Raw genomic sequence first — 57671 nt, 5'->3', positions numbered from 1 at the left:
AGAATTATTGCAGGCTTAATAGGTTCTTCTGTGGGACAAGCAATTTTTGGTACTTGGGGTCCGAGTTTAGCTGGGATGGCTTTAATCCCATCTGTATTAGGTGCAATTATCGTGATTGCTGTAGTATCCTTTTTCTTTGGAAAGAAAAAGTAGTAATATGTCAATCAAGTAGAGAAGAAACATAAGTTAGTATATGGATGCGTGTATATATATTTATAGATGGTCTTTTATACTACTTATGTTTCTTTTAATTTGAGAATATATTTATTTCTCACGTATAACCAAAAGTCATTTGACGAATGACGATCGTGTATTGTAAGATTAAAGATAACTACATATAGGTGAAAGAACTGATAAGATATTAGAAAGTTTTAATTCATAAAGTCTTTTAGAATATATCTAAAGTTGTTTTATGATGTTTGTAATCAATAGTGGTTACCTAATTTATATAAGAAGAGGGTATCTTTTTTATACGATAGGTGCACTATGGATTTTTTATAAAGATGATTAATTATATATCCGTTTAATCATTATGTTTTATTCGAAAGGAGGATATAGGTTTTAAGTTTAGGGTATAAATATTTTATTTTTGAAAGGGCGTACGTTATGTTAAAAAGATTATTTATGCTTGTAACCACGATTATGGCATTTTTAATGATTGCTGGTTGCGGTGGCAATACAGATCAGGCGAGAGCTGATCGTGCAGCCAAGGGAGAAATTGTTATTTCCATGGGGAAATATATGATTAATGGTGGTTATGACCCTACTAGTGGATGGGGTATGTGGGCTGCGGATCCATTCCACTCTGCGTTATATACAAGAAATGATAAAAAAGAACTGGAAATGGATTTAGCGAAAGATGTAACCATATCTCCAGATGGCTTGCATTATACATTTAAAATTCGTGATGATGTTAAGTTCTCTGATGGTCAACCACTAACAGCTAAAGATATTGTATTTACTTATGAAACAGCACAAAAGGCAGGTGGCTATGTAGATCTTACTTTCATGGAATCAGTCGTGGCAAAAGATGACTATACGGTAGAATTTACATTGAAAAAACCTTGGTCTCCATTTCTTGAAATAACTTCTACATTGGGGATTGTACCAGCCCATGCGTATAATAAAGAAACTTACGGTTCACAACCAATTGGTTCTGGTCCATGGAAAGTAGTGGCATTCCAAAAAGAGCAACAGTTAATTATGGAACCGAATGAATATTATTATGGTGAAAAACCAAAATTAAAAAAAGTGACAGTTTTAAATATTGCTGAAGATGCTGCAGTAGCAGCGGCTAAATCTGGTCAAGTGGATGTTTTATTCTTGAACTCTGACTATGCGAATGCAAAAGTAGATAATATGAAAGTATTTACGATGCAAACTATAGCTTCTTTTACATTGAATCTTCCAACACAACCAGAACGTGAAGAAAATGGTATGAAAGTAGGTAATAATATTACGTCTGATCCAGCCATTCGTAAAGCTTTAAATATTGGTATTAATCGTGCAGAAATTATCAAAAATGCATTGAATGGATTTGGTGAACCAACATACATGTATTCCAAAGAGCTAGCATGGGTTAATCCAGAATTAAATATCACAGATAATCGTGTAGAAGAAGCGAAAAAAATTCTTGAAGATGCTGGATGGAAAGACACAGATGGTGATGGAATTCGTGAAAAAAATGGCGTAAAAGCTGAATTTAAAATTTCCGGTCGTTCCAACGATTTACAACGTTATAATACAGCAGTAGCGCTAGCAGCGGATGCAAAAAAATTGGGCATCAATATGATTGCGGAATCTATGGCATGGTCTGATGCTCGTAAAATTGCTCGTAATGTACCTACAATTTGGAATTCTAGTGACTTTAATCCATTGTCTCTTTACATGTATTTCCATAGTTCCCAAATTGGTAAAAACGTAATTAATAACCCAGCTATGTATAGCAATCCAACAGTAGATGCTCATATTGATGCGGCATTGGCAGCTAACAGCTGGGATGAAGCGATTAAAGAATTTAAGTTGGCTCAATGGGATGGAAAAACAGGTATAAAAGAAGATGTACCATATTTATGGATTGCCAATGTATCCGTTCCATATTTAGTTCGTGATGGTCTAGACCTAGGTAATGTAGGCGTTAATCAACGTGGACAAGGCATGGGTATTATAGCAAATCTTTCTCAATGGCAATGGAAATAGTATAGTAAGGATTACATATGAATCAGCAAATTTGGTCTTTTATTAGACAACAACTTATTCGTGTGGTACTTTTGATATTTGCTGTCAGCGTAGTTAGCTTTTTGCTCTTAGTTATTTCTCCGATTGATCCAATTGATGCGTACTTTTCGGGATTATCTGTGACGGAGGAGCAAAAAGCGGCTATGGCTGCTTTCTGGCAATTTGATAAGCCACCAGTAGAACGATACTGTATTTGGGCAGCAGACTTGTTACAAGGTAATTGGGGAGTTTCCTTCCTTTACAATGAACCTGTTATTAATGTCATTGCTGAGAAGTTCCAAGAAACTCTTTTGTTAATGATGCTTTCATGGGTACTAGCTGGATTGGTAGGGTTTTTCTTTGGTATCGTCAGTGGCGTATACGAGGGAACATGGATTGATAAAATCATCAATGGGTTTTCCTTGTTGTGCGTATCTATACCAACCTTTTGGTTAGGCATTGTGGTGCTATTTATTTTTGCAGTGGAATTACAATGGTTTCCCTTTGCCTTATCCACTCCCATTGGTAAAATCGGGGCAGATGTCACATGGGCAGAGCGATTATACCATGTGGTCTTACCCGCATTAACTTTAGCGGTTACGGGTGTATCTGCTATCACTCTACATACGAGACAAAAGATGATCGATTGTTTAGGCACTAATTATATGTTATTTGCAGAAGCTAGAGGGGAAACGCTGTGGCAACGTGTGTTACGACATGGGTTGAGGAATGTAATGATTCCAGCGATTACACTACATTTTGCATCCTTTGCCGAATTATTCGGAGGTGCCATTTTAACAGAAGTCGTATTCTCCTATCCTGGTTTGGGTAGTGCGGTGACACTGGCAGGCCTGCGAGGCGATGTTCCTTTATTATTAGGTATTTCATTTTTTAGTGCCATTTTTGTATTTGTTGGCAATTTAATTGCTAATATATTGTATGCAGTGGTGAATCCAGAAATTAGGAAAGGGGGACATGAGATATGAATGACGATGTAATAGAAGTATCGACTGTTCATTCTTGGACAAGACGTAAAAAAATGTTACTGTTAGCATCTTTTGTATCTGTTGTCCTTGTATTGATTACCATTGCAGGGGCACTTATGCCAGAAGAAAGTTATGCAATCAATTATGGCAATAAATACGCAGAGCCGTCCTTGCAATATATATTTGGTACTGACCATATGGGAAGAGATATGCTATATCGTTGTATCAAAGGTCTATCGATTAGTATTCAAGTAGGATTATTGGCTGCTTTTGTCAGTTCTTGTATAGCATTGGTGCTAGGAACTTTATCTGCTACCTTTGGTGGAAAAGTAGATGCCTTTATCTTGTGGCTTGTTGATTTATGTATGGGGGTTCCGCATATTTTGCTAATCCTCATGATTTCTGTGTCCTTAGGGGGAGGAATGAAAGGTGTTGTCATCGGTGTGGTGGCGACACATTGGGCTCGCTTAACACGATTGATACGGGCAGAGGTCATGCAACTTCGTAAAGAACCATATGTGTTGGCAGCGCGTAATTATGGTCATTCCTATTTCCGTATTGCCAAAGAGCATTTTGTGCCACATGTTTTACCACAATATATCATTGGTCTTGTGTTATTGTTTCCTCATGCTATCTTGCATGAAGCTGGCATTACCTTTTTAGGCTATGGGTTACCATTAGACTTACCAGCTATTGGTATCATATTGTCTGAATCGATTCGTCATATCTCTTTAGGATTATGGTGGTTGGCCTTTTTCCCTGGTATGACATTAATGGTTGTGGTATTTTTCTTTGATCGATTGGGAGAAGCTTTAAAAGAGTTATTCGACCCTGCACATTCACAGCGATAGGAGGTTCTCATGAAAGAAGAATTATTGCGGGTAGAGAACCTTGCAGTCACGTTTGAAATGTACCAAGGGAAACTTTCAAAACACCATGTACAGGGGATTAAGGACATTTCATTGAACGTCTATACAGGAGAAATATTAGCCGTGGTCGGTGCCAGCGGGTCAGGAAAAAGCTTATTAGCGCACGCTATTATGGGATTATTGCCTTATAACTCTACTGTGGAAGGAAAAATTTTTTATAAGGGAGAAACTTTAACTTCAAAGCAACAAGAACTCTATCGTGGTTCAGAGATGGCTCTAGTACCACAGTCGATCACCTATTTGGATCCGACTATGAAAGTGGGAAAACAAGTTGTTGGACTAACAGGGAATATGGCGGAACAAGAAGCCGTATTTGCGAAATTAGCATTGCGTGAAGGTGTGAGTCGTATGTATCCCTTTGAACTATCTGGTGGTATGGCACGGCGCGTGCTAGTATCGACAGCATTGATTAGTCATGCTCAGTTTATTGTAGCGGACGAACCAACTCCTGGTATGGAAATGAAAGATGCTGTGCAAGCCTTACAGATGTTCCGTGATATGGCGAATGAAGGAAAAAGCTGTATGCTCATTACCCATGACTTAGATTTGGCCATTCATGTGGCAGATCGCGTAGCTGTATTTTATGATGGCCGATTAATTGATGTGACAGAGGCAAGAAACTTTCAAAGTCCAGAATTGTTAACACATCCGTATACACGTGCTTTATTTAATGCATTACCACAGAATGAGTTTAGGGACTATTCTAAAGCAGAAGTTGAACAATTTTTGATGACAAAGGAGGGATATGATGTTAGACATTAAAAGTCTCACCTTTGGGTATCATGCGGATGAACTGGTGCTGAATGATGTGTCTTTACAAATCGAACAAGGTAAGCGCATAGCATTGTTGGGGCCTAGTGGATATGGTAAAAGTACATTAGCTAAAATTTTAGCAGGGTATATGCTACAACGAAGTGGCAGTGTCATCTTAGATGGGCAAGACATTCGGGAGATACAAGGATACAATCCGATTCAATTGATTTATCAGCATCCTGAAAAAGCCTTAAACCCTAGATGGAAACTCAAAAAGAGTTTAGATGAAGCTTGGGATATTCCAGAGTCCTTATTGGATCGTATGGGCATCGAAAGAGAATGGTTGTCTCGTTGGCCTAATGAATTATCTGGTGGTCAATTACAACGTATCTCTATTTTACGTGCTCTTTCACCACAGACGAAAGTATTGATAGCAGATGAGATTACCGCTAGTTTAGATGCGATTACACAAGCGCAATTATGGTCTGTCATTTTAGAAGAAGTAGATAAGCACAATATGACATTGGTGCTGATTACGCATAATCGTCATTTAGCAAACCGAGTTTGTGAAGAATTAGTGGAAATGAATGTAATTAATAACTAACTTTCATGTAAAATATATCCTATAGAAGTGGTTTTACACTGTTTTTATTACGTCACTTGCCGTATAATGTATACGGCAAGTGATTTTTTTATTAGAAAGGATTTTGTAATTTTATGATTATTTTATTCGGATTTATTCTATTGTTGGCTTGCTTAGTTGTTGGTGTAAGGCATGGTGGCTTAGGTTTAGCCGCTGTATCTGGTATTGGTCTTGCTATTTACGTATTTGTAATTGGTCTTGTACCCGGTAAACCACCAATTGACGTAATGCTAACGATTATGGCAGTAGTAACGTGTTCTGGTTTCTTACAAGCCTCCAAAGGTTTAGATGTCATGCTTGTATACGCAGAAAAATTTCTTCGTAGCAATCCAAAACAGATTACTATTTTAGCGCCAATCACAACATGGTTCTTAACTGTGTTATGCGGAACAGGACACGTAGTGTATACGATGTTCCCAATCATCTATGACATTTCTATCAAAGAGGGGATTCGTCCAGAACGACCAATGGCTGTGGCATCCATAGCTTCTCAAATGGGGATTTGTGCATCTCCAGCATCCGTTGCGGTTGTATCTGTAGTAGCTATGTTAGGGGCAGTCAACTTCCCAGCTAGCGTGGTAACGATTTTATCTATCACGATTCCAGCTACCTTCGTAGGCGTTATTGTTGCTGGAATCTGGAGTATGCGTCGTGGTAAGGAATTGGCCAATGACCCTGACTTCCAAGCTCGTATTCAAGATCCTGAACAACGTGCCTATATCTATGAAGAAAATAAAGAAGCTAGTGTTGTAAAAGAACTTCCTCGCACAGCATATTGGGCAACCATCATTTTCTTACTAGGTATTTTGGTCATTGCTTTATTCGGTAGTTTCCCTAACCAATTATTGCCATTAGTTCCTAATGCAAAAGGTCTATGGAAACCATTATCCATGACTCCAACAATTCAAATTGCTATGCTTGTGATGGCAGCTTTAATTCTGTTGGTATGTAAAGTAAAAGTTAGCGATGTAACAAGTGGTTCTGTATTCAAATCTGGTATGATTGCTGTTGTGTCGGTATACGGTGTAGCTTGGATGGCAGAAACCTATTTTGGTGCCTATATTCCACAATTCAAAACAACTCTATCGAGTGTGGTAGTAGAGCATCCATGGACCTATGCACTTGTATTATTTATCATTTCTAAATTGGTTAACTCTCAAGCAGCAGCTCTTGCGATTGTTGTACCAATGGGTTTAAGTGTAGGCGTAGATCCATTGATTGTATTATCTTTTGTACCAGCATGTTATGCATACTTTGTATTGCCAACGTATCCATCTGACTTAGCATGTATTGGTTTTGACCGTTCTGGTACAACACGAATTGGTAAATTTGTTATTAATCATAGCTTTATTATTCCAGGTATCATCGGAGTATTTACAAGCTGTGTTGTTGGGTATTTTATTGCTCACGCATTATTCTAATATGATGTGATGATATGTATATACTGTCTGTATATACATTCTAGTAGTACAACTATGAGCTTTGAAAGGCAACAGTACAAGGAGAAAGTAGTATGTTAAACAACAAGTTAGGCCTCATGAGTATCATACTCTTAGGGGTGAATGCAATTATTGGTACAGGAATTTTCCTGCTTCCAGGTAAAGCGGCTGCGTTGGTAGGAGTCAACAGTTTATGGGTTATCGTATTCGATGCTCTACTAGTGATGTCCATTGCCTTATGTTTTGCCGAAATGGGCGGTATGTTCAATAAGAACGGCGGTCCATATGTCTATGCAAAGGAAGCATTTGGTAACTTCGTAGGTTTTGAAGTTGGTTTTATGAAATGGGCAATTGCAACAATTGCTTGGTCTGCTATGGCAGTAGGTTTTGCTACTGCTCTTGGTGCGGTATGGGAACCAGCAAGTACAGAAATGGGTAAAAATGTGATTGCCACATTGATTATCGTGGTACTTGGTATCATGAATATCATGGGTGTTAAGATTTCAAAAATTATCAATAATATCGTAACTATAGGTAAATTGTTGCCATTAATTTTCTTCATCCTAGTAGGTATTTTCTATGTGAAAGGTGTTAACTTCCAACCAATGCAATCCGTGCCAGATATGACGCAAGCAAGCTTTGGAGCGGCAGCTTTAATTATTTTCTACGCTTTCACAGGTTTTGAATCTATTGCGGTAGCAGCGGAAGATATGGAAAACCCTGAACGCAATGTGCCAAAAGCAATTATTCTTGTATTAACACTGGTATCTATTGTATATATCTTAATTCAAGCGATTTGTATTGGTATCATGGGTGATTCCCTTGTTACATCTAAAACTCCTGTAGCCGATGCAGCCTTTGTGTTCATGGGACCTTTGGCGAAAGCAATTGTTACAGCAGGTACACTGATTTCTATCGGTGGTATTAACGTAGCATCTTCCTTCTTGGCACCACGTTCTGGGGTAGCTATGGCGGATGATGGACTGATTCCTAAAGTAGTATCCAAACGTAATAAAAAAGATGCTCCTTATGTAGCTATTATTGTCACTGTAGTATTTGCAGTTGTATTATCTTGGACTGGTAGTTTTGAAAAATTAGCAGCTATTTCCGTAGTATCTCGTTTTGCTCAATACTTACCTACATGCTTAGCAGTACTTGTGTTCAGAAGCAAACGCCCAGATATGGATAGAACGTTCCGTGTTCCAATGGGACCAGTGATTCCAGTATTAGCTATTGTAGTTAGTGTTTGGTTGATAACACAATCTTCTTTGGAAAAAGTATTTTGGGGACTTGGTGGCTTAGTAGTAGGTGCTGTATTGTACTACATTATGAATCGTAATGGAAAACAAACAGCTTAGTCGCCTAAAATAATAAGTTCATAAGACATTTGTGGGTTCTTACCATTAGAGGGCTACAAGTAGGTTATGAATGATCGAGTGGAAAGCTCTACATAACATGTATATATAAACATAAGAAACATAAGTAGGCATGTAGTATAGTCGGTTTTGATGGATACATAAAGCCTACCTATGTTTCTTTTTTATTTTCTTTTTATATACTGTATGAAATGCTCAATGTAGTGAATCTTTTCTAGAAATACAGAAGCATATACTAGTTCTGGATTTTAGATAAAATTGTAAAAAGAATAACTTTCATTACTTTTTCATGTATATAGCTCACAAGTATGGTATAATAAGGATACTGTCTAAAGAAAACTATCCAGTGCAATACAGATTGGAGTGAGATATTTGCGTAAGTTATTTGCCCTATTGGGTATGTTAGTATTGGTGTTACCAGTTCTGTTTGGTGTCACGAAGGCTGCGAATGTGACAGATCTTCATTGGGTGACAAGAAATGATGCACCAATTCCTTTTGTGAGAATGGTCTTTAGTTTATCAAGTCCTGTTCATGCTACGGCTTCTATCAGTGCTAGTGGTACATCGACTACCTTAGTGCTAAAAAATGCTACTCTAGCAGGAGCACCTACATCAATTATGATGGATGATGGTATTGCTAAAAGTGCTACACTTTTACAACAAGGACAAGATACGCTAGTAAAAATTGAAACACCAAAAGCTATTGATGTGGAAGATTTAAAAGTATTTACATTAAAAAAAGACACTGTAAATAATAAGCCATACCGTATGGTGGTGGATATTCAGAAAAAAGGGGTGGCTCCACGAGAAAACTACTATGGGAAAAAGCCTGTAGTGGAGGCTAAATCTGCTGTAGCTGCTAAACCAGTGGTAGCTACTACATCTGCAGAGGTAAAACCTGTTGTACCTAAGGAAATACCAAAACCAGTGGCTAAGGTGGAGAAACCTAAGGCAAACTCACCGGCAAAAACAGAATCCAAGGAAGGACCTAAAAAACCAATTGTCTTACCAACAATCCCAGAAAAACCAGTGCCACAATCAGTAAGTTATCGTACATCTGGTGGCATCAAGGGTAAGATTATTGTGTTGGACCCTGGACATGGTGGTAGTGATCCAGGTGCTATTGGACCAACCGGATTACAAGAGAAGCAAGTGACCTTGCCTATATCAGAATATTTAAAATCTATACTGGAAGCGAAAGGTGCTAAAGTTATCTTGACTCGTACTACAGATGTAGATGTGTATGGTCCACATGCGAGTGGTGTTGATGAATTACAAGCTCGTGTGAATGTGGCAAATGCTAATCAAGCTGATGCATTTATCAGTATTCATATTAATTCTTTTTCCAATCCTAATGTAGGTGGGATTGCTACCTACTATTTTGACGGATCTGAGCAGTCGAAAAAACTAGCTTCTTCCGTACAAGGTCAGATTGCTGATCATAGTGGATTTAATGGTGATCGTGGTATTCAACCAGGAAATCTGTATGTATTACGACACTCCTTTATGCCATCTATATTGGTAGAGTTAGGATTTATTTCAAATCCTAAGGAGGAAGGTCATTTAAAAGAATCATCTACACGACAACAATTTGCTAATGAATTAGCAAAAGGGTTGGAAATCTATTTTGGAGGTTAATTCATGAAACAATCATTACGCTATGGCTTAGTGGCTATGATGAGCGTTTGTGTCATTGCTTTGGCGGGGTGTAATTCTCAAGATTTGAAACTAGATCTAGGAAAACAAACAACCGTTCAATCGACTACATCAGAAGATAAAAAAGCGATGGATAAGATGACAAAAATTGTGGTCTATGTACCGCGACAAGATGGGAAAGGCGTAATGCCACAACCGCTTACGATTGATAAAGAGCGTAAAACGGTAAAAGATGCCATAAATTTGATGATTGAGCAAGATGGTCGTGCAGAATATCCAGTCTTTGCAAAAGGCACAAAAGTAGTCGAAACATCAAAACATGATGATATTGTGACCGTGGTATTGAATGATGACTTTTTACAGGATGCTACAGGTTTAACAGCCACACTTCGCATTGCATCCATCGTCAATACAGCAGTGGAATTTGATGGTGTACATAAGGTATATGTAAAGGTAAAAGGAGTGACCTTGCCGACTTATGGTAATATTGATTTAACGCGCCCATTGAAACAAATGAAAGATAAAATCGTAAAAGATTAAGTACTATGTTGGGGGACTCTTCATAAAGAGCCTCCAACATTTTTATACCTTAAATTCATGGTAATTTAGTATGAAAAAAGATCTAAAAACATATTGTAAAAAGGGAGGATTTGATGATACAAAATTTATTAGAAGAGTTAGGGAAGAACTGGCCATTTTATATGCATTTATTGCTAGAGCATATAGGAATTACTTTTACAGCAGTCATCATTGCCACGATTTTGGGGTTGGCTATAGGAGTATTTATTGCACGGAAGCAAAAATTGGCTAATTCTGTTATATCTGTAGTGAATATTGCTTACACCATACCCTCAATTGCTTTGTTGGGCTTTTTGATTTCTTTTACTGGTGTGGGAAATACGACGGCTATTATTGCTCTTACCATCTATGCGTTGTTACCTATCGTGCGTAGTACCTATGTAGGGATTACCACTATTGATCCAAAGATTATTGAGGCTAGCCGTGCTATGGGTAGTACAGATAGGCAAATTTTATGGAAAATACAGTTACCGCTAGCATTTCCTGTTATCTTCGGAGCTATTATGAATATGGTGACCATGACCATCGCCTTAGCAGGGATTGCCTCCTTTGTTGGGGCAGGGGGTCTAGGTGTTGCCATTTACCGTGGGATAACTACTAATAATGAAATATTGATTTGGATTGGAGGCATTTTAATTGCTGTCTTAGCCTTGGTTATAGATGGCATACTAGGCTTCATTGGTAAACTAGTAGAACAGCACAAAATGCATACCGTAGTGAATAAAAAAATAGGCTATGCATTGGGAGCTATCTTAGTGATTATTTTTGGTGTCGTGGGAATGCAACAGTATAGTAAAAACGATACCATTCACATTGCATCAAAACCTGTATCGGAAGGATACATTTTGGCGGAAATCGTGGGTACTCTCATTGAGGATGATACTGACTTGAAGGTTAAGTACACCCATGGTGTAGGTGGTGGCACATCTAATATTCATCCTGGCATGGTGCGAGGCGACTTTGATATGTATCCAGAGTATACAGGGACATCTTGGCAAATCGTGTTAAAACATAAGGAAGAGTACAAAAATGACAAGTTCTCCATGTTGACTGGGGAATACAAGGATAAGTATCACTTCCTATGGAAAGGTATGTTTGGCTTTAATGATACCTATAGTATTGGTATTCGTGCAGACTTAGCAAAGGAATATGGTATACGAACATTTACTGATTTGGCGAAGTATGCAAGACAGCTAACATTTGGTGCAGAATATGATTTCTTTGAACGTGAAGATGGTTATAAAGCGTTAGCTAAAGCCTATAACTATCACTTCAAAAAAGAAGTAGATATGGACAATGGATTAAAATATCAAGCCTTGTTTGATAAGAAAATTGATGCGATGACTGTGTTTACTACAGATGGTCAACTGTCTGATCCACGGGTTGTAGTATTAGAGGACGATCGAAACTTTTACCCAAGCTATATGGCGGGCATGGTTGTTCGTGAGGAAACGTTACAAAAACATCCTGAGCTAGAAAAGGTATTACATCGTTTGGACGGTATCTTAGATGAAAGTACTATGGCACAGCTGAATAAAAGGGTAGAAATTGATAAGGAAGATCCGAAACAAGTGGCAAAGGAATTTTTGCAATCTAAAGGATTGGTGGTGAAATAGATGAATCAAATTATAGAATATAAAGATATTGGAAAGTCCTATCAAGGGAAATGGGTGGTGAGAGATTGCAATTTAACAATCAATGAAGGTGACTTTCTTTGTATTGTAGGCACATCTGGGTCAGGGAAAACGACACTCTTAAAAATGATTAATGGATTGATTGTACCCGACGAAGGAGATATTACTATTTTTGGAACTCGTGTTATTGATCAGGATATTATTTCTTTGCGGAGAAAGATTGGCTATGCTATTCAAGGGGATGGACTGTTCCCCCATATGACGGTAGCAGAAAATATTGGGTATGTGCCTAGACTAGAGGGTGCACCGAAAGAAGAGGTAGATGCTATTGTAGAACGCATGCTTTCATTAGTGGGCTTACCACTAGATAGTAAGGAAAAGTATCCTAAGGAATTATCTGGAGGTCAACAACAACGGGTTGGCATCGCCAGAGCCTATGCGAACTCGCCGAAGATATTGCTCATGGATGAACCATTTGGAGCAGTGGACTCTATTACAAGGTATCAACTACAAGAAGATTTGAAACAAATTCATAGACAAACGGATTGTACTATTGTGTTTATCACCCATGATATGCAGGAGGCGTTTAAGCTTGGCACACATATCCTTGTCATGCACGAAGGGAAGATACAACAATACGGGACCACCGAAGAAGTAAAGAACCATCCTAGCAATGACTATGTGAAACAGCTAGTGGAGATGACGCGGTAGGGATATACAAATATACGGAAACATAGTAAAAGGGAATCCTTATAGGGGTTCCTTTTATTTTTGTTATCCTTTAGTCCCTAGTATGGTACAATAAGAACAACGTGTATAGAAAAGTGATATACAGATCTTATAGTTTAATTGAAATAGTATATCGTTATTATCCGTAATGGCATAGATACGTTAGTTTGTTATTACACAATGAAACGAGGTGGTACGATGCATAAAGATCCTTTTGAGGAGTATATCCGTCAAGGTGAAGCTAGTCAATATGAAAAAGCCCAAGCCTGGAAGACTGCTATTGGTTTACAAGCTGTCGATGGGTTGACGCCGTCTACCTATTTAGTAGACTTAGCAAAGAAGAATATTGAAGGGCAGATGTCCCTACAGGTTCTTCATACATTGTTGGAAAATTATTATGAATCCTATCCGAATCAAGAAGATAGAACGGCAGAGGCGGATATAGTATCACTTCGTATGTCGGAGTTGCTCTTAGAGAAAGCTTTCAGTTTTACGCCGAATGAGTACCTATCGATTCATAGACAATTGTTTACAGATATCTATGCCCATGCGGGTAGTATACGAGATTACAATATCACAAAAAAGGAATGGATTCTCGATGGTGATACGGTGACCTATGGTAGCGTGTCTGAACTAGGGGCGACCTTACTCTATGACATAGAGCAAGAAAAAAATTTTTCCTATGCCAATTTGGATATGTCAGAGACGATTCGTCATTTGGCTACTTTTGTTGCCAGATTGTGGCAGATTCATGTATTTGGTGAAGGAAATACGAGAACGACTGCTGTGTTTTTTATCAAATATCTCCGCACCCTAGGCTTTACCGTGACGAATGATATGTTCGCTGACCATGCGTGGTACTTTAGAAATGCTTTGGTACGAGCCAATTATCAAAATTTGAAACTAGGCGTGTATAGAACAACAGAATATTTAGAACGTTTCTTGCAGAATTTGTTGTTAGACGAAAGTCATTTGTTATCGAATCGTTGTATGCATATTTATAGTACTAACGGGAACATACAGGAAGAAAGCATACAATATAATGACAATGGGTATACTATCAGCAGGGATGCTATATCAGATTATGATGCTACTTCGGAGAGTGAAACTGTGGAGGACATGCGCTGTCACATGGAAAATAGTACTACTGTACCTGAGGGTAGGGTATCGTCGCTTGACGAATTTGCTCTCATCAACAAATTAACCCAACACAGTATCTATAATCCTACGTACGTAAAGGTTGGTGTCGGCGATGACTGCGCTGTTTATGATACGCCTTGCGATGTGGATCAACTGGTTAGTACGGACATGATGGTAGAAGGCATCCACTTTAGTGAAAGCACCACAGCCCCTTTTGATGTAGGGTATCGATTAGGGGCAGCAAACATTAGCGACATAGCAGCGATGGGTGGCACCCCACGGCATATGGTGGTGTCTATTGCAGTGCCTAAGGGGCGACATACGTCCTATGTAGAAGAAGTGTATCAAGGATTGCATGACATATGTGCAGAGTATAGTGTAAATATCATCGGCGGCGATACGGTGTCGACCGAGGGACCTTTTGTGATTTCTGCCACAGTGTTTGGAGATGTTCCAACAAATCAATCTGTCCTACGCAGTGGAGCTCAAGATGGTGATGCAGTGTTCATCACGAATTATCTGGGTTTATCTTATGTGGGTCTTCACAGTTTGTTAGAGGGCAGCGAGGACTATCCAGTGAGCAGGTCTGTCCATCAACGGCCCATTCCTCATGTGGAATGTGGTATAATAGCAAGAGACTTAGGTGCCACGTCTATGAACGACATCAGCGACGGCTTATCCAGCGAGCTTAATGAGATTGCTAACGCATCGCAGGTGACTATTTTCATTGATGAAAGTGCGTTGCCCATCCATCCAGAGGTTCAGGCCTATTGTGAAAGTCATCAGATGAGTCCTTATCTTTCTATGTGGACAGGGGGCGAAGATTTTCAGCTAGTGGGAACTATTCCAGCTGATAAAGCAGAGGCATTGCCGGCTGAGACTTTCACCATCATTGGGTATGTCAAAGCAGGCGCTGCACAGGTGTTAGTAGACCATGATGGACAATGGATTACGGTAGAACCTAAGGGATATAATCATTTGGATAAAGGAATACTATGAATACCATACAATATACAACACACTCCGTAGAGGAAACGTTGGCTCTAGGTTATAGCCTAGGGAATTTTATGAAAGACTATGAAAGTCCTATATGTATTGCCCTGGATGGCACGCTAGGAGCAGGGAAAACGCATTTTTCCCAAGGGATTGCAAAGGGCTTTGGAGTTACAGAAGAAGTGACAAGTCCTACATTCGCCTTGATGAACACCTATGAAGTAGATGGTTCTAACTTATACCATTTCGATTTGTATCGAATGGACTTGGTAGAAGAACTGGAAACCATCGGATTTTACGAATATACAGAGGAAACGAAGTCCGTTGTGGAATGGGCTAGTAAGTTTGTCGATGAATTACCAGATACGACAGTGTGGATTGAGATTTCTGTCGGTAATGATGGATCTCGTCAGTTTACAGTTCGTACGGACTTACTTTCAGAGGAAACATTACAATGCATAGGAGAGAACCTATGATTTTAGGAATTGAAACGAGTAGCGCCATTGCTAGCGTAGCGGTAGGAAATGACAAAGAAATACGAAGCGAACTCATTGTACAGGCAGGGCTTACTCATTCTGAGCAATTGGTGCCACATATTGAAGCGGTGCTGACAACGGGGAAAGTAAAGAAATCTGACATTACCGGTATTGCCGTAACCATTGGGCCTGGTTCCTTTACAGGCTTGCGCATTGGCTTAGGCACGGCAAAGGCCTTGGCTTATGCTTGGAATGTACCCGTAGTAGGCGTGCTCACCACCGATGTGTTAGCCCAAAGTTTTATGTATTCCAACTATCGGGTATGCACTGTCATTGATGCACAAAAGAAACAGGTCTATGGCCGTCAGTATGAGTGGAATGGCGCGGACATGATTGCTTTAGATACAATAGAAGTACATCAAGTAACTGAATTGTTAGAGAAACTAGTACAGCTATCTGGAGATACTCCAGTGGTCATCGTAGGGGATGGTCTGAAGCGATTGGAAAAAGAATATGCCATAGGTGTAGAAGCAGGTCGTATTGACCCTATTAGACTTGTTATCGGTCATGAATCGAAGCAACGCCCACGGGCATCTCATGTTATTCAAGTGGCATTACCACAATTCGTGAGTGGTACGATTCCTGATGCGCAGTCCATTGAGCCATTCTATATTCGTAAATCGGAAGCGGAAGTGGTGTGGGATGAGAAAAACAAAGACATCCTAGCCACTGGTACCTACGTGGAACCTACGGTAGTAGTCCGTGAAGCAGCAGGTGAACGATAATGGTCACATTGCGAGAAGCCTTACGAAGTGATATTGAAGGTATCTACCAAATAGAGAGGGCCTGTTTTTCAACACCTTGGTCAAAGGAAGCCTTATTAGATGATTTAGAAGTAGAAGATAAGCTGTACCTTGTAGCAGAAGCAGAAGATGGCAAGATTATTGGTTATGCAGGATCTTGGTTAGTCTTGGATGAAGGGCAGATTACGAATATTGCCATACATCCTGAACATCGTCGTGCAGGTTATGGATCTAAAATGACTCGTAAGTTAACGCAAATGCTCCGTAAACAAGGCATGAAGCATATTTTTTTAGAAGTGCGTGTCTCCAATATTGCAGCTCAAGCGATGTATCGTAGACTTGGCTTTACAGCGGTAGGAGTACGTAAACAATTTTATTCAGATCCAGTAGAAGATGGGCTGATTATGAGGAAAGAAATGGAGGAACTGGCATGAGTATCTACACACTAGCTATTGAAACTAGTTGTGATGAAACATCGGCAGCAGTGTTGCAAGATGGCAGAACGGTCGTTTCTAATGTAATTTCCAGTCAAGTACCCATACATAGAAAGTTTGGTGGTGTTGTGCCGGAAGTGGCGTCTCGACATCATATAGAACAGATTATGCCAGTCATTGACCAAGCTTTGGCAGATGCGAATGTAACATTAGATGATATGGACCATATCGGTGTCACTTATGGGCCTGGTTTAGTTGGGGCTTTGTTGGTAGGTGTGTCAGCGGCGAAGGCTCTATCCTTTGCAAAAGATATTCCCTTGATTGGCGTTCATCATATGGAAGGTCACATCTTTGCAAATTTCTTGTTACACCCTGATTTAGAGCCTCCCTTCTTGTGCTTAGTGGTATCTGGGGGGCACACTATGATTGTTCATGTGACAGATTATGAAAGCTTTCAGGTATTAGGACAAACACGTGATGATGCGGCAGGTGAAGCCTTCGATAAAATCGCTCGCGTATTAGGCTATCCTTACCCAGGAGGGCCACATATTGATGCGTTGGCGAAAGTGGGAAATCCGGATGCCATAGAGTTTCCAAGACCCTTATTAGAAAAAGGAAATTTCGATTTTAGTTTCAGTGGCTTGAAGTCGGCTGTTCTTAATTATATCAATGGAAAACAACAAAAAGGTGAATCCATCTGTCATGAAGATGTAGCAGCCTCCTTTCAAAAGGCCATTACAGACGTATTGGTAGAAAAAATGAAAGAAGCGGCTCATACATTAGGAGAAACGAAGATCGCTTTAGCTGGTGGCGTGTCGGCTAACAGTGGATTGCAGCGAGATTTACAAGCCATGTGTGAAGCAGAAGGCTTGACGTACCTCACAGCAGGATCTATGTTGGCTACAGATAATGCAGCTATGATTGGTTGCCGAGCCTATTATATGGCACAAGCTGGTAAATTCAGTAACTACACTTTGAATGCAAAACCGTCCATTCCATTGGGCAGTGATTTGTGGAAAGGAAACCAACATGATTAGTTGGAAAGACAGCCTAGACAAAGAAACAGATTTATATCCTACACAACAGGCTTTACTATTGCAGTTCTCTGAACGATTAAGCTTTGGTAAAGCTATCAGTGAGCAAGGGGTGTCCCTCTTAGTGCAAGCTAAGGACGGACACCTTTTACTTAGTGGAGCGTTGGATAGTCGTCATACGGGGACAGTACAGAAATTAGACATACCCCTAGAGCATCCGATTCAACAGATATTAGATACAGGAAAACCTTTTGCAGGCCTATTGGAGTGGGAAGAAGAAACAGATAGTGGGATTACAGTAGAAACCTATCACGCTTATATCTATCCTATTGTAGATAATGGAGGCAAATGTATTGGTGCTTGTGCCTTTACTAATCCTGTGTCTGAAGTGTATTCTAATCGTTATGATGAATTTATGTCCATGGTATCACAGACTACGTTTCAAGGAATGTTAGTACCACAATTACAACAACCTGAGTTATATGGTGGGATTTCCGTATTAGATGGAATTATTTTCTTTGAACAGGATGGAACTATTTTATATGCGAACCGTGCTGCGAAAAAATTAGGGGATATATTTGGTATCGACAGACGCATACAGGGTACATCAATCTATAGCAGCACATTGAAAGTAGGTCGTATTAAAAAGGCTTTAGAAGATAGACTAGGTACGATTGACGAAGAATTATATGGTGATATTGCCTTGCGACAAGTGATGATTCCCGTTGTTCTTGGAGTTAGATGGAAACGTGGTATTTTGGTGTTACAAGATAAGACGGAGCTTCGAAAACGGGATCAACAGTTACTAGTAAAAAATTCTGTCATTAAAGAAGTGCATCATCGAGTGAAAAATAATTTGCAATCTGTAGCGGGTTTATTGCGCATGCAAAGTAGAAGAAGTACTTCCGAAGATGTAAAACAAGCCTTACAAAACAGTATTCATCGGATTGAAAGTATGGCTCTTGTCCATGAAATCGTGTCTAATTTTGATGAAGACTATGTGGCGTTGCGCAGTATTATAGAAGAACTGTGGCGCTTGTTGCGACAAGGGTTAGGGTCTTCTGAGCAACGCATAGACATGGAATATATTGGAGAAGACATTATTATGTCATCTCACAAGGCCAGCTATGTGTCCTTGGTAATGAATGAACTCTTTTCCAATCTCTTTAAACATGCTTTCAAAGACAGAATAAAAGGTCAAGTACAGGTAGAGGTACGAGACGTAAGGGACGTTGGACATTATGACATGCTACACATTAGTATCCGTGACTCAGGCTGTGGTTTGCCAGACGATTTTGAAAGTACTAGAAAGAGCCATTTAGGATTACAGATTATAGAGAATTTAGTGCGAAATGAATTGGATGGAAGAATTTCTTGGACATCTAAAGGAACAGGGACTGTGGTAGATATTTGGATACATAAAGGAGAAGAGTATGCGCGTCTTAGTAGTAGATGATGAGTCGCTCATTCGCATGGACTTGCGAGATATATTAGAAAGCCAAGGTCATACCGTTGTAGGGGAAGGTTGTAATGGTGTAGAGGCTATTCAACTATGTCAAACAGTACAACCAGATATAGTATTGATGGATGTGAAGATGCCTGAATTAGATGGCATAGAAGCGGCTCGACAAATTCGCCATCAACGATTGGCTCCAGTGGTACTATTAACAGCGTACAGCCAAGATGATTTAATCCAAAAGGCATCTCAATCTGGAGTGTATGGTTATTTAATAAAACCTCTACGAGAATCGGACTTAGGTCCAGCTCTACAGATGGCTATGGGTCGTTTTCAAGAAGAAGAAAACTTGCTAGAACAGGTCAAAGGATTGGAAAGTTCCCTAGAAGAACGAAAATATGTGGCGAAAGCGACGGGCATATTGATGAGTTTACATGGATTTTCTGAGGAAAAAGCGTACGAGAAAATACGAGCTTTCAGTATGGATAAACGCATTAGCCTCGTGGAAACTTGCAAAAAGATTATCGCAGCTCATGAAGCAAAATCATAAAAAAATTATGGCTGCTATGAAGCAAAGTTTTAACTATGAAAAAGTATTTAGTCAAAAAGTCAAAAAAGACTTGCAAAAATTTAAAAATGATTTATAATAATACTTGTGATTAGCACTCACCACTCTTGAGTGCTAACATCGATATTATAGTGTATAAGAGAAGAGGTATAACAATGAAACCATTAGGCGATCGTGTCATTATTCGTGTATTAGAAGTAGAAACAAAAACGGAAAGTGGTATCTTTTTAGCATCTTCCACAAAAGAACGTCCATCTGAAGGTACGGTTATTGCTGTGGGTCCTGGTAAATTATGTGACAATGGCGAACGTGTAGCACCAGAAGTTAAAGTGGGCGATACAGTTATGTTCTCCAAATATGCTGGTACTGAGTTCAAAATTGATGGCATTGACCATTTAATCATCAGCGAAAAAGATATTTTAGCAGTATTATAATCTGACCAAAGAAGGGGACAACCCCATATAGGAGGCTATACAATGGCAAAAGAAATTTTATTTAACGAAGAAGCACGCCGTGCATTAGGCCGTGGCGTTGATCAATTAGCAAATGCAGTAAAAGTAACATTAGGACCTAAAGGTCGCAATGTAGTATTAGAGAAAAAATTTGGTGCCCCAACAATCACTAACGATGGTGTGACTATCGCTCGCGATATTGAACTTCCAGATCCATTTGAAAACATGGGTGCTCAATTAGTGAAAGAAGTTGCTACTAAAACTAACGATGTAGCTGGTGATGGTACAACTACTGCTACAGTCTTGGCGCAAGCTATGATTCAAGAAGGTATGCGCAATGTAGCAGCTGGTGCTAACCCAATGATCCTTAAAAAAGGTATCGAATTAGCCGTTAAAAAATTAGTGGCTGAAATTCAATCCAAAGCGATTGATGTAAATGGTAAACAAGACATTGCTCAAGTAGCATCCGTATCTGCAGCTGACGAAGAAATCGGCGCATTGATCGCGGAAGCAATGGACCGTGTAGGCAACGATGGTGTTATCACTGTAGAAGAATCTAAAACATTACAAACTGAATTGAACGTAGTAGAAGGTATGCAATTTGACCGTGGCTACTTATCCCCTTACATGGTGACTGACCCAGATAAAATGGAAGCAGTTGTGAACGAACCATTGATCTTGATCACTGACCGCAAAATCTCCGTTATCGCTGATTTATTACCAGCTCTTGAAAAAGTTGTAAAACTTGGTAAAGAACTTGTGATCATTGCTGAAGACGTAGACGGCGAAGCATTGGCTACATTAGTAGTGAACCGCCTTCGTGGTACATTAAAAGCAGTAGCTGTGAAAGCTCCTGGATTCGGCGATCGTCGTAAAGCTATGTTAGAAGATATTGCTATCTTAACTGGTGGTATCGTCATCAGCGAAGAAGTGGGCTTGAAACTAGAGAATGTAGATTTAGAACACTTGGGTACAGCTCGTCAAGTTCGCATCACAAAAGACGAAACTATCATCGTTGATGGTAATGGTAATAAAGACGTGATTGCTCGTCGTGTAGCACAAGTTCGCGCACAAGCAGAAGAAGCTACTTCTGAATTCGATAAAGAAAAATTACAAGAGCGTTTGGCTAAATTGTCTGGTGGTGTCGCTGTGATCGAAGTAGGTGCAGCAACAGAAGTGGAATTAAAAGATAAAAAACTTCGCATCGAAGACGCATTGAACGCTACTCGTGCAGCTGTAGAAGAAGGTATCGTGGCAGGTGGTGGTACTACATTAATCGACATCATCCCAGCATTAGACGGTATCGAAGCAACTGGCGATGTATTGACAGGTGTAAATCTTGTTCGCCGTGCTGTGGAAGAACCACTACGCCAAATCGCTTACAATGCAGGTTTAGAAGGTTCCGTTGTAGTAGAACGCGTAAAATCTACTGAAAGCGGCATCGGTTTCAATGCATTAACAGAAGAATATGTAGACATGGTAAAAGCTGGTATCGTGGACCCTGCTAAAGTAACACGCTCTGCTTTACAAAATGCAGCATCCATCGCAGCATTAGTATTAACTACTGAATCCATTGTAGCTGACAAAGTAGATGAAAATGCTCCAATGATGCCTCCAATGCCTCCAATGGGTGGTATGGGCGGTATGATGTAATTTCAGATTGCATCCGTGGATCGCAGTATTGACTAAGTAAATACTATGGGGACTGTGAAAGAATAGAGGACTATTCTTTCATAGTCCCTTTTTGTTATATGGGATATATAGAAATGCCCTTGAATGCCTTGGGTATCCTTCTGGGGTATAGTTTCATATATATATGGATGATATATAATTAATAACTTGATAATGTTATAGTTAATAACATTAAGAATAATGAAAATTAATGGAAAATCATTATTGACAATACATAGAAAAAGTTTTATAATTACATCATAAAGTAACGGATAATTATTATCCGTTGTAAAAGATATAGGTTTTAATTTTATTATAATATGTATAAGTTTACAAAGGAGAAAGTTATGAAAGAAGAAAAATTGACAACAGCCTTTGGTGCTCCAGTGCCGGATAATAACAACAGTGCTACAGCTGGAAAACGTGGTCCTGTATTGATGCAAGATGTGTGGTTGATGGAAAAATTAGGTCACTTTGCTCGTGAAGTGATTCCCGAACGCCGTATGCATGCGAAAGGATCCGGTGCATTCGGTACTTTCACAGTGACAAACGACATCACTAAATATACAAAAGCAAAAGTATTCTCTGAAGTAGGTAAACAAACTGATTTGTTTGTACGTTTCTCCACAGTAGCTGGTGAACGTGGTGCCGCTGATGCGGAACGTGATATCCGTGGTTTCGCTGTGAAAATGTACACAGAAGAAGGTAACTGGGATTTAGTAGGTAACAACACACCAGTATTCTTCATCCGCGATCCATTGCAATTCCCTGATTTGAATCGTGCGGTAAAACGTAATCCTGAAACTAACTTGCGTGACGCTACTGCAAACTGGGATTTCTGGACTAGCTTGCCAGAAGCAATGCACCAAATCACGATCGTTATGAGTGACCGTGGTATTCCTGATGGCTACCGTCATATGCATGGTTTTGGTTCCCACACATATAGCTTAATCAATGCAAACGATGAACGCGTATGGGTGAAATTCCACTGGGTATGCCAACAACCAATTAAAAACTTAACAGAAGATGAAGCAGCTGCTATCATTGCGAATGACCGTGAAAGTGCACAACGTGACTTATTTGACGCGATCGCTAAAGGTGATTTCCCTCGTTGGAAATTATACATTCAAGTGATGACAGAAGAACAAGCAGAAGCTCTTCCATACAATCCATTTGACCTTACAAAAGTATGGTATAAAAAAGACTTCCCATTAATCGAAGTAGGGGTAATGGAATTGAACCGCAACCCAGAAAACTACTTCCAAGATGTAGAACAAGCTGCATTTGCTCCATCCACAATCATTCCTGGTATTGGATTCAGTCCTGACCGCATGTTACAAGGTCGTTTGTTCTCCTACGCTGATGCACAACGTTACCGCTTAGGCACAAACTATCCATCCATTCCTGTGAATGCGCCTAAATGCCCATTCAATTCTTACCATCGTGATGGACAAGGCCGTGTAGATGGCAACCATGGCGCTACTATTGGATATGCTCCAAATAGCTTTGGCCAATGGGCTAACCAACCACAATACAAAGATCCAGGATATGACGTGTCTGGTAAAGCATACCAATACGACTTCCGTGAAGATGATTCCGATTACTACACACAACCTGGTAAATTGTTCCGTCTCATGACTCCAGAACAACAACAAGTATTGTTTAGTAATACAGCTCGCAATATGGCAGGAGTTCCATTGTTCATCCAAGAACGTCATGCTAAACATTGCTATGCATGTGATCCTGCATATGGTGAAGGCGTAGCGAAAGCATTGGGTATTACAGTAGATTTCTCTACACCTGCTGACATCGGGTAACACTTGCAGCCCTATTCAGTCTATGGCGTTCCTTTGAAAATAGCATAATAGTAGGAGTGCGACACATTCCCTCACAAACGGTATTTCATAATGTTTGTTCGGGAACATGTCGCACTCCTTTTGTGTTGTCATTATTTTAGCAAAGGAAACGCCATAGACTTTTATGCACAACTGCGTTCAAAGGGATAGGGGAACATGGGGCAATCGTATTAAACAGTTCTTAGTAGGATATAAGGTATAGGATTATGTATAGAATTGCATTTAGGAGAGTGGTAAGGTGTTATGGTATACTTATGTATATTAGTTAATTAATTGCAAGAAAATTTGTTGAGGGAAGGATACACATATGGTTCATTTTTTATTGCGTGGTAAACCTACGTATGTTAACTTTGGAATATTGGTGTTGCGATTAGCTCTTGGTATCTCTATGGTCTATCATGGATATGTGAAGTTCTTAAGTGGCGCATCGGGGTTATATAAAGTAGGTGCTATGTTAGGATCATTAGGATTGCCTGGGTACTTTGAAGTGTTTGGAGCTTTTGCAGCAATTTGTGAATTTATTGGTGGTATGTTGGTTGTTTTTGGATTATTTACACGCTTTGGAGCGTTGTTATTAGCTGGAGTTTTGTTTACAGCTACCATTCTTCATATAGATGCAGGTTTCTTTGCATGGGATTATCCATCACAAATGGGATTTGCTGCATTGGCTATATTCTTTATGGGTGGTGGACGATATAGTGTAGATGCGTCTTTATTTGGGAAGTAACTTGTTGTGCTATGTAGTCTGTGGCATTCTAAACTGAATAGAAGTAAAGGGAAGAGCACGGTATACTCCTCACAAACGGCACTATGTAATGTTTGTTCGGAGCACACCGTGCTCTTCTTGAGGCTATCTAATGTATGCAGTAAGGAACGCCACAAGTCTACTACGCTCAATTGCGTTTCTTAAGGAGGAGCACGCCATCGGCTTTTGTGCTTGTGTAAACTAAGTAGTAAGAAACGTTACAAGGCTACTATTTGCAACGGCATTCCATAGGTGAGATTATGTTTTTATAAGTCATATATATCATTTAATATATACATTCTATAGAATCTTTACAATTCTATAGAATGTATGTTACAATACGTTACGGTATTCATGGATTACCTTTGGATTGATGACATAGTATTATGTATTTCTTTCACAGGTAATGGTATAACTCTTAAGGTCTAGGCGGAAATGGGTCGCTCCTTATTGAGATAATACATGAAGAGTGCCTATTGTTTAATATATTGCTATGTTACAGAAAGAGGCTGTCACATAGTACATTACAAATAGATTGAGGAGTTAAGATGAACGCAAAGACAACACCATTTACAAAGGAACAATTAGAAACGATTATCGAGCAATATCCAACGCCGTTCCATATTTATGATGCGAAAGGTATTATGGATAATATGCGCGCATTTTTAGATGCTTTCAGTTGGGCACCAGGGTTCAAACAATATTTTGCTGTGAAAGCAACGCCAAATCCATATATTATGAAAATGATGAAAGAAATCGGTATTGGTGCAGACTGCTCCTCTATGGCAGAACTAATTTTGAGCGAAAAGGTGGGGATTACAGGAGATGACATCATGTTCTCCTCCAATGATACGCCGTACGAAGAATACAAAAAAGCGATGGATTTAGGTGCGATTATTAACCTAGATGATATTACGCACATTGCGTATTTGGAACAACATGGTGAGTTACCAGATCGTTTTTGTTTCCGTTACAATCCAGGTTCTTTAAAAGAAGGTGGTAACACAATTATCGGCCTTCCGGAAGAAGCGAAATATGGCATGACGGAAGCACAAATCATGGAAGCTATCAACTACTTAAAAGGAAAAGGTATTACTAACTTCGGTTTACATACGATGGTGGTATCCAATGAACTAGATGTTGATGGCTTAGTAGGCACGGCTGAATTGATGTTTAACCTAGCATTGCGTGTGAAAGAACAAACTGGTGTAGAAGTATCTTTTATTGACCTTGGTGGTGGTATTGGTGTTGCTTATAAACCAGAGCAGACTCCAGTAGATTATAAGGTGTTAAGTGCAGGTGTAAAAGCAGCCTATGACCGTTTGATTACAGGAACTGGTCATAGCCCTATTCAATTGGCATACGAGTGTGGTCGTATGGTGACAGGTCCTTATGGGTATTTGGTGGCTACAGCGATCCACAAAAAAGATATTTATAAACATTATATTGGCTTAGATGCATGTATGTCTAACTTGATGCGTCCAGCTTTATATGGCTCGTATCATCATATTACTGTGATGGGAAAAGAAAATGAGCCAGCTAACATGACCTATGATGTGACTGGATCTTTATGTGAAAATAATGATAAATTTGCCATCGATCGTCAATTACCAAAAATTGACATGGGCGACCGCATTGTGATTCATGATGCTGGTGCTCATGGTCATGCTATGGGCTTCAATTACAATGGTAAATTACGCTCCGCAGAGCTATTACTACATGAAGATGGCAGTGTCACACAAATTCGCCGAGCAGAAACACTAGATGATTATTTTGCTACATTAGATTTTTCTAATTTATAAGTAGAAATGTAAAGGGCTGTTCTTTACGATAGTTATTTAGGCTAATATAGACATATGCTTTAGTTACTTCTGAGACATTATTATACATCTCAGAGAAATAGAGTATATGTCTATTTATATATAATTAGCATCCAATCGTGAGGGGCAATCTGTTAGAGTTGGTATACAATCGTGTAGGATAAAATTACAAGTCTATATTTATAGAAATTGAGTGTAGTTATGTGGAGAGAGTAAAATGCTTTATATCCCTAAAAAAATATGGGAATAGCATTTACAATATTGAGAAAATTCGGTATAATAAACATTGTTGAGTCTCTTGGTGGAGAATTTAAATTTCAATATGCTATAAATGAATAGATGATATGTTAATATATCATTAAAATCATAGTAAAATAGTAGAAATTACCTTGCGGTTCGAGTCTATACACAGTATAATATAAATAGTATATTTACTAAATTAGATTTAAGCCAAAGTGGCGTTCTCGTGCTATGAATATAACGGCGGATTACACTTTGGTGGAATCCGTTTTTTTACGGTATTCAACATATGCTAAGACCTAACGAGTCTTCTTTTGTATATAGTAACTTATTTGATAAGGAGTGACATACGTGGCAGAATTACTTCGCGTAGACAATGTGCGTGCCTCTATTGAAGAGAAAGAAATCTTAAAGGGCATCAATTTAACAATTAATAAAGGTGAAATCCATGTAGTAATGGGCACAAACGGTGCTGGTAAATCTACATTGGCCAATGTAATCATGGGCAACCCTGCTTATGAAGTAACAGAAGGCTCCATCGTATTTGATGGTGAGAATATCACTGAAGAAGCTGTAAACGATCGTGCGAAAAAAGGTATTTTCATGTCTTTTCAACATCCAATTTCCGTACCAGGTATTACAGTAGAAAACTTCATCCGCACGGCTAAAAACACAATTACTGGTGAAAACGTACGTGCTTTAGCTTTCAAAAAAGAATTGAAAGCAAAAATGGAAGAATTATCTTTCGATACTTCTTACGCTAACCGTTATGTGAACGAAGGTTTCTCCGGTGGTGAAAGAAAGAAAAATGAAATTCTTCAAATGTCTATTTTGAATCCTAAATTGGCTATCCTTGATGAAACTGATTCCGGTCTTGACGTAGATGCTGTTCGTATCGTATCTGAAGGTGTAAACCGTTTCCATAATGAAGAGAATGCGGTGCTAATCATCACTCACCATAATCAAATTCTTCAAAAATTAAATCCAAACTATGTACACATCTTAATCGATGGCCGTATTGTAAAAACTGGTGGCCCTGAACTCGTTCGTGAAATCGAAGAAAAAGGCTACGACGCATATAAAAATTTAGTATAGGAGGATTTCATGGAAGCGAGAAAGAAAACTCAAATTGAGGAGATGGATCGCGGCGTCTATGACATTCGTAATGAATTTGATTTCTCCTATAAATCAGAAGCTGGTTTAACAGAAGATATCATTCGTGAAATATGGGCTAACAAAAATGAGCCACAATGGATGTTAGATTTCCGTTTAAAATCTCTTGAAATTTACAATCAATTAGAGGTTCCTAATTGGGTGCCAGATATTAGCGCCTTAAATATGGCAGATATTGTGACCTATGTAAAACCTAAAATTGATATGAAAGAAGACTGGAACGAAGTTCCAGAAGATATTAAAGAGACATTTGACCGTCTTGGTATCCAAGAAGCTGAAAAAACTTCTTTGGCTGGTGTAGGCGCTCAATATGACTCTGAGGTTGTATATCATAGTATTCAAGAAGACTTGATTCGTCAAGGCGTTGTATATACTGATATGCAGACAGCACTACACGAACATGAGGATATTGTAAAACAATATTTCATGACATTAGTGCCACCTACAGATCATAAATTTGCAGCTTTACATGGTGCAGTATGGTCTGGCGGTTCCTTCGTGTATGTACCAAAAGGAGTGACTGTAGATATTCCATTGCAGTCTTACTTCCGTTTAAATGCACCAGGCGCAGGTCAGTTTGAACATACTTTAATCATCGTAGAAGAAGGGGCAAAAGCACACTTCATTGAAGGTTGTTCCGCTCCAAAATACAATGTAGCTAACTTACATGCTGGTTGCGTTGAGTTATTCGTAAAAGATAATGCTACTTTGCGTTATTCTACTATCGAAAACTGGTCTAAAAACATGTACAACTTGAATACAAAACGTAGTCGAGTTGGTAAAAATGGTACAATCGAGTGGGTATCTGGATCCTTCGGATCTGCTGTATCTTGCTTATATCCAATGAGTATCTTGGCTGGTGAAGGCGCGCATTGTGAATTCACGGGCGTTACATTTGCTGGGGAAGGACAATATTTAGATACAGGGGCAAAAGTTATTCATGCCGCACCACATACAACAAGTAATGTTAACTCTAAATCTATTTCTAAGAGTGGTGGTACAGCGATTTACCGTGGTGTCTTGAACATCGGTAAAAATGCAGACCATTCTAAAGCGACAGTATCTTGTGAGTCCTTAATGTTAGACCAAGAGTCTCAATCCGATACCATTCCATCTATTACTATTGAAAATGATAATGTCGATTTAGGGCACGAAGCAAAAATCGGCCGTATTTCCGATGAAGCGATTTTCTACTTAATGACTCGTGGTATTAGTGAAGAAGAAGCAAGAGCAATGCTTGTACGTGGTTTCGTAGAACCAATTTCTAAAGAATTACCATTAGAATATGCGGTAGAAATGAATAATTTGATTACCTTAGAACTTGAAGGTTCTATCGGATAGGAGGTTAGGATGAGCAACACATTACATTTTAATGAATTGCCTAGACCGACTTTCCGTTGGTTAAAGGTAAATCATACAGAAGGCAATGTATGGGCTGGTACAGAACGTGCTACAGTGACAGTTGAAGGGTCCAAGCACATTGTAACAGACATTACAAATAAGGAATTATTAGAGCCTTCTTATGAAGGCGTCCATGCTGGTGCGTTGCGCGATGCATCTCATCACTTTACACATGGCTATCACATTCAAGTACCAGCTGGTGCAAAGGAAGCATTGACCATAGTTCTTGATGTACAAGGTGCTGTCAGTGAAAGAACACGCTTACAAATCGAAGCGGAAAAAGACTCTACCTTAGAGTTAACACTTTGCTTGAAAGGTGAAGCTACTGATGGTCATGTAGGATTACTTTCAGAAATCGTATCCCATACAGGGGCGTCGGTAGTATTCAAAAAAGTGCAATTGCTAACTGGTAAAGTACAACAATTTGAACATCGTTATACACGAGTAGAAGAGTCTGGTCATGTAGAGTTCATCAATATTGAGTTGGGTGGCTCTGAAAACTTCTTGAACTATCAAGAAGATTTAGTAGGAGACTACGCAGAAGTAGAACATGATTTAGGCTACTGCGGTACTGGTACGCAAGTATTTGACATTGCCATGTTAATGAAACATATCGGTAAAAAAACAATTAGTAATATTAATAACTTAGGTGCATTGAATGGTTCTTCTAAAAAATCATTCCGTGGTACCTTAGATTTCTTGCGTGGTAGCTTGGCATCTGAAGGTGCAGAAGAAGATACATGTTTGCTATTAACTCCACAAGTCAAATCCATTTCTTTACCATTATTATTGTGTAAAGAAGATAATGTATCTGGTAATCACGCATCCAGTGCTGGTCAATTAGACCCAGCCAAATTATTCTATTTAATGAGCCGTGGTTTCAACGAAGAAGAAGCAAAACATATCATCGTAGAATCCATGTTACGACCATTGATTGATCGTATTGGCAATGAAGAAATGGAAGAAACTGCCTTAGCAGTACTACGACAAAAAATATAATTGAGAGGGATAGTATGAAACCAATAGCAGAGGCATATAAAGATTTTCCAATTTTAACAAGAACTCATCGTGGTAAACGTATTGCTTACTTGGATAGCGGTGCCACTACACAAATTCCAGTGCCAGTGATGAAAGCATTAGAAACGCATATGGCGAATCATAATGGAAATCCCCATCGTGGAGCCCATGTGCTTGCTATGGAAGCATCCGAGGCCTATGAAGGTGCTCGTGATGTGGTGCAACGATTCATTAATGCTCGTAAACGCGAAGAAATTATCTTCACTCGAAACACTACAGAAAGCTTGAACTTAATTGCTCATTCCTATGGCTTGAAGCATGTAAAAGAGGGAGATAAAATCGTCATCACTATAGCAGAGCATCATGCAAATCTTGTGACTTGGCAATATGTATGCCGAGTGACAGGGGCCACTTTGGAATATATGTACTTAGATGAAAATGGTCACATCAAAGATGGTGAAATGGATAAAATTGATGGATCTACAAAAATTGTATCCTTTGCCCATGTAAGTAATGTGTTAGGTATGGAATTTCCAGTAAAAGAGCTGGTGGAACGCGCTCATGCTGTTGGTGCTATTGCTATCGTAGACGGAGCGCAATCGGCTCCTCATCAAGCTATTGATGTGCAAGCGTTAGATTGTGATTTCTTCGTATTCTCAGGCCATAAAATGTGTGCTTCTCAAGGTATTGGTGTGGTGTATGGTAAATATCACTTATTAGAAGACATGGATCCATTCTTATTTGGTGGGGACATGATTGAATATGTGAAAGAACAAACTACAACATTCAATGAAGTACCTTATAAATTTGAGGCTGGCACACCCAATGCACATGGTGCTGTCACATTAAAAGCTGCCATTGAGTATTTGGAACAGTTTGGTATGGATGCTATCCATGAATATGAACAAGAATTAGTGCGCTATGTATTACCTAAACTAGCGGCTATGCCACATATTCATGTATTAGGTAGTGCCAATCCAGAAGAAAAGCATGGAGTCATTGCTTTCACTGTGGATGATGTTCATCCTCACGATGTAGCAACCATCATGGATAGCCATGGGGTATGCTTACGTTCTGGTCATCATTGTGCGCAACCACTAGGTGCTTACTATGGAGTACCGGCATCCAACCGTATTAGTATGTACATTTATACTAAAAAAGAAGATTTAGATCAATTTTTGGAAGCCCTGAAAACAGTTCGACCAACCATGGGCTTGTCAGAGTAAGGAGAACAATACCATGGAAATGGATCAAGTGTATACGGAACTGATTTTGGAGCATAACCAAGACAAGCGTAATAAGCGTTTGTTAGAGGTGTTTACTGCTAGTGAACATGGTCATAATCCAAGTTGCGGTGATGATTTAACATTGCAAGTGAATGTGGTAGACGGTATTGTAAAAGATGCTGCTTATACAGGTTCCGGCTGTGCTATCAGCCAAGCATCGGCATCTATGATGATTGATGTCATTACTGGTAAATCCTTAGAAGAAGCTTTTCAACTAGTGGACCTTTTCTTAGGAATGATCAAAAAAGAAGTGACTGATGAAGACGAATTAGAAGCCTTAGAAGATGCGATTGCTTTGCAAAATATTTCTAACATGCCTGCCCGTGTTAAATGTGCAGTGCTTGCTTGGCATACATTGCGTGAAGCATTAAAGAAATAAAAAGAAGGCTGCTACAGAATGATGTACATTCTTGAGCAGCCTTTTTTGTGTATATAAAAAAGATAGGTGATATGTATCACCTATCTTATGGTTCTTATGTTGGTCGTGCTTACCATTGTCCTTCTTGGTGCTCTTTTAAAAGTTTCACCACTCGTGGGCCACAGCCTTTGCCACCGCATGCACCGGTACCAGCACTAGTGCGCTCTCTAATTTTAGGAAATGTATCGCAACCATCTAAGATTGCTTCTTTAATTGCTTTTCTTGTAATACTACGGCAAGTACAAACTTTTGTTAATTTATCTAAAATGGCCGTAGGAATTTGATTATCTTCCATACTGTCCTCCTGCTATATAGAAACTTTTCTATATACAGTATACTCTTTACTGTATGACTTGTAAAGGTATTTTTCACAGCTAAGAAATGTATCCTGTACCTAAGAAGATATAGAACTAGTATACTTTTGAAAGTAGAACTGACACATGGAAACAACTAACGATTACTTATTATCTGTATTAACCTATATATTACCCCGCATTTATTTTGATAGGAGTCATTATGATTTGTGTTATTTTTGATTTAGATGGAACATTAACAGATTCTCATGAAGGAATTTTAAAATCTATACGTCATGCCTTAACGAGTATGAATCATCCTATTCCTGATGAGGACACATTACAATTATTCATTGGTCCACCGTTGGCGGATTCTTTTAAAGAACATTGCCATATGACAGATGAAGAGGTGGAGCAGGCCTACAACTTTTTCAAAGAACGGTATGATTCCGTAGGAAAATATGAAAATGCAGTGTATCCCCAAATTGAAGAAGCCTTAAAAGCGCTTCGTAAGACAGGTGCTTATGTTGGGATTGCTACAGCAAAACCAGAAGAACAAGCAAAGGATATTATTAAGCATTTTAAACTAGATCCATACTTTGAAGTAATTCGTGGGGCCAATCGAGAAATTGGTTTAGTCCATAAGCTAGATATTTTGAAAGAGGCGCTGCAAGATATGGAGACCATTACAGCCCAAAAATATAAAATCTCCCGTTGGTATATGGTGGGAGATCGTAAATACGATATGGAAGCAGCCAAAACATTAAATTGTGTGGCTATGGGGGTATCCTACGGTTATGGTTCAGTGGAAGAATTAGAATCTGCTGGTGCTGATTATATCTGTGAAAGCCCATCCGATGTACTAGTAAATATCGCTGTAGATACATTGCTATAAGGCACTATTTACAGTACAATTAGGTTATATATCTAGAAGATCATAGGGTCGTCATAGAATAGACTACTGGTATATGGCAGAAAATAAATAGATATAATAAAAAGAGATACCTTGCGGTCATGCAAGGTACCTCTTTTTTGCATTACCATATGTTAGTTCATATCGCTTCCCATAAGATGGGGAGTTCTGATGATTTTATGGGAAATATGCATAGTAGTATGTTAGATAGAGCGCCCTTATACTTGCAATCGGCCTTCAATCATAATAGGAACTTCTTTGCCATCTTTTGTAGTGCCTATGATGTTCATTTTTTCATGACCAATCATAAAGTCTGTATGTGCTAAGGATGTATTTAGTCCACGAGCGTGTAGTTCTTCTTGAGATAATCCATCGCTATGGGCTAAGCAAGTTGGATATGCAGCACCTAATGCTAAGTGGCAAGATGCATTTTCATCGTACAAGGTTTCAAAGAAAATCATATTGGATTGGCTAATAGGGGAGTAATGGTCTACAAGGGCTACTTCTCCAAGGTAGCAAGAGTTTTCATCCGTCTCGATGAGGTTTGTTAAATACTCACGACCTTGTTTGGCATCGTAGTCAACAACCTTACCATCTTTGAATGTCATATGGAAGTCTTCGATACGGTTTCCATCATAGATCAATGGTTTCGTAGAATACACGATACCGTTGGCACCTGCATAATGAGGAGCGGAAAAGACTTCTTCCGTTGGAATATTGGCATCAAAGATAATTCCTTTTTTAGATGATTCTTTACCACCTAACCATAAGTGCCCTTCTGGCATTTGTAAAGTTAAGTCTGTACCGTTTGGACAGGTATAATGTAAGGATACCAATTGTAAATCATTTAGTGTTTTGGTGCGCTTAGCAAGGCGATCTAAATGGTTGGCAAAGGATTCTTCTTCTGGTACGTGTTTCATACGACATAAGGTAAAGATAGTATTCCATAAGCGGTTGATTTTCTCTTCGTCTGTGCCCTCATAACCAAGCAAATCAGCCCATGTGAGAGTAGCTACTGAGGCTACACACCAAGTAAGGGTGGAATCCATAATGGCCTCGTGGTAAAATTTAGTTAACTTGCCCATGCTACGAGAGGCGAGGGCGATTTTTTCAGAAGGCACGCCTTCATAGGCAAATGGATTCGCACTGATTAAGGATAAAATACATGCGTTGGAATCAAGGATATGGTGATACATATCTTTAATCCAAGGCGCGGGATTAGATAAGACCTCATCTTTTACATTGGATAGACGAGACTTAGCTGTGATAGTGCTACGCCAATTAATGTGCACATCTTTGGCACCCAGTGCATAGGCCTCGTCCACAACGATGTATACAAAATCTTTATTTTCTACATCTCCATTGATGACTAACAGTTGGTTTTGTTGTAAATTGACTCCTTCTTGTAGTAAAAGACGGGCATATTGTTGTAAATCTTCTTTCATAATACCTCCCAATATATACTGGTAGTGAATTTTAAAGGATACTACTCATCTATGACGAACCTTTTGTTTGAAAGGATGTGATAGAATGAAAGTAACAAATCGAAAACGAATTGGCATCATCGTATGCCTATTCCTACTGTGTGTATGTGGATACTATCTTATTATAGCAGATACACCAATGAAAGGCGATGGATCACCATCTGATACCCCAAAGATTGTGAAGCAGTTAGACAAAGGAAATCGTGGTGGTCCAGTGGAGAAGGAAACGAAAGCAGATACAATTTTGGTGTATGTCACAGGAGCGGTAGAAGAACCAGGCTTGTATGAGCTACAAAGCCCTGCAACAGTGAAGTCAGCTATTGAGGCCAGCAAAGGACTATTACCCTATGCAGATGTGAATCATCTACATTTAGAAGATACCTTAGAGGAAAGCACACATATTCATGTAGATTTCAACTTTCAGGGAAGTCCTGAGGAGTTACTACGAAAACAAAATATCTCTATTAATGATGGAACCGAAGCAGATTTACAAAAAATATCGGGCATAGGCCCTAAGATGGCGAAAAAGATTGTGGACTATCGTCAAGAACATGGTCCTTTCAAAAGTTTAGAAGAATTACGACAGGTGAAGGGGATAGGACCTGCATTGTATAAAAAAATTGTGGAGAAAGTACGATTATGAAAAGGTTACCCAAGCCAATAGATCTAGGTATCACCAGTGTGCTAGGAATACTATTGGGAATTTGTATGAGTCTATACGAAAACGAATTACACACCTATCTTATGTATTGGTTAAGTATCATCACTATATTTGGCATCCTTGGGATAATAGGATTACGTGGATACGAACAACGTAATGAATATATGTATAAAATGATGCGATATGTGATGGGCTTAGTGGGTATTATTTCTGTATTTACTGCTATAGGATATGTACATACAGATCGAGTCATCACACACTATTTTGAAGATAGACCGTTTTATTATGGTGCCGATGGTGCCTATTATGTGCAATTAACTAGTAACCCACAGCCTACGGTGACGCTAGAGGGCATTATGACCATGGTAGATGCTGATGTAGAAGGTATGGATATAGATAAGAATGGCGCTACTGAGCATGTGCCAGCTAAGGGAAGTATTCGTATCTATGTGCCAGGAGAGCCACCTATTCATATGGGAGATCGCTACGTCATTCGTGGCACTGTGAAAGGCTTTACCTATTACGAGCAAAGTGGTTCTCTATCTATGAAAACGAGACATATCAATGATGGATTGCAAGGAAATTTATACCAAGGGACCATAGAGGACCCTTACACAGTAGAGAAGACCCTAGGCACATGGATAGCTGATACGGGGTATGCGCTGGGTGCTTATCTAGATAGAGTCCATCATTGGGTGGCACAACAATTTGAAGAGAATCTAGATCCATCCATTGCTAGCTTAGGCTCCTCCTTGGTTCTAGGCGGTCAATATGCTATGCTACCAGAAACGATGGTAAAATTATTCAGTGAAACAGGGCTTATCCATATTTTGTCGGTGTCAGGGTCTCATATTGCCTTGTTATTTCTCATTATTTCTATCGTATTGCAGCGGGTGCATTTACGTAAAGGTGTAGAATTTTCCATCACTTGTGCTTTGATTTTACTGTACTGTACAATTGTGGGCTGGAGTCCGCCAGTATTACGATCTGCCATGATGGGACTATTAAGTGGATACGTTGTTATGCATGGTGGTATGTATCGTGCTTTACATGCGCTCCTACTATCTGCCTTATGTTTACTGTTATGGAAGCCATTATTCGCGGTAGATATTAGTTTTGTATTATCTTTTGGGTCTACCTTGGGGATCATCGGATTGTATCCCTATGTGTATCGGCTATTTCCGCCGAATCCTATCTCTAAAGGTGTGGCTTTATGTATCTCTGCACAAGTTCTCATATTTCCTATAGAGCTGTATTATTTTCATATACTCAGTTTCCTTAGTATCATCTCTAACCTTATAGTAGGGCCCTTGCTAGATATAGCGATTATAGCAGGTCTTTTCTTGTCTATCCTAAATTTAGTATTTACTTTTACATTAGGTTGGTCCCTCTTAGGTTTCATTCTGAAAGCCAGCATGTCTCTTTTATTTGCTATTCGTAATCTAGGTCTATTGTGGTCACCGCCCATGCCTTTGTGGTTAGTGGCAGTGTGGTATCTAGGCGTGGCGTATATATATTGGTTATTAGCACTGAAAGAGCCTATTTGTGTGGCATGGAATAGGATGGCAAGTATTGCACTCTTGGTAGTAGGGATGTTGCCTTTACTACTATCGTATGTAAAACCAACGGTGCAAGTGGTCCCTATTGCTATCTCCTCAGGACCAGCTTTCATGGTCTGTAAGACAGGCTTTCATAAGGAGGCGTATCTTTATATAGATGCTAAGAATGGCGATATTTCACCGCGAGCGATGAAACAATGTGTAGATGCCTTGCATCATCGTGGGTTTAGTCGTTGGAATGGTGTGTTTGTAGAAGGATATCAGAAGGGGTACACTCATGTGGATACCTTAGAACATCTTTATAGTAAAGGGCAAGCTGGTAAAGAGCTAACACTAGATTGGTTATCTGTACAACTTCATACCAAAGCAGGCTATGAAATTATCGTAACAGGACATAGAAAGTTTCACTTTCATCCTAGAAAAGAAGGAGAAAAAGTTCAAGAAATAGTGTATAATACTAAGAGAGAAACGAATACAATATATGGCTTGACCGCTAGCAATCAATTATTGCATTATCAAGAACGAGGAGCAATGCATTTTATCGTGTGGAATACCTTGCACAGTCAATTTGATGTGGAGGAAGGCGTGTATATTGTAGGTAGTGATGAAAACAATGTAGTAACATTATAAGAGGTGCCAGATGGTTACATTGCTCTATGGAGATGAACCACAATTATTAGAAGAAAAAAAACAGAATCTCTTACATCAATATACAGATCGGACCTTGCTTACCTTGCGTGAAGAGCAAGGTCCCGGTTCTATTTTAGGACAATTACAAGAAGTATCTCTCTTTGGTGAACCACGAGTATTTCTGCTTGTCCATTTGCCTATCTTTGATAAACCGAAGAAAAAGCTGGCTCCAGAGTGGCAAGGATTGCGAGACTATTTGCAAAGCTATACTGGAGAAGATCCTATTATTGTAGTGTATCCAGAAACCATTGATGGACGGTTGCAAGGAAATAAAGCATTTTTGGGAGCTGTAGAATCCTTTAAGTTTGAAAAAGTAGAGGGAGAAGCTCTCTTTCAGTGGATACAACAACATTGCAAGGCTCATAAGCAAAAGATAGATCTCGATGGCATGGCATATCTACGTGACTTGGTAGATTTGTGGAAAGATGTGCCTTTAGCATTTTTGCGCACAGAATTTGATCGATTGTTCCTACTACTAAAAAATGGGGAATCGATGACAGCGCCATTTTTAAAAGAGCATATGACAGACTTTGGAGAGAAAAATATTTTTCGCTTTAAAGATGCTTTATTAGCGAAAGATGCACGAACATTACTAGATTTATTCCCCTCTATGCTAAAGAATAGAAGTGTAGATATGGCGATGGCTTATGTGCATAATCAAATGCATTTACAACTCATGGTCAGTGAATGTGCGTTTTATGGGATGACATTACCTGAGATTCAAAGCTTATTTAAGGAAAAAGGGATGAAAGCCAATCCCTATACAATTAAATTAGCCTTTGAAGCGCGCCGAAAAATTCAAATCCCAGCGGTAGCAACATTGATTAGCCAGCTGTATCATTTAATTTTGCAAAGCCGTCAAGGTATAGCAGATATGAGCCAATTTCAAGATATTTGTTTAGCCTATTGCGCAAATTAGGAGAAGTATGAAACGAAAGTATATTGCCACTGTGTCAGCTCTTATAGTTGTCGTTGGGGGAGCTGTAACAGGGCTTGTATGGCCTACTGGAAACACTATTTATGGATTAACTATAGATGGTCATAGTATATCTCATCAAAGTATGGATGAAGTAGACACCTATTTACAAGAGCGGAACACACAGTCACAAAGGATTCGCATAGTGGATCCTAAGGGAAAAGAAACGACCGTGAATTTAACAGATTTAGGGGTTACCATAGATAGGGTGGGAACCTTAACTGATGTAATGGATTATGGCTATGAAAGTGATGTCATGACCTATGTCATGCACCGAGTAGATGCGTTACTTCATGGAAAAGCGATGAATATTCGATATAAAGTAGATGGACCAGTGGCTGAGTCGTATTTTTTGAATTACGCTAAGGCTATGGGACAAGTAGGGGCCAATGCCACTGTTACTTTAGAGGGTAACACAGTGGTACATCGGCCTGCTAAGGTAGGACGTAAATTGGATGTGACAGCTACCATGAAACGTTTGCAAGAACAATTGCAAGAAGGTAAGGTAGAGACCCTAGAACTTGTTATCAATGAGTCTGCACAGCCTACGATAACGGATAAAGATTTAGTGTCTATCACTTCCATATTGGGGTCCTTTACGACTTATTTTGATGGCTCTAATACAAGCCGAGCCCATAATATTCATTTAGCATCTCAAAAAATTCATCAAACCTTGATTCCGGCAGGAGGTATTTTCTCCTTCAATCAAGTAGTAGGAGAACGGACTCCTGAAGCGGGCTATGATGATGCGCCTGTATTTATCGGAGGACGTTTGGTGCCAGGTATTGGTGGCGGAATATGCCAAGTAAGTTCTACCTTGTTTAATACAGCATTATTATCTGGTATGGATATTGTAGAACGTGATACGCATTTTGCTCCTGTTTCCTATATACCAGTAGGCTTAGATGCTACTGTGGCGTGGGGATATATTGACTTTCAGTTTAAAAACCCTTACTCTCATCCCATCTATGTGATTGCCGAAGAAGGTGCTGGCTACGTGACCATTACTATATTAGGAGCTAAGGAAGATGTACCACAGTCTGTAACGATTACAAAGGGTAAAGAACAAAGAATTCCTAATAAAAAGATAGAAAAAATCGATGAGGCTGTGAAAGAGGAAACTGTAGAAGAAGCAGGTCATGAGGGAGTTTCTGTAGATACGACGAGAACCATAGTATATGGAGATGGGCGATCTTCTACGTATACCTTTAATTCTTATTATGAACCTGTAGATACGGTTATTGTCACAGGCCCTAATGTGGTAAAAAAGCACAAAGAGGATTCTAGTAAAAGGAATGGATAGTTGAATCAATAAGGGAGTAGTACGATGAAATACTATCATTTAGTACGAAGAGGAGAATCTAAAACAGATTTTTACTTTTACTTAAAAGATGGAAAATTGCATATATTTGGCTCTCCCGCTAAGGGCACATTAGATCCCGTGGTGCAACAACGCATAGAAGAGATTTGTCATGCTATTGGGTGTACCTACGAAGTGATAGATACTGGGGATTTCATGAACCAAATCATTCTCACTCGTATGCCTAATGTAAACGTAGAGCAAGTCGTTGGAGATGATTTAGGAAATAGCCCTCTGGAAGATGCAGAGTATCTTTTTTTACAACAGGCTAATGAAGTAGCAGATTACGATATCTATTGGGATATGGATGAAGAGAATCGATTCGATGAAATGGAACTCTATGTGAGTCGTGATGGTACCATAAAAACTTCGTCGGATTATGATGATTTGTACGATGCGCCAGTGGTCATAGATCGCCCTAATACTCCGACTTTAACTGTGACTAATAATTCTTCATATTCTATGCGCAGACGGAAGCTAACCACTGAAGATGGGATGTTATTAGGACCTGTTTTCGATGAGGCAGACACGCATCGGACAGATGATTTCTTTGTAAGAACTGGAGAACAGGTTGTCATATCGGGACACTTTCACAGTTTAGATATACGAGAAATTCGACCTAAGGAAGACAGCAAGGCTGTACAAAAAGCACGTGAAAAAGGTGAGGAGCCTAAAAAACGGTATATTATTACTGGTCATCTAGTGGACGAGCACAATAGCTTGGCTATTAAACGATTTACTAGCCCTTCTGAAGACGGACCCAAGCTATTAAAAATTTTAAAATCTGTTGGGAAGGTGCAAATCAAAGGGGAAGTCATCTATGATGAGCAATTTGTACGAGACTATGTGTTTAACATGGATTCTGTGCGCCCTGTGGAGGATACGGACAATGCTAAGCGCACAGATACTCACGAGGAAGCCAGAGTAGAACTTCACTTACATACAAAAATGTCCGAGAAAAATGCGCTGGTAGCAGTGAAAGATATTGTGAATCGTGTGAAAGATTGGGGACACCCAGCGGTAGCCATTACTGACCATGGGGTGGTACAAGCATTTCCAGAGGCACAGGCCTATTCCTTAGAAAAAGGCGTGAAGATTCTCTATGGTGTAGAGGCCTATTTAATTGAAAAAGAGGACCAATCGACACCACATCATATTATTATGTTTGCAAAAAATATGGTAGGTTTACGGAATCTGTACAAGATGATTTCTATTAGCCATTTGAATTATTTTGATGAGTACCCAAGATTGCCAAGAGCTGTCATTGAAGACCATCGTGAAGGGATTCTTATAGGAACGGCTTGTAAATCTGGAGAATTGATTCAAGCTATGGTTCACGGTGCTACCGATGAAGAATTGCAGGAAATTGCTACATTTTATGATTATTTAGAAATTCAACCTCATGATAATTACAAGAGTTTTATAAAAGAAGGCTTGTTAAAAAATGAGGAAGATTTAAAAGAGATTAATTGTCGTATCGTCGGTTTAGGGGATACCTTGCAAATGCCTGTAGTAGCTACAGGTAATGTGCATTATATGGATCCTAAAGACAAAATGTACCGTGAAATCATGCTTACCGCTAGCGGTGTGAAAGATGCAAAAGACAAAGCAGATCAGCATATGCGTACCACTGATGAAATGCTAGAGGAGTTTGCTTACTTAGGAGAAGACAATGCCTACAAAGTGGTAGTGACCAATACGAGAGCCATAGAGCAAAGTATTGATTATATTGTACCTATTCCTAATGGCACCTATTCACCAAAAATTGAAGGGGCTGATAAAGCCTTGGAAGATATGTGCTATGCGAAAGCAAAGTCTATCTATGGAGATCCCTTGCCAAAGACAGTGCAAGATCGATTGGACTATGAACTTAAGAGTATTATCGGCAATGGTTTCGGTGTGTTGTACTACATTGCCCATAAACTAGTAAAAAAATCTTTAGATGATGGATACTTAGTAGGTTCTCGTGGTTCTGTAGGATCCTCCTTTGTAGCCACCATGGCGGATATTACGGAGGTAAATCCATTAGAGCCACATTATGTGTGTCCACAGTGTAAATGGAGTGAGTTCTATTTAAAAGGGGAATATGCGGGGGGCTTTGACTTGCCACGTCGTAATTGTCCTGAGTGCGGTACGCCACTCATCGCGAATGGTCACGATATTCCTTTCGCTATCTTTATGGGATTCCATGGGGATAAGGTCCCAGATATTGATTTGAACTTCTCTGGAGATTACCAAGGCCGTGCCCATAAATACACGGAAGAATTGTTTGGACGAGACAATGTATTTAGAGCTGGAACCATCGGTACCATTGCGGATAAAACGGCGATTGGCTATGCCTACAAATATGCAGATGTGAATGATTTACAAAAACGACGAGGTTTTATTGAAAAGTTATCTACAGGCTTTACAAAAGTAAAGAATACCACAGGTCAGCATCCGGGAGGCATCATGGTTTGCCCACGAGATATGGATGTACATCATTTCACACCAGTTCAATATCCAGCTAATAAAAAAGAAAGTGGCATTATTACCACACACTTTGACTATCATTCTATTGAAGGTCGTATGACCAAACTAGATATACTGGGCCATGATGATCCTACTATCATTCGTATGTTAGAAGATATGACGGGTATACCATCTACGAGTATTCCTTTTGATGACCCCGCCACATTGAGTTTATTCTCCTCAACGAAAGCATTAGGCTTGACGCCGGCTCAATTACAAGGGGATAAAGTGGCTACCTTGGCAGTACCTGAATCAGGTACTGGATTTGTACGGGCTATGCTGGAAGATTCAAAACCACAAACCTTTTCTGACTTAGTGCGGATCTCTGGTTTCTCTCATGGTACAAATGTATGGGTAGATAATGCGCAGACCTTGATTAAAACAGGGACATGTAAATTGAATGAAGCTATCTCTACCCGTGATGATATTATGAACTTTTTGCGTAATCACGGTGTAGCAGATAATGTAGCCTTTTCTGTTATGGAAAATGTGCGTAAAGGGAAGGGTATCGAAAAGCGTAATAAAGAGGGGATTGCCCAAACAGATTATGAAGACCAAATGCGAGCAGCCCAAGTGCCGGAGTGGTTTATTGGGTCTTGTAAAAAGATTTCCTATTTATTCCCACGGGCCCATGCCGTAGCTTATGTTATGATGGCATTCCGCATTGCGTGGTATAAGATTAATTATCCATTAGCATTCTATGCATCGTATTTTTCTATTCGAGCAAAAGCCTTTGACTTGAAAATTATGATGGGCTCCTTGGAAGAGCAGCAGCAAGAGTTTAAACGTTTGAAAGCATTAGCTGCGAAGTATGAAGCATCACCAAAGGAAAAAGATTTAATGTCTGCCTTAGAGGTATCCTTGGAAATGAAACAGCGAGGGTACTCATTTGCCAATGTAGAGTTATACAAATCTCAAGCAAGACGGTTTATGATTAAAGATGAAACCTCTTTATTACCGCCATTTGTAGCTGTTACTAGTTTAGGCGAAAAGGTAGCAGATGCCATCGTAGAAGAACGAGAGCAAGCAGAGTTCTTATCGATTAAAGATTTGCGGAGACGTACAAAAATGTCTCAAACCATTGCCAATCGCATGGTGGAATTAGGTTGTTTAGGCGACTTACCAGAAGATGAGCAAATGAGTTTATTTGGATGATAGGAGGTATATATGTCAGAAGTTAGAGAAGCAGTATGGATAGGCGTTGATGTGGGAACTACAGGCGTGCGTGCTATGGCATATACAGCACAAGGTAAATCTGTAGCTGTACGAGATGCTTTTTATCCATTAGAAACACCACAATATGATCGAGCAGAGCAGAATCCTCAACAAATATATGATGCGGCAGAAGAAGTCATTGCTGGAGTTGTAAAAGATTTACAATATAAACTAGTCACTATATCCGGGATTGCTTTAAGCTCAGTGATGCATAGTTTTATTCCTCAAGATGAACATTTTGATTTATTAGGGAATATGATTACTTGGGCAGATAGCAGAAGTTCCAACACTGTACACCGTATGGAACAAGACGAAACGTGTAAACAATTCTACTATAGAACAGGCTGTCCGCTACATGCATCCTATCCATTGGCAAAAATCATATGGGTCAAAGAAAATCAACCTGAAATCTTTGCTCGTATGGCGCATATTGGATCTATTAAAGATTACATGTTCCGTTTGATGACAGGAGAATGGGTAACAGATAAATCAGTGGCATCTAGTTCTGGTTTATTTAATGCTTTTACAGAAACTTGGGATTCTGAGATTTTAGACTATGTAGGAATTCAAGAAGAACAACTACCTAAGGTAGTATCTACTACGTATAGTGGTAAGTTAGTAGCAGGCGTAGCAGAGCGTTTAGGTTTACCTGTGAATACACCGGTTGTCATCGGTGCTACTGATGGAGTACTGGTGAATGTTGGTATTGGCGCTGTATCTAAAGGGCAGTTAAGTGCTACTATAGGTACATCTGGGGCTATACGCATGCTTACAGAAAAGCCGCAAATGGATCCAAAAGGTCGTACTTGGTGCTATAATTTAACAGATACCATGTGGGTGGCTGGTGGAGCTATTAACAATGGTGGTATGATTTTGCGCTGGATGCGAGATCGTATCCTGCATTATCATGGCTCCCAAATGGAACAATTATCGGTGGATCCTTATGATTTAATGACCATGAAAGCAAGACATGTACCGGCTGGATCTGGTGGCTTGTTATTAATGCCATACTTTACTGGTGAACGAGCTCCTTATTGGAACTCTGATCTGCGTGGTGCTTTCGTAGGTTTATCCTTAAATCATAGTCGCTCTTACATGATTCGCGCCACAATGGAAGGGATTTGTTATAGCTTACGGTTTGTTCTTGATGCATTACGTGAGTTTGAAGAGGTAAAAGATATCCGCATTAGTGGTTCTTTCACTAAATCTGAATTATGGGTACAAATTATGAGTGATATATTCGGTGAACATATCACATTGCCAAATAATAGTGAAGGTGCCTCCTTTGGCGCCGCTGTGTTAGGGTTTATTTCTGATGGAACTTTATCAGATATTAAGGATACAGCAGAGCTAGTACAGCCTGAATGTATTTATCACCCTAAGGAGCAACATCAAGCCGTATATGAAGAACTTTTCTCTATTTATGAAAGTTTGTATACTCATATGAAAGACGATTTGGCACGTCTTGTTCAGTTCCAAAAGGAACATCCATTTAGTCGTTTGTAATTAGAAAGGAGACTAGAAATGCCATTAGTTATTCTTGCATTAGGAATTATTTTACTATTTTTCCTAATCGTAAAAGTAAAGATGAATAGCTTTTTATCATTGCTATTGGTCTGTGTATTATTAGCCTTTGGAGAAGGATTGCCGCTTGACAAAATTTTCCCAACCATCCAAAAAGGCTTAGGAGCTACCTTAGGTGGTTTAACAATCGTAGTAGGCTTTGGCGCTATTTTAGGTAAATTGATGGCCGATAGCGGTGGAGCGCAACGTATTGCAACTACATTGATCAACATGTTTGGTCGTAATAATGTAAGATGGGCTGTATGTTTAACTGGATTTATTGTAGGTATTGCTTTATTCTATGAAATTGGTTTCGTCTTATTGATTCCTTTGATCTTTACCATTGCTAAATCTGCGGATATTCCATTGTTAGAAGTAGGTATGCCAATGGTAGCAGCCTTATCTGTGACACATGGTTTCTTGCCTCCACATCCAGGTCCTACAGCGATTTCTGTATTATTTAATGCAGACATTGGATTAACATTGGTGTATGGTATTTTAATCGGTATTCCTACAGTTATTTTGGCAGGTCCATTATTGTATAATACTGTGAAAGATATCAAAACAGATATCCCTGAAGGCCTTCATAATGATAAGGTATTTACAGAAGAGGAAATGCCATCCTTTGGAGTATCTATCTTTACAGCATTAGTACCAGTTATCTTGATGGCCGCTACAGCTATTGGTAAAATGATGAATCTACCAAAAACATCTACCATTATGGTCATTCTTAACTTCATTGGTGATCCTTCTGTAGCGTTGACAATTTCTATTATTATTGCTTTCTATACGTTTGGCTTCGCTCGTGGCAAATCTATGAAAGATATTATGGCTACTTCTGAAAAAGCGATATTAACAGTAGCTATGATTCTATTTGTTGTAGGAGCTGGTGGAGCACTAAAACAAGTATTGATCGATAGCGGTGTGGGTACCTATATCGGTGAATTAGTGATGCAAGTGAATGTATCTCCATTAGTATTAGCTTGGTTAATTGCTGTGGTGATTCGTATTGCTGTTGGTTCTGCTACAGTGGCAGCTATGACAGCTGGCGGCATTGTGGCGCCGTTAATTCCATTAACAGGTGTAAGCCCTGAATTGATGGTAATTGCAGTAGGTGCTGGTTCTGTATTCTTTAGCCCACCAAATGACCCAGGATTCTGGTTATTTAAAGAGTTTTTCGGATTATCTGTCAAACAAACATTACGCTCTTGGTGTATGGTAGAAACAGTGATTGCCGTATGTGGATTAATTGGTGTAGAAATCATTAATTTATTCTTATAATAAAAAAACCCCCAGTCCAGTGAATGGATTGGGGATTTTATATTATATATTTACCAATAGAACTGCATGATCCAATGTAAGATAGGTATACCCAATACATTGATTAATACAGTAGCTGTAATTGGAACAACTAGGAAAGCTTTTACAGATTTTCTGTAGCGACCACCGAGGGTAGCGATAGTTGCCACCGTGTTTGGTGTGATACCTAAGCCGTGGCCAAGGAGTGCAGCACCGATGACAACGCCGTCATAATCTTTACACAGCACAGGAAATACGATGAACCGTGTAAATAGAATAATCGCAATGACTTGTACCACAAGAATTACAAGCATTGGCCCTGTAAGCGCACGTAATGCGATCACAGGTACGCTCATGAACACAGTAGTTAAGAAGATGGTAATACTAATTTGACTAAATAAGGCAATAGCTTTAGAATTGATGAATGTTTGCCCCATCGCATCGCCACCATTACGGATAGCAATGGCCAATAACATGGATACGATGAACGTAGGAATGTGTAAACCAAAGGTATCTAATAAATAGTGAGAACCGCCGATGCCGATGCTGACACAGATAAGAACCAACAATAAGTTGACAATAATCCCAATCGGTGTCGGTGCTGGTGAATCTGGTGGCGGTGGAGCTGTTTCATAGCGATTGAACTTTTCGATTAAATATTGTCCCATAGGACCGCCGATGAACACACCAATAATGGTAGTGAACGCAATGATACCATGTGCTACAGTTTCACCATTTAAGGCATTCCCTAAGTCGTGACCTAAGGCGGACACAAAGTTGTAGCTACTTTCAAGAGATAAAGAGCCTAATAAAATGGCATAGTGTTTGTCTAATCCAAATAGACTAGCTAGTCCTAAGCCAATGCTGATTTGCATAATCACAAGCAAAGTACTCATGCCCCAGTAGCGAGGGATTGCTTTTAACGAAGATGTACATATTTGCACGGGCGCTACTAGCCCCATAGTGGCGAAGAATGCCACCATAGCAGGAACGAGAACAGCCTTGTCCAGAGTAATGAGTATAAGACCAGAAATTTGTAGTAGAAATACAATTATTGCTACAGTTAAACCACCAATAGCAGGCACTGGGATAGCCCAACGATGCAAGATGTTAATGTGCTTGTGCATAAAGGTTCCCAGTAAGAAGGAAAACAGTGAGAGTATGACCGTTTCTACGGCGCCAAGATGTAATTGTAGCATGTATGACGATGCCATGAAATGCCTCCTAACTTTAGGTACAAAAGACTATGATGGTGCAGTAGTGCACATAGGATTCACTTACACCAAAATCATAGTGAGATAGTCTGAAATAATACCCTCCTATTATACAACTAAACATCTAATATGTAAAAGGTATCCATAAGAAATGAATGTCAATATATAAACAGAAAAAGCGCACCGTCCACGAAGGATAGTGCGCTTTTATGAAAGATCAGGAAAGTATTATTATGAGTTTAACTTTCTGGTGTTTTAAGAGGACACCATAAACCTCGGCGGTAGTCGCGTATTCCAGAAAGGACAACGCGGAGTGCACGCTGTGCGTCAGCTTTTGAGAGGGGCGGTATTCCATCTAAGCGATAGGAAATGCCAAGACTTTCATATTTATTAACCCCCATGACGTGGTAAGGTAAGCAATCTACGGCTTTCAAATGTTTGAAGGCACCTAGAAAGAAACCAAGCCGATACCAGCGATCGCGATTATCTGTGATGGTTGGGACTACCACGTGGCGCACCCAAAAATCTGTTCCATGAGCGTCTACAAATTGAGCGAACTCTAGGACCGCATCATTAGGTTTGCCGGTTAGTGTTTCGTGTATAGAGGAATCGATCTCTTTCACATCAAGAATGACTAAATCCGTTACGTCAAGAAGCAGTTTGTACTCTCTAGCCTGTTCCTGTGTGTAGCAAATCCCGCTTGTATCTAGACAAGTATGAATTCCCTTTCCGTGAAAGAAAGTAAAGAGTTCGATAATAAAAGGGAGTTGCAACAATGCTTCGCCACCAGTGACAGTAATGCCTCCAGTGATATAAAAGTCTCGATTCCTTTCAAATTGTGTCCACACATCTGCCACCGTCATTTCTTGGGCATACGTAGAGGGATCCCAAGTATCTGGGTTATGGCAATAGGCACATCGCAATGGGCAACCTTGAAGAAAGAGGACAAATCGCATGCCCGGACCATCCACAGTTCCCATAGTCTCAATGGAATGAATACGACCTACCATAGTGTATTACATGGATTGATGGAATGTACGAGCAATCACTTCGTCTTGTTGAGCTTTTGTCAACTTATTGAAATGAACCGCGTAACCAGATACACGGATAGTCAATTGTGGATACAATTCAGGATGTTTTTGAGCATCTAATAATGTTTCACGATTGAATACATTTACGTTTAAATGGTGGCCGCCTTTTTTGCTGTACCCATCTAATAACTGTACTAAATTATCAACTTGTTGTTCGTTTGTCATAGTTACTCCTTTTCTTCAGGGAATGTAACATTTGGCTCACGGCAAGCTAGATTTTCACAACCATCGGCTAATGCATGTTCAATATTGCCTAGGTCTATATCTAGGTCCAAGTCGCCTAATGTAACCATAGACTCTCCGGATTTACCAAGAGAATCTGGAATAATAGAGAATGTATTAGAAATACCATCGCAACAATCACGCCATGGCATTTTAGCAACAGATGCTAGGGAAGAGATAGCCCCGTGTTCGTCACGACCATGCATAGGATTGGCACCAGGAGCAAATGGAATACCTGCTTTACGTCCGTCAGGAGTAGCACCAGTGGCATTACCGTATACCACATTCGATGTAATGGTTAATAGTGACATAGTAGGCACGGATTGACGATAGGTTGGATGTTTACGAATTTTATTCATAAACCCAGATACCACCGTAGCAGCTAAATCATCTACACGATCATCATCATTACCATATTTAGGGAATTCGCCTTCAATTTCAAAATCAATAGCAATACCATTTTCATCACGTATAGGTTTTACTTTCGCATATTTAATAGCGGATAAAGAATCGGCTACTACGGAAAGTCCAGCAATACCTGTAGCAAACCAACGTGTTACCTTACGGTCATGCAATGCCATTTCCAATTTTTCATAGGCGTATTTGTCATGCATGTAATGAATGATATTTAAAGCATTCACATATACACCTGCTAACCATTCCGTCATATCTTCAAAGCGTTCCATCACTTCATCGAAGTCAAGGTATTCTGAAGTAATAGGGCGGAATTTTGGACCTACTTGTTTTTTCAGCTTTTCATCTACGCCACCATTGATTGCGTATAGTAAGGCTTTCGCTAAGTTACAGCGAGCGCCAAAGAATTGCATTTCTTTACCAATACGCATAGGGGATACGCAGCAAGCGATGGCGTAATCATCGCCAGAATTTGGGCGCATGATTTCGTCGTTCTCATATTGAATGGAAGATGTTGCAATAGAGAGCTTCGCACAGAACTTTTTGAAACCTTCAGGGAGGGAAGGAGACCAAAGTACTGTTAAGTTTGGTTCAGGAGCAGGACCAAGGTTTTGCAATGTATGTAGGACACGGAATGCCGTTTTAGACACTAGTGTACGTCCATCAGTGCCCATACCACCGATAGACTCAGTTGTCCATACAGGATCACCAGTAAATAAATTGTTATATTCATGGATACGTGCGAAACGAACCATGCGCAATTTCATAATGAAGTGATCCACCATTTCTTGGATTTGTTCTTCTGTATATTTACCAGATTTCAAATCACGTTCTGCATAGATGTCCAAGAAAGTGGAGTTACGTCCGATGGACATAGCTGCACCGTTTTGTTCTTTGATAGCACCCAAATAGCCAAAGTATAGCCATTGGATAGCTTCTTTTACATCGGTAGCAGGTTTGGAGATATCAAATCCGTAGGACGCAGCCATTTCTTTTAACTCTTTCAAAGAACGGATTTGATCTCGAATTTCTTCGCGGTCACGAATGACATCTGGCATCATATCGCCCATGGTGATATTGAATTGATCTTCTTTATCCTTGATCAAATAATCTACACCATATAAGGCTACACGGCGATAATCACCGATAATTCGGCCGCGGCTATACGCGTCAGGTAGGCCCGTAATAATGTGAGCAGAGCGAGCAGCTCGCATCTCAGGTGTATATACATCAAATACACCATCATTATGTGTCTTACGATGAGTTTTAAAGAATGCTTCAAGAGTTGGATCCATTTTGTAACCATACTCTTCGATAGCACTTTTAGCAGTTCGTAAACCACCATAAGGGAACATGGCACGTTTCAAAGGATAATCAGTTTGAAGACCAACAATTTGTTCATCTTCTTGAATAATATATCCAGGGGCATGAGCCGTAATATGAGTTGCTACATCAGTGTCTGCATCGATGACAGAACCTTTTTGTCGTTCTTCCTCATATAAATCTAATACCCGTTGCCAAAGTCTAGTAGTTCGTTCTGTAGGACCTACTAGAAAAGAATCATCGCCTACATAAGGCACATAGTTTCGTTGGATAAAATCGCGTACGTCCACGGACTTATCCCATACACCTGTATTGAAGTCTTTCCATGCTTGTTGCATAATATACCTCCAAATACACATTAAAACGCAACCCATAGGGTTAACTTTATTGTAATCTATAATAATTATCATTACAATATAATTTTTGGTATGGGTTATATCGTTTTTGAAAGTACTGTATGAGTAAATGGTCAAACATTAAATAACGCTATATACAGGATGTAAGATATCTAATAAGGTATATTACAAAGTTGTATATAGCGTTACTGTAGTATAGATTTATATTTTTAAAATTAAGAAATATACTCACTTTTTAGTGTGGTGATATAGAACTCTCTCTTTAATGATATGGTAAGTACGTGAGAAATACGGTTTTAATTGACTTTCACTTAGGTCACTACCAAAGGCACGTTCACTGACAAGGAACAGTGGCGGAGATTGGATGCGTTTTGCCACAGCTAATCCGTTGAAAGATTTCCACCAGCGTTCCAGGTCGTTGATAAACTGATCTGTAGATGTGAAATAGTGAGAAACAGGGTGTGGCAATCCTAATAGGTGCTCCAATGTGCCTTTTTCATAGGCACACAAGATATCCTCAGGCGTCAAACGCTGATGAGGCAGTGTATGAGGTGTACCCTCTATGAAGGCACGGAATAAGCAGTCGTGATATTCATACTGTAAGGGATCACCTAGTCCTTGCGTTACATCCTGTGCATCGGAAAGCTCTGCACTAGGGACCACATCGATGGATCCTTGAGGAATGACCTCCCGTTTAAAAATGTATTCATTCATATAACGAGCCAGTGCATACACATCCGTTTTCCACACATCCCCTGTTACGGCAAGGAAGCCAGCTAAATCACCGTACATCGTAGCATAACCGACAGTGAACTCCGTTTTATTGCCATTGCATGTGAAAGCCCCATTCACAGCGGATGCTATACCGGCTAAAATACGAGACGAACGATCACGGGCTTGGATGTTTTCTTTGGCAAGGGTGGATAGCTGTAAGAATGTGCTAGTATCTAAGTCGGTATCAACATGAGTTTGCTCAGTATGGTTTGTAGTAGTTTGCTGCGATTCACATATAGTATCTGTAGTAGAATTGGAGATAGTAGAATCATCTGCTGGTGTATACTTATGTACATGACTAGAGGTCTTTAGAGGAAATTTTGTGAAAGTCTGACCTTCTAGTTGTGCGATAGTAGCGTTCACACCTTCCTCAATAGGGAATACACCATAATGGCAACCGATGTTCTGTGCTAATTGGTAGGCCAAATCTTTCGTCATGTCAGAGTTGTAACGACTTGGCATATTGACTAAGTATAAATTCTCTGGCGGTAATACTGTGCTGTACAAAGCAGCATTAAGGGCAGAGTCGATACCACCAGATGCACCAATGACAATTTTTTTAATCCCAGTTTGTGATAAAAATTGACGAATACCGTATTGAAGGGCTTTGAATAGGGTAGGAATTGCATCCTGTATATGATTTAAATCCTGTGTATGATATGTATCATTTTTATCACATCTATTATGTTCTAGGGACAGTTGAAGTGCTGTACTATCTTCAGAAGTATCCCGTTGTTCAGAGTTAACATTTGAAAGTGGTTGCCACAAGGTATCTTTTAATAATGTAGGGCGTACTGTATTTTCAAAAGCTGGTACTTCTTCCACAACAGAACCGTTCACGTCATATAGTGTGGAGCAACCGTCATAGATGCAGATATTTTTGCCGTTATTTTGAATCCCCACGTGGTTTGTATAGGCAATAGGAGTATTGTATTGTTTGGCTTGTGCACTAAATAGGGCGTGGCGCTGTTCTTGCTTATGAATTGTGTAAGGCGAAGAGGAAGAATTCACAATCAGATCAATGTGCTGACCTTTCGCTTTTGCAGATTCCACCATTAGATTGGTCGGACAATCTGGATAGTGCGTATCCCAGCTATCTTCACAGATAATAGGAGCAATAGTAAAAGCTCCGTGACGAGTGGAAATTGTGAGAGGCTGATTGATATCCGACAATGATAAATTGCGCTCTTCCGCCACTACATTGGCGCTAGTGAAATACCGAGGCTCATTGAAGTACCGATAACAAGGCAACAATGTTTTAATAGTAAAGGGATATGGCTGGGATGGATTCGATACTAATTTACCTTTGGATGCTACATATAAAGCATTATATTTGCGAAGACTGCCGTCTAGATTACGGAGACTTTCATCTATACCTACATTACCAAAGATGATCGTAAGATTGGTGTTAGTGGTGGCTTTCACAATTTCGTCACCATAGTGGAGACAATCGTTTATAAAAGGCACTTGGTCCCACAAGTCGCCTACCATGTACCCGCTGAGACACAATTCTGGAAAGATAAGGATGTCCGTGCTCACAGCCTTGGCATAGTTGATAGCTTGCATCATAGATTGAAAGTTTGTAGCAGGATCACCAGGGTGTACCTGAATTTGTCCAAAAGCAATACGAATCATGGAGAACTCCTTTATTGTATAGATTAACGTGTTGATAGTTGTTGTGTATATTATAGCATTTTATGGATGATTTGTAGTGGGGAAGAAAATGGTGAAAAATTTATAACTGCTAATAATGATAGTCTATTTCCACAAAACTGTCCTTTCCATGCTATAATAAATTCATAACAGATATTTTTCTATCTTTCACAAGGAGGAACGATATGTCATCCATTGCTATTATTGGTGGTACCGGTGTGTACGACCCAAATATGTTTGAAACTATGACGGAATCTTCGCTTATGACGCCCTATGGTGAGATTCACTATGTATGCGGTACGTATGAAGGTAAGACGGTGTATTTCTTAGCTCGTCATGGTCGAGATCATTCGATTCCACCGCACAAGATTAATTATCGTGCCAATATTTGGGGCCTTAAGAAATTAGGTGTTAAATTCATCGTATCTACTACAGCAGTAGGTTCTTTGGATGAGAACTTTGGACCGGGTCATTTTGTGTTGACGGACCAATTCCTAGACTTCACTAAAAACCGTGTGAATACCTTCTATGAAGGAGGCGATCGTCCGGTGGCGCATGTGGATGTGACAGAACCATATAGCCCTGAGTTGCGAGGTATTGTAGAAAGCGCAGCTAAATCCTTAGGCTTAACGGTTCACAATGGTGGAACTTACGTATGTACAGAGGGTCCTCGCTTTGAATCTCCTGCTGAAATCCGCATGTATGCTATGTTAGGGGGTCAAACAGTGGGTATGACAAATGTACCGGAAGTGACCTTAGCGAATGAAGCGGAAATGGCATATATGACAATTTCCATGGTCACAAACTACGCCGCAGGTATTTCTGAATCTGCTTTGACCCATGGCGAAGTGGTAGACATGATGCAACAAATGGCAGAACAATTGCAATCCCTTGTTAAAGAAGTTATCAAAGGCATCGATGTGAATGCAGACTATCCAGCCCATCATCGTATGTCTGAATATGGTGGCTTTCAATTATAATCTATGGTGAAGAATCTAAAAGGAGAACGCCAATGCAATCTTTAATTCGAGATATTTCCTTAGCCGCTGAAGGTCGTAAAAAAATCGACTGGGTAGCTAATTTCATGCCTACTTTGAACACATTAGGTGACCGTTTTGAAAAAGAGCAAACTTTCAAAGGTCAAACCATCGTTGTGTCCGTTCATTTAGAGGCGAAAACTGCGTACTTATCTACTGTTTTAAAACGTGGTGGCGCCGATGTGATTGTCACAGGTTCCAACCCATTGTCTACCCAAGATGATGTGGCAGCAGGACTGGTAGATATGGGTTTAACTGTATATGCTTGGTACAATTGTACAGATGAAGAATATACGATGTTCTTGAACAAAGCACTGGATCATAAACCTCATATCATCATCGATGACGGTGGAGATTTAGTAAGCTTGTTACATACAACACGAACTGATGCAAAAGAACGTTTGTTGGGCGGTAGTGAAGAAACCACAACAGGTGTACACCGTTTGAAAGCCTTGGCTGAAGCGGAACAGTTGACATTCCCAATGATCGCTGTGAACGATTCTAACTGTAAATACTTATTCGACAATCGCTATGGTACAGGACAATCTGTGTGGGACGGCATCATGCGTACCACGAACTTAACAGTAACAGGCAAAAACGTGGTGGTTGCTGGTTACGGTTGGTGCGGTAAAGGCGTGGCACTTCGTGCCAAAGGTCTAGGTGCTCACGTGTATGTAACGGAAGTAGATCCAATTAAAGCAATCGAGGCTGTATTTGATGGTTTCAAAGTATTACCAATGGTGGAAGCTGCTAAAATTGGCGATATTTTCTGTACGGTTACAGGTTGTAAAGACGTTATTACAGAAGAGCACTATGCTGTGATGAAAGACCGAGCTGTCCTTTGTAATGCAGGCCATTTCGATTGTGAAGTAAATGTAAAAGATTTAGAAGCGATGGCTGTATCTCATGAACGAGTGCGTCAAAATATCGAAGCCTACCATATGCAAGATGGTCGTCAATTGTATGTACTAGCAGAAGGTCGTCTTGTGAATTTAGCAGCAGGGGATGGACACCCGGCAGAAATTATGGACTTGTCCTTTGCTATGCAGGCATTAGCGGCGGAGTACATCTTACATCATGGGGCAGACATGGCAGATGATGTACATGTATTACCATATGAAGTAGACGCAGAAATTGCGAAATTGAAATTACAATCCATGGGCTATGACTTAGATACATTGTCACAGGAACAATACGATTATTTGTATACTGTGAATTAATAGTGGTGAAAATTTATTGATACTAAGTAAATAAAAGTTCAACTGTGTTAAACTGGCGATGAAAATGCTAACTTTCGTCGCCAGTTTTAATATGCCTAAGTAGTAGATTGGATCATATTTCTAAAAGAATATAATTGCTATCAGAACCTATCTATTCCTATATTTGCTATTCAAAAAAGATATTTGTCTACTGTGTAAATACAAAAATAAGGAAAATATATGCTATGGGTTTACTAAATAAACTCATAACTAAATTCTTATATTTATATTTGACAAACTACTCACGTTACATTCATAATAGGAAAGCATAGATTTTCTATAGAGTTATCACTTGTTCTTTAAGCAGATAAAGTAAAAAAGGGAAAGATGACTTTCACTGTTAGAAAATCCAAAAGAAGAGTTAAAAAAAGGAAGGGTGTAACATGAAAAAATCCATGTTCAAACGTGCACTAGCATTGGGTGCTACAGCTATTTTAGCCGCAGCGATCGCTGGTTGCGGTGGCAATAGTTCATCAACAAACAATGCAAATGAAGCAAAAGTAGCTTTACTGACAACTACGTCTGGCGCGGCAGCTGCCTATGGCGAATCTATTAAGAATGGTGCAGAGTTAGCGGTAGCACAAATTAACGCAGATGCTAACAACGTAAAAATTAATTTGTTAGTGGAAGATACAAAAGGTGACAAAAACGAAGCCATCAATGCGATGAACAAAGTGATTGCTAAAGATAAAGTCGTAGCTGTCATCGGACCTATGTTATCTGGTGAAATGATGGCGGCAGGACCGATTGCTAACAAAAATAAAGTCGTAGCATTGGGTACTTCTACAACTGCAGAAGGCATCACTGATATCGGAGATTACATTTTCCGTAATGCTGTACCAGAATCTTTGGCAGTAGACGCAGCGATTCTTCAATCTCATAAAGTATTAGGTTTCAAAACAGCAGCGATTATGTATTCCAACAACAATGACCAAATGGTTTCTGTAAACAATACAGCGAAAAAAGCATTGGAATCTGAAGGGGTTCAAATTGTAGCGACAGAAACATTTGCTGATAAAGATACAGATTTCTCTGCACAGTTGACTAAAATTCAACAAGCAAAGCCTGATATTATCATCGTTGCTTCTTTATACCAAGAAGGGGCATTGATTATGAAGAAAATGCGTGAACTTGGCATGAACCAACCAGTAGTAGGTTCCAACGGTTTCAACAGTCCAGCGTTCATTAAAAATGCTGGCGCTGCTGCTGATGGTGCTATCGTTGGTACACCTTGGTTCCCTAACAAAGATGACCAAAAAGTTCGCGACTTCCGCAAAGCTTATGTAGAAAAATATGGTCATGAACCAGATCAATTTGCAGCACAAGCATATGATGCTGTGTTCTTGTACGAAGCAGCTTTAAAAGCAGCTGGCTCTACAACAGATCGCGAAAAATTCCGTAATGCCTTAAAAGGTATTACAGACTTCGTAGGGGTAACTGGTAAATTCCAATTTAACGAAAAACGTGACCCATCTATGGAAGTTCAAGTTTTACAAATTAAAAACGGTCAGTTCGACGCATTACAAAAATAGGAGTTAAACGATGTTTTTACAGCAATTAGTGAATGGCCTTACTTTAGGCAGTCTCTATGCAGTATTAGCGATCGGATTGACACTTGTGTTTGGTGTGTTGAACATCATCAACATGGCTCACGGAGGCATCTTTATGATAGGTGCCTTCGTGGGTTTATTTATGGTGACAGTCTTTGAAGCTAATATATTCGTAGCCATCCTTGTGGCTATGCTGGTAGGGGCAATTCTTGGATATTTGTTAGAGTTTGTGGCACTTCGTCCACTTCGTAAGAAAAATGTATCCCATTTGGCGCCATTGATTTCCACAATTGGCGTATCTATTTTTATTGAAAGTATAGCCTTGCTTGT

General features: G+C 39.6%; 48 protein-coding genes (2 of these 48 running past the window's edge). 41 read left to right on the top strand and 7 right to left on the bottom strand.

All coding sequences use genetic code 11. The features are described 5' to 3' along the window. The 29 genes from HMPREF3032_RS06250 to sufU all read left to right on the top strand — a co-directional run. Positions 1–153, top strand: the 3' portion of a protein-coding gene (locus tag HMPREF3032_RS06250) for a GlsB/YeaQ/YmgE family stress response membrane protein (protein WP_062403130.1). Its footprint begins 87 nt before the window's first position; only the last 153 of its 240 coding nucleotides appear in the window; its start codon lies off the left edge, out of view; the stop codon is at positions 151–153. Between the two features lie 453 nt (positions 154–606). Next, complete coding sequence (locus tag HMPREF3032_RS06245; protein WP_038145150.1) at positions 607–2199, top strand: ABC transporter substrate-binding protein; 1593 nt, start codon at positions 607–609, stop codon at positions 2197–2199. Positions 2200–2216: 17 nt separating this feature from the next. Then, positions 2217–3203, top strand: a complete 987-nt coding sequence (locus HMPREF3032_RS06240) for an ABC transporter permease (RefSeq protein ID WP_009354062.1) — start codon at positions 2217–2219, stop codon at positions 3201–3203. Continuing rightward, a complete protein-coding gene (locus HMPREF3032_RS06235; protein WP_009354053.1) occupies positions 3200–4054 on the top strand; it encodes an ABC transporter permease in 855 nt (284 codons plus the stop codon). Before HMPREF3032_RS06240 ends, HMPREF3032_RS06235 begins: the two co-directional genes overlap by 4 nt. Positions 4055–4063: 9 nt before the next feature. Further along, a complete protein-coding gene (locus HMPREF3032_RS06230; protein ID WP_009354061.1) occupies positions 4064–4894 on the top strand; it encodes an ATP-binding cassette domain-containing protein in 831 nt (276 codons plus the stop codon). Next, entirely contained in the window at positions 4881–5489 is a 609-nt protein-coding gene (locus tag HMPREF3032_RS06225; RefSeq protein ID WP_062403126.1) for an ABC transporter ATP-binding protein, read from the top strand. The genes HMPREF3032_RS06230 and HMPREF3032_RS06225 overlap by 14 nt, the downstream gene beginning before the upstream one ends. A gap of 113 nt (positions 5490–5602) precedes the next feature. Beyond that, entirely contained in the window at positions 5603–6949 is a 1347-nt protein-coding gene (locus HMPREF3032_RS06220) for an anaerobic C4-dicarboxylate transporter (RefSeq protein ID WP_082717808.1), read from the top strand. A gap of 92 nt (positions 6950–7041) precedes the next feature. Next, positions 7042–8325 (top strand): APC family permease, encoded by a 1284-nt coding sequence (locus HMPREF3032_RS06215; protein ID WP_062403123.1) that lies wholly within the window; start codon positions 7042–7044, stop codon positions 8323–8325. A 390-nt stretch (positions 8326–8715) separates the two neighbouring features. Continuing rightward, positions 8716–9981 (top strand): N-acetylmuramoyl-L-alanine amidase family protein, encoded by a 1266-nt coding sequence (locus HMPREF3032_RS06210; RefSeq protein WP_062403120.1) that lies wholly within the window; start codon positions 8716–8718, stop codon positions 9979–9981. Between the two features lie 3 nt (positions 9982–9984). Then, entirely contained in the window at positions 9985–10539 is a 555-nt protein-coding gene (locus HMPREF3032_RS06205; protein WP_062403117.1) for a GerMN domain-containing protein, read from the top strand. A 113-nt stretch (positions 10540–10652) separates the two neighbouring features. Next, a complete protein-coding gene (locus HMPREF3032_RS06200; RefSeq protein ID WP_062403114.1) occupies positions 10653–12194 on the top strand; it encodes an ABC transporter permease/substrate-binding protein in 1542 nt (513 codons plus the stop codon). Continuing rightward, positions 12195–12923 (top strand): ATP-binding cassette domain-containing protein, encoded by a 729-nt coding sequence (locus HMPREF3032_RS06195; RefSeq protein WP_156439350.1) that lies wholly within the window; start codon positions 12195–12197, stop codon positions 12921–12923. It begins immediately after the preceding gene. Positions 12924–13139: 216 nt separating this feature from the next. Continuing rightward, a complete protein-coding gene (thiL, locus tag HMPREF3032_RS07650) occupies positions 13140–15080 on the top strand; it encodes a thiamine-phosphate kinase (protein ID WP_072270769.1) in 1941 nt (646 codons plus the stop codon). Then, a complete protein-coding gene (gene tsaE / locus HMPREF3032_RS06185) occupies positions 15077–15550 on the top strand; it encodes a tRNA (adenosine(37)-N6)-threonylcarbamoyltransferase complex ATPase subunit type 1 TsaE (protein WP_062403110.1) in 474 nt (157 codons plus the stop codon). The genes thiL and tsaE overlap by 4 nt, the downstream gene beginning before the upstream one ends. After that, positions 15547–16335 (top strand): tRNA (adenosine(37)-N6)-threonylcarbamoyltransferase complex dimerization subunit type 1 TsaB, encoded by a 789-nt coding sequence (tsaB, locus tag HMPREF3032_RS06180; protein WP_062403107.1) that lies wholly within the window; start codon positions 15547–15549, stop codon positions 16333–16335. Before tsaE ends, tsaB begins: the two co-directional genes overlap by 4 nt. Next, a complete protein-coding gene (gene rimI / locus HMPREF3032_RS06175; protein ID WP_009353597.1) occupies positions 16335–16787 on the top strand; it encodes a ribosomal protein S18-alanine N-acetyltransferase in 453 nt (150 codons plus the stop codon). Before tsaB ends, rimI begins: the two co-directional genes overlap by 1 nt. Further along, positions 16784–17824, top strand: a complete 1041-nt coding sequence (gene tsaD / locus HMPREF3032_RS06170) for a tRNA (adenosine(37)-N6)-threonylcarbamoyltransferase complex transferase subunit TsaD (protein WP_082717806.1) — start codon at positions 16784–16786, stop codon at positions 17822–17824. The genes rimI and tsaD overlap by 4 nt, the downstream gene beginning before the upstream one ends. Next, positions 17817–19277 carry a sensor histidine kinase gene (locus tag HMPREF3032_RS06165; RefSeq protein WP_062403104.1) on the top strand — a complete coding sequence of 487 codons (1461 nt, stop codon included), beginning with the start codon at positions 17817–17819 and terminating at the stop codon, positions 19275–19277. Before tsaD ends, HMPREF3032_RS06165 begins: the two co-directional genes overlap by 8 nt. Then, positions 19255–19827 (top strand): ANTAR domain-containing response regulator, encoded by a 573-nt coding sequence (locus HMPREF3032_RS06160; RefSeq protein WP_062403101.1) that lies wholly within the window; start codon positions 19255–19257, stop codon positions 19825–19827. The genes HMPREF3032_RS06165 and HMPREF3032_RS06160 overlap by 23 nt, the downstream gene beginning before the upstream one ends. Positions 19828–20000: 173 nt before the next feature. Next, on the top strand, positions 20001–20279 hold the full coding sequence (groES, locus tag HMPREF3032_RS06155; protein WP_038144714.1) for a co-chaperone GroES: 279 nt from the start codon (positions 20001–20003) through the stop codon (positions 20277–20279). Between the two features lie 42 nt (positions 20280–20321). Next, positions 20322–21950 (top strand): chaperonin GroEL, encoded by a 1629-nt coding sequence (gene groL, locus HMPREF3032_RS06150; protein ID WP_062403098.1) that lies wholly within the window; start codon positions 20322–20324, stop codon positions 21948–21950. A gap of 365 nt (positions 21951–22315) precedes the next feature. Then, positions 22316–23785: a catalase gene (locus HMPREF3032_RS06145; RefSeq protein WP_062403095.1), complete on the top strand. Its 1470-nt coding sequence runs from the start codon at positions 22316–22318 to the stop codon at positions 23783–23785. 346 nt (positions 23786–24131) lie between these two features. Continuing rightward, on the top strand, positions 24132–24551 hold the full coding sequence (locus tag HMPREF3032_RS06140; protein WP_062403092.1) for a DoxX family protein: 420 nt from the start codon (positions 24132–24134) through the stop codon (positions 24549–24551). Positions 24552–25117: 566 nt separating this feature from the next. Then, positions 25118–26371 carry a diaminopimelate decarboxylase family protein gene (locus tag HMPREF3032_RS06135; RefSeq protein ID WP_062403089.1) on the top strand — a complete coding sequence of 418 codons (1254 nt, stop codon included), beginning with the start codon at positions 25118–25120 and terminating at the stop codon, positions 26369–26371. A gap of 609 nt (positions 26372–26980) precedes the next feature. Then, positions 26981–27724, top strand: a complete 744-nt coding sequence (sufC, locus tag HMPREF3032_RS06130) for a Fe-S cluster assembly ATPase SufC (RefSeq protein WP_009353596.1) — start codon at positions 26981–26983, stop codon at positions 27722–27724. Between the two features lie 9 nt (positions 27725–27733). Further along, positions 27734–29143 carry a Fe-S cluster assembly protein SufB gene (sufB, locus tag HMPREF3032_RS06125; protein WP_009353634.1) on the top strand — a complete coding sequence of 470 codons (1410 nt, stop codon included), beginning with the start codon at positions 27734–27736 and terminating at the stop codon, positions 29141–29143. A 9-nt stretch (positions 29144–29152) separates the two neighbouring features. After that, positions 29153–30202: a SufB/SufD family protein gene (locus tag HMPREF3032_RS06120; protein WP_062403086.1), complete on the top strand. Its 1050-nt coding sequence runs from the start codon at positions 29153–29155 to the stop codon at positions 30200–30202. A gap of 14 nt (positions 30203–30216) precedes the next feature. Further along, positions 30217–31446, top strand: a complete 1230-nt coding sequence (locus tag HMPREF3032_RS06115; protein ID WP_062403083.1) for an aminotransferase class V-fold PLP-dependent enzyme — start codon at positions 30217–30219, stop codon at positions 31444–31446. Between the two features lie 13 nt (positions 31447–31459). After that, positions 31460–31885, top strand: coding sequence for a Fe-S cluster assembly sulfur transfer protein SufU (gene sufU, locus HMPREF3032_RS06110; protein WP_009353628.1), 426 nt, complete (start codon positions 31460–31462; stop codon positions 31883–31885). A 109-nt stretch (positions 31886–31994) separates the two neighbouring features. Here the strand turns inward: sufU and HMPREF3032_RS06105 are convergent, their stop codons facing one another. Further along, positions 31995–32219 carry a (2Fe-2S)-binding protein gene (locus HMPREF3032_RS06105; RefSeq protein ID WP_009353629.1) on the bottom strand — a complete coding sequence of 75 codons (225 nt, stop codon included), beginning with the start codon at positions 32217–32219 and terminating at the stop codon, positions 31995–31997. A 221-nt stretch (positions 32220–32440) separates the two neighbouring features. Here HMPREF3032_RS06105 and HMPREF3032_RS06100 point away from each other — a divergent pair, with 221 nt between their 5' ends. Beyond that, positions 32441–33112: an HAD hydrolase-like protein gene (locus tag HMPREF3032_RS06100; RefSeq protein ID WP_062403080.1), complete on the top strand. Its 672-nt coding sequence runs from the start codon at positions 32441–32443 to the stop codon at positions 33110–33112. Between the two features lie 236 nt (positions 33113–33348). On the opposite strand, the gene HMPREF3032_RS06095 is transcribed toward HMPREF3032_RS06100, so the two are convergent. After that, a complete protein-coding gene (locus HMPREF3032_RS06095; protein WP_062403077.1) occupies positions 33349–34575 on the bottom strand; it encodes an aminopeptidase in 1227 nt (408 codons plus the stop codon). 85 nt (positions 34576–34660) lie between these two features. Between HMPREF3032_RS06095 and HMPREF3032_RS06090 the strand changes: the two genes are divergently transcribed. Genes HMPREF3032_RS06090 through HMPREF3032_RS06060 form a run of 7 tightly spaced genes read left to right on the top strand, consistent with a single transcriptional unit; the run spans position 34661 to position 46430 of the window. Further along, positions 34661–35257, top strand: a complete 597-nt coding sequence (locus HMPREF3032_RS06090; protein ID WP_062403072.1) for a ComEA family DNA-binding protein — start codon at positions 34661–34663, stop codon at positions 35255–35257. After that, positions 35254–37464 (top strand): ComEC/Rec2 family competence protein, encoded by a 2211-nt coding sequence (locus tag HMPREF3032_RS06085; RefSeq protein ID WP_082717804.1) that lies wholly within the window; start codon positions 35254–35256, stop codon positions 37462–37464. The genes HMPREF3032_RS06090 and HMPREF3032_RS06085 overlap by 4 nt, the downstream gene beginning before the upstream one ends. A gap of 10 nt (positions 37465–37474) precedes the next feature. Further along, on the top strand, positions 37475–38443 hold the full coding sequence (gene holA / locus HMPREF3032_RS06080; RefSeq protein WP_062403066.1) for a DNA polymerase III subunit delta: 969 nt from the start codon (positions 37475–37477) through the stop codon (positions 38441–38443). A 7-nt stretch (positions 38444–38450) separates the two neighbouring features. After that, a complete protein-coding gene (locus HMPREF3032_RS06075) occupies positions 38451–39803 on the top strand; it encodes a VanW family protein (RefSeq protein ID WP_062403063.1) in 1353 nt (450 codons plus the stop codon). Between the two features lie 24 nt (positions 39804–39827). After that, on the top strand, positions 39828–43526 hold the full coding sequence (locus tag HMPREF3032_RS06070) for a PolC-type DNA polymerase III (RefSeq protein ID WP_062403060.1): 3699 nt from the start codon (positions 39828–39830) through the stop codon (positions 43524–43526). Between the two features lie 12 nt (positions 43527–43538). Beyond that, positions 43539–45092, top strand: coding sequence for a gluconokinase (locus HMPREF3032_RS06065; protein WP_062403057.1), 1554 nt, complete (start codon positions 43539–43541; stop codon positions 45090–45092). A gap of 18 nt (positions 45093–45110) precedes the next feature. Beyond that, the gene (locus HMPREF3032_RS06060) at positions 45111–46430 is read left to right on the top strand and encodes a gluconate:H+ symporter (protein ID WP_009353623.1); all 1320 of its coding nucleotides are present in this window, start codon (positions 45111–45113) and stop codon (positions 46428–46430) included. 50 nt (positions 46431–46480) lie between these two features. On the opposite strand, the gene HMPREF3032_RS06055 is transcribed toward HMPREF3032_RS06060, so the two are convergent. The 5 genes from HMPREF3032_RS06055 to HMPREF3032_RS06035 all read right to left on the bottom strand — a co-directional run bounded on the left by HMPREF3032_RS06055 (position 46481) and on the right by HMPREF3032_RS06035 (position 53477). Continuing rightward, positions 46481–47662 (bottom strand): sodium/glutamate symporter, encoded by a 1182-nt coding sequence (locus HMPREF3032_RS06055; protein ID WP_062403055.1) that lies wholly within the window; start codon positions 47660–47662, stop codon positions 46481–46483. A 239-nt stretch (positions 47663–47901) separates the two neighbouring features. Next, on the bottom strand, positions 47902–48672 hold the full coding sequence (gene pflA / locus HMPREF3032_RS06050; protein ID WP_062403051.1) for a pyruvate formate-lyase-activating protein: 771 nt from the start codon (positions 48670–48672) through the stop codon (positions 47902–47904). Between the two features lie 6 nt (positions 48673–48678). Continuing rightward, entirely contained in the window at positions 48679–48918 is a 240-nt protein-coding gene (grcA3, locus tag HMPREF3032_RS07715; RefSeq protein WP_009353611.1) for an autonomous glycyl radical cofactor GrcA3, read from the bottom strand. Between the two features lie 2 nt (positions 48919–48920). Beyond that, positions 48921–51050: a formate C-acetyltransferase gene (pflB, locus tag HMPREF3032_RS06040; RefSeq protein WP_062403048.1), complete on the bottom strand. Its 2130-nt coding sequence runs from the start codon at positions 51048–51050 to the stop codon at positions 48921–48923. Positions 51051–51296: 246 nt separating this feature from the next. Further along, positions 51297–53477: a nitrilase-related carbon-nitrogen hydrolase gene (locus HMPREF3032_RS06035; protein ID WP_062403045.1), complete on the bottom strand. Its 2181-nt coding sequence runs from the start codon at positions 53475–53477 to the stop codon at positions 51297–51299. A 203-nt stretch (positions 53478–53680) separates the two neighbouring features. Here HMPREF3032_RS06035 and mtnP point away from each other — a divergent pair, with 203 nt between their 5' ends. From mtnP to HMPREF3032_RS06015, 4 genes are all read left to right on the top strand, one after another. Then, positions 53681–54475, top strand: coding sequence for an S-methyl-5'-thioadenosine phosphorylase (gene mtnP / locus HMPREF3032_RS06030; RefSeq protein WP_062403042.1), 795 nt, complete (start codon positions 53681–53683; stop codon positions 54473–54475). A 32-nt stretch (positions 54476–54507) separates the two neighbouring features. Beyond that, a complete protein-coding gene (locus HMPREF3032_RS06025; RefSeq protein WP_062403038.1) occupies positions 54508–55752 on the top strand; it encodes an adenosylhomocysteinase in 1245 nt (414 codons plus the stop codon). 422 nt (positions 55753–56174) lie between these two features. Then, positions 56175–57323, top strand: coding sequence for an ABC transporter substrate-binding protein (locus HMPREF3032_RS06020; RefSeq protein WP_062403035.1), 1149 nt, complete (start codon positions 56175–56177; stop codon positions 57321–57323). A 10-nt stretch (positions 57324–57333) separates the two neighbouring features. Next, positions 57334–57671, top strand: partial view of a branched-chain amino acid ABC transporter permease gene (locus tag HMPREF3032_RS06015; RefSeq protein ID WP_009353024.1) — the 5' portion only. 544 nt of this gene lie beyond the right edge of the window; only the first 338 of its 882 coding nucleotides appear in the window; its start codon is at positions 57334–57336; its stop codon lies beyond the right edge, outside the window.

It is taken from the genome of Veillonella sp. DNF00869, assembly GCF_001553345.1.
In the GTDB taxonomy this organism is placed as follows: domain Bacteria; phylum Bacillota; class Negativicutes; order Veillonellales; family Veillonellaceae; genus F0422.
Note: the sequence above shows the minus strand (reverse complement) of the source record. Positions and strands in the feature narration are given on the sequence as shown.

Coding starts and splice junctions, on each gene's coding strand:
- HMPREF3032_RS06245 (WP_038145150.1), top strand. CDS start 607: ATGTTAAAAAGATTATTTATGCTTGTAACCACGATTATGGCATTTTTA.
- HMPREF3032_RS06240 (WP_009354062.1), top strand. CDS start 2,217: ATGAATCAGCAAATTTGGTCTTTTATTAGACAACAACTTATTCGTGTG.
- HMPREF3032_RS06235 (WP_009354053.1), top strand. CDS start 3,200: ATGAATGACGATGTAATAGAAGTATCGACTGTTCATTCTTGGACAAGA.
- HMPREF3032_RS06230 (WP_009354061.1), top strand. CDS start 4,064: ATGAAAGAAGAATTATTGCGGGTAGAGAACCTTGCAGTCACGTTTGAA.
- HMPREF3032_RS06225 (WP_062403126.1), top strand. CDS start 4,881: ATGTTAGACATTAAAAGTCTCACCTTTGGGTATCATGCGGATGAACTG.
- HMPREF3032_RS06220 (WP_082717808.1), top strand. CDS start 5,603: ATGATTATTTTATTCGGATTTATTCTATTGTTGGCTTGCTTAGTTGTT.
- HMPREF3032_RS06215 (WP_062403123.1), top strand. CDS start 7,042: ATGTTAAACAACAAGTTAGGCCTCATGAGTATCATACTCTTAGGGGTG.
- HMPREF3032_RS06205 (WP_062403117.1), top strand. CDS start 9,985: ATGAAACAATCATTACGCTATGGCTTAGTGGCTATGATGAGCGTTTGT.
- HMPREF3032_RS06200 (WP_062403114.1), top strand. CDS start 10,653: ATGATACAAAATTTATTAGAAGAGTTAGGGAAGAACTGGCCATTTTAT.
- HMPREF3032_RS06195 (WP_156439350.1), top strand. CDS start 12,195: ATGAATCAAATTATAGAATATAAAGATATTGGAAAGTCCTATCAAGGG.
- thiL (WP_072270769.1), top strand. CDS start 13,140: ATGCATAAAGATCCTTTTGAGGAGTATATCCGTCAAGGTGAAGCTAGT.
- tsaE (WP_062403110.1), top strand. CDS start 15,077: ATGAATACCATACAATATACAACACACTCCGTAGAGGAAACGTTGGCT.
- tsaB (WP_062403107.1), top strand. CDS start 15,547: ATGATTTTAGGAATTGAAACGAGTAGCGCCATTGCTAGCGTAGCGGTA.
- rimI (WP_009353597.1), top strand. CDS start 16,335: ATGGTCACATTGCGAGAAGCCTTACGAAGTGATATTGAAGGTATCTAC.
- tsaD (WP_082717806.1), top strand. CDS start 16,784: ATGAGTATCTACACACTAGCTATTGAAACTAGTTGTGATGAAACATCG.
- HMPREF3032_RS06165 (WP_062403104.1), top strand. CDS start 17,817: ATGATTAGTTGGAAAGACAGCCTAGACAAAGAAACAGATTTATATCCT.
- HMPREF3032_RS06160 (WP_062403101.1), top strand. CDS start 19,255: ATGCGCGTCTTAGTAGTAGATGATGAGTCGCTCATTCGCATGGACTTG.
- groES (WP_038144714.1), top strand. CDS start 20,001: ATGAAACCATTAGGCGATCGTGTCATTATTCGTGTATTAGAAGTAGAA.
- groL (WP_062403098.1), top strand. CDS start 20,322: ATGGCAAAAGAAATTTTATTTAACGAAGAAGCACGCCGTGCATTAGGC.
- HMPREF3032_RS06145 (WP_062403095.1), top strand. CDS start 22,316: ATGAAAGAAGAAAAATTGACAACAGCCTTTGGTGCTCCAGTGCCGGAT.
- HMPREF3032_RS06140 (WP_062403092.1), top strand. CDS start 24,132: ATGGTTCATTTTTTATTGCGTGGTAAACCTACGTATGTTAACTTTGGA.
- HMPREF3032_RS06135 (WP_062403089.1), top strand. CDS start 25,118: ATGAACGCAAAGACAACACCATTTACAAAGGAACAATTAGAAACGATT.
- sufB (WP_009353634.1), top strand. CDS start 27,734: ATGGAAGCGAGAAAGAAAACTCAAATTGAGGAGATGGATCGCGGCGTC.
- HMPREF3032_RS06120 (WP_062403086.1), top strand. CDS start 29,153: ATGAGCAACACATTACATTTTAATGAATTGCCTAGACCGACTTTCCGT.
- HMPREF3032_RS06115 (WP_062403083.1), top strand. CDS start 30,217: ATGAAACCAATAGCAGAGGCATATAAAGATTTTCCAATTTTAACAAGA.
- sufU (WP_009353628.1), top strand. CDS start 31,460: ATGGAAATGGATCAAGTGTATACGGAACTGATTTTGGAGCATAACCAA.
- HMPREF3032_RS06105 (WP_009353629.1), bottom strand. CDS start 32,219: ATGGAAGATAATCAAATTCCTACGGCCATTTTAGATAAATTAACAAAA.
- HMPREF3032_RS06100 (WP_062403080.1), top strand. CDS start 32,441: ATGATTTGTGTTATTTTTGATTTAGATGGAACATTAACAGATTCTCAT.
- HMPREF3032_RS06095 (WP_062403077.1), bottom strand. CDS start 34,575: ATGAAAGAAGATTTACAACAATATGCCCGTCTTTTACTACAAGAAGGA.
- HMPREF3032_RS06090 (WP_062403072.1), top strand. CDS start 34,661: ATGAAAGTAACAAATCGAAAACGAATTGGCATCATCGTATGCCTATTC.
- HMPREF3032_RS06085 (WP_082717804.1), top strand. CDS start 35,254: ATGAAAAGGTTACCCAAGCCAATAGATCTAGGTATCACCAGTGTGCTA.
- holA (WP_062403066.1), top strand. CDS start 37,475: ATGGTTACATTGCTCTATGGAGATGAACCACAATTATTAGAAGAAAAA.
- HMPREF3032_RS06075 (WP_062403063.1), top strand. CDS start 38,451: ATGAAACGAAAGTATATTGCCACTGTGTCAGCTCTTATAGTTGTCGTT.
- HMPREF3032_RS06070 (WP_062403060.1), top strand. CDS start 39,828: ATGAAATACTATCATTTAGTACGAAGAGGAGAATCTAAAACAGATTTT.
- HMPREF3032_RS06065 (WP_062403057.1), top strand. CDS start 43,539: ATGTCAGAAGTTAGAGAAGCAGTATGGATAGGCGTTGATGTGGGAACT.
- HMPREF3032_RS06060 (WP_009353623.1), top strand. CDS start 45,111: ATGCCATTAGTTATTCTTGCATTAGGAATTATTTTACTATTTTTCCTA.
- HMPREF3032_RS06055 (WP_062403055.1), bottom strand. CDS start 47,662: ATGGCATCGTCATACATGCTACAATTACATCTTGGCGCCGTAGAAACG.
- pflA (WP_062403051.1), bottom strand. CDS start 48,672: ATGGTAGGTCGTATTCATTCCATTGAGACTATGGGAACTGTGGATGGT.
- grcA3 (WP_009353611.1), bottom strand. CDS start 48,918: ATGACAAACGAACAACAAGTTGATAATTTAGTACAGTTATTAGATGGG.
- pflB (WP_062403048.1), bottom strand. CDS start 51,050: ATGCAACAAGCATGGAAAGACTTCAATACAGGTGTATGGGATAAGTCC.
- HMPREF3032_RS06035 (WP_062403045.1), bottom strand. CDS start 53,477: ATGATTCGTATTGCTTTTGGACAAATTCAGGTACACCCTGGTGATCCT.
- mtnP (WP_062403042.1), top strand. CDS start 53,681: ATGTCATCCATTGCTATTATTGGTGGTACCGGTGTGTACGACCCAAAT.
- HMPREF3032_RS06025 (WP_062403038.1), top strand. CDS start 54,508: ATGCAATCTTTAATTCGAGATATTTCCTTAGCCGCTGAAGGTCGTAAA.
- HMPREF3032_RS06020 (WP_062403035.1), top strand. CDS start 56,175: ATGAAAAAATCCATGTTCAAACGTGCACTAGCATTGGGTGCTACAGCT.